Origin of the sequence: Winogradskyella bathintestinalis (assembly GCF_030407435.1) — a bacterium.
Taxonomy (GTDB): domain Bacteria; phylum Bacteroidota; class Bacteroidia; order Flavobacteriales; family Flavobacteriaceae; genus Winogradskyella; species Winogradskyella bathintestinalis.
In genome coordinates this window covers 346,028-403,698 of record NZ_JASDDK010000001.1, presented here as the reverse complement: position 1 = coordinate 403,698, position 57,671 = coordinate 346,028, and the positions used below count along the sequence as shown (strand labels likewise).

Below are 57,671 nucleotides of genomic sequence, written 5' to 3'. Positions count from 1 at the left end.
TTTGAGTGCGCTACTTTAAGCACCAAATTATTGGTGTTACCATCAAAATCCTTAGGTAAAAAAATAGTGCTTTGTTGGTTGGGATAGATAAATTCCATGGCAACTTCAGTGGTTTCGGCACAGTCACTTCGATATGGAGGTATAGATTTGTAAAATGGATTTTTATTTTTAAAATAATAAGCCTGTAAAGGTGGCAATACAAACAATGGTGTACTATTAATTTTTGAAATCGATTCGCAAGTCGAATTTACCTGAAACTGCTCTGTGGCATCTAAATGTACTATTTTATGATAAGGGCAAGGTGCTGTTTTTTTTCCGCTGGCTTGAATAAATCGCATTTCAGTATCATCGCATATCGTAGACGCTCTATAGCCGCTTTTCTTGCAAATATTTACGTTTATCATTTCATCATACGGTGGATTGAACCAAGTACTTTTTGGTAATAAATCGAACACATCGAATAATATAGGTGCAGCGGTTTGTACACCCACCAAACCAGGTCGGCCTTCACCATCAGCATTGCCAACCCAAACTCCAACCACATAATCTTTTGTGATACCAATGGCCCATGCGTCTCTAAAACCGAAACTTGTCCCTGTTTTCCAGGCTACTTCTTGCGAAGAATCATAAAACTCCCAGCTGTCATCACCTTCTGGTCGGTTCACTTGCTTCATACTTTCAAAAGTGAGAAAGATGGAAGCCGCATCAAAAATTTCTTTTTCATTTCTAAGTTGTCCGAAGTCAATACTTTCGTTTGAATTGTAAATCGGTTGACAAAATTCGTTAGTAAAATACTGGCTTGAATTTGCATTAAAATGATTTAAAGTTGAAGCCATACCCGCATAACTTTTGCACAAATCCCAAAGATTGCTTTCTGCTCCACCTAGCGCTAACGACAACCCGTAATAGCTAGCATCGTGTTTTAAATCTTTAAGTCCTAACTGTTTTAAGTAATGATAAAATCTATCTAAGCCAAACTCTTGAAGCATGCGCACAGCCGGCACGTTAAGCGAGCGCGATAAAGCTTCATTGGCAAACACAGCTCCATCATAAGACTTGTTGAAGTTTTCGGGTTGGTAATTTCCAAATTGTGTTGGGACATCTGCGACTAAAGCATTGGGCAATAAATCACCAGCATCGAGCATCGAAGCATACAAAAATGGCTTTAAAATACTACCCGTGCTTCTTGGTTTGTCAATAATATCCACACTATTTTGATGGGATTTATCTGTTGGAGAATTACCAATATATGTCAGAACTTCCCTCGTCTTTACACCTAATACTAATACGGAAATATTATAGATTTCATTTTGCTTTAATCGCTGGTAATGTTGTTTAACGATTCTGTTGGTTTGTTCTTGTAACCCTATTTTAACTGTTGTCTTTATACGCTCTCCGCGGTGTTTTTTAGCAATTTTTTGAAGTAAATGAGGTGCTATTTGTGGTAATGGATAGGGTTTTTGTGGTAAATCTTCGACTATTGATAACTCATAAGTTAATTCATCTATAATGCCGTTTTTAAGCAATTTTTTTAATAGCCAGTTACGCTTTTCTAATAATTGTTGTTGATTTTTCCCAGGATATATTAAACTAGGTGTATTTGGCAAAACAGCTAAGGTGGCACTTTCGGCCCAAGATAGATTTGACGCATCACGATTAAAATACCTCCATGAAGCGGCATCAATACCAACAACATTACCGCCAAATGGTGCATAACTTGCATAAAGATTTAAAATAGCATTTTTAGATAATCGAAACTCTAAACGAGTCGCAAGAATAATCTCCTTAACTTTTTCGAAATAGGTCCGTGATTGTCCTTTTCGGGATAAGCGTATTACTTGTTGGGTTATGGTGCTGCCACCACGTTTAACATTCCCTGAATTTAAATTACTTTTTAAAGCCTTAAAAATTGAAACCGGATTAAACCCCGGATGCGTATAGAAATATTCGTCTTCAAATTGAAGAATGCAAGCCTTGAATTTAGCAGGAATACTATCACTGGCAGGAAATCTCCATTGACCATCCTCAGCAATCAAGGCTCCTAATAATTCATCAGATTCACTAGTTATAACTGTTGCGTTGGGATCCTTGAATAATTTTTGTGGTAAACAAAAATAATACGCAACAATGAGTACAACGACTATTGCCGATTTTATCTTGTTGCGTTTTATGTAGTTTATAAATTTCAAAATCTTAATTAAAAATCATTGCTAACCCAACGATGCCATCTGTTTGTAGCTTGCGCTTCTACCTCTTTTTTACCTATCCTTCATGGTCATTAAAATTAACACACCTAAAGTCCCCTCAAGGAGACAATCCTCCCAAGTTTATTTTTAGTACTATTCCCTTGAGATGACTTTAAACGTGTAAACTCCAATTAACAACCTTGCGGAATATCAAACTCAATTACCTTTTCTGTGATATTATTTTCAAAATCTGTCAAGATGATTTTTAGAAATACTCGGTTTGTGGCAACTCCTACGGGATGATCTTTTAAATTTTTAATTGTCTTGAAATAGTTGAGCCAATCTTCCCCACACTGATGAATAATTTCTGTTTTTAAATTGTTCATTGACATATCGATAAACTTTTTCCAATCGTTTTCTGTATAAGTTAAAGTTTGAAAAGTATTGGATGTAATTTGCTTTAACGGTTTCCATTCCGAATCAAAATGTTTCCAATCTTTTGCATCACATTGCGCATCCGAGCTCATAAATGAAATGCTGTTTTCGTAGCTTTGAAAAATGCTCACGTGTTTGTAGTCATTGTTAATAAGAAGGATTTGTTTTCCTTCAGGTGTCGCACCCAATTCTACATGGATTGTTGTAGAATCTTGCTTTTTTAAACCGTGTGTTCTTTTGTAATCGCTCGTTGCTAAATTCTTTATTTCAACATGCAACTGACCTAAATCCAATCGGATGGGTTTAGAGATTTTTGTTGCCGACAAATAACCGTTAAAAACGTACCCAATGTGGTTTCGGGTTTCAACTTTTACCCAATTACCACTTACTTTTTTGCCACCATCGAGAATGATGAGTTTTATGTCTGTTTCTTCTAAGACACCAATGGCTTCTGCATAAGCTAGTTTGGTCAACAATTTGCCGTTGACATCGGGTTGGTCTCTAAGTGATAATCCACTTTCTGCTGCTACGTAAGCATTTTGTTGTGCTGTTACTAATGTTGCACATAGTAACATTCCGATCGCTAAAATCTGTTTTAGATTGTTCATAATTTTTAAATTTAAGGTTAAACATTTTAGCGGTTTATGTTTAGGATTTTTGCCTTCCGGACGGCTATTGTTTAGTTTGTTTTTCTTGATTCAAACTTTTCAGGTTTTCCTAACCTGAAGGGTCTAAAAAAGTTTAATATTTCCTTTTCCTGCAAGACATCTACTTAACTTGATTTAGTATCTGATCTTGTAGTGCAGGTATTGTTTTTTGGTTATATAGACTTCAAAGGTTTATAAAACCTTTGAGGTCTCCTGTGATTATTTCTCAACAGTAATCCATTCCCCTTTATTCCGTACCAAATAATCATTATCATACATGGCTTCGGCTTGCGAGCCTGGTAAATAATAGGTACCTAAATAAGATGCATTCAATAACACGGTAAAAGTTTTGGTGCCATGTTTTCCTTTTGGATTCATATCGAAATAGAAATTGACGCGGTCATCCCTTATATCTGTATATCTCGCTTGACTTACGGTTGTGTCGCCAAAAGCCGTAAATCTAGTATTTACAATATCCCACCCCGATGGGAAAATTTGCGTCAATGCCACATCGTGGACATAATCTCGTGTTAAGTTCGAAATACTAACCGTTGCCACAAAATCTTGACCTTGTTTCAGGTTGGACACATTTATTTTATTGCCTTGTAAATCTTTGTAAACAGTTGAAATGGTAAACCCACGATGTTCCGCCAATTCTTCGCCCAATTTCAGTTTTCCAGAACTCACTACGCGCACATAGACCAAATTGTCTTTTTCATTATTAATTTTAATTTGGTTGGTGCCATCTTTAATAGGAATATCACGTTGTGCAATGGCATTTTTGGTGTCGATAGTTTCAGATTTTCCATTGATACTGTAAGACAGTTTTAAATCTTTTCCACCGTTTTTAACGACCATTTTCCCCATAGCCAATAAACTATACGCTGCAGTTTGCGTGCTCATCCATTGGTCACTCGATAAATCTTTGGCAATGGTTTTAGCTAAATCCCTAGCTTTAGGATTTCCTGTGATAATCATGGTTTCTAAAGCCATCGCTCTATTTCTGTCCACCGAACCGTAAGTGTAATAATTGGATTTTGGTGGTTGAAAATCGATATTTGCGGTTTTGGAAATGGCATCACTTGCTTCTTTCTGTCCTGCTAAGGCATAAGCCGCTGCCAATCGCCATTTGGCTTCGTTTGAAATTTCATCAAACTCCCGCAAACGGTTCATGCTTGCTAAATCTGGACTTCCAGCTAAAGCCAAAGTATATAAACGATAGGCTTGTGCTAAATCGGAATGATACACACGATAACTTGGCCTCCAATTTCGAGACGCTTGTTTTTGGTAGGCAATCCAATTGCTTTTGAATGTTAAAGGCAATACAAAGCCTTTTTTCTCAGCTTCAATCATAAAATGACCAGCATAACTGGTGCTCCAATCGTTGGCTGTTCGTTCTCCCATCCAATAGCTCATGCCTCCATTTGGTTGTTGGAAATTCCCCAAACGTTTAATGCCACTTTCAATATTATTTTGAACTTCTTTCTTTTTCTTCGCGGTTAAATCAAAAATATCAGCCAAGAATAATTGCGGAAATACACCAGAAGTCGTTTGCTCCAAACAACCATGAGGATAACGAATTAAATACTGTAATCGACGTGTGAAATCCATTGGTGGCATGGTTGAAAATTCTACCGTTGCCGAATTTGTTCCTGCTACACCAAACGTCGTTACGTTAACAGTTTGTTCTGCATTTGCTTCAAGTTCATGGTCACTGACTTTAGAGGTAAACGGATTTGGATTTTCCACATCAATTTCTACTTTGTAGGTGGATTTTTCTCCGTTTCCTGTGGCAATGACTTCAACGGTATTTATGCCTTTGGCTTTGGTGACGTCCAATTCAAAATAGACCATTTTTTCATCTGGTTTATCGAATTTAAGGGATTGGGACGATTCGCCTTTTACCGTAATTCCATCACTTAGTTTTAAGGATAAGTTGACGTTTTTCACTTTATTTTCCATGGCAAAAACCGTCACAGGAAGTGTTACTTTTTCGCCAGGACTCAATTTTCGAGGTAAGGTTGCCAAGACCATCAATGGTTGTTTTACCTGCACCGATTTGTCCGTACTTCCATAAGCTTCCGAGGCATTGTTACCAGCAACAACCATTGCTCTCACTGCACCAATATAATTTGGCATTTTGAGTTGATGCGTTTTCGTTTTGCCTTCACCTAAAAGGAAAGGACCTAAATAAGTCACAACAGGTTTAAAACGATTGGCTTTTTTGTTCTTTCCTCCAGCAGCATTTCCGTCGCCACCAATCGCAAAAACTTGGTCAATACTTCCCGAATATGCTCCAATAACATCATCAAAAATATCCCAAGTTTTTACACCTAAAGCTTCACGAGCATAGAAACTGTCCCAAGCATTTGGTGTTTTAAATCGGGTTAAATCCAACAAGCCTTCTTCAACAACGGCAATAGTATAGGTCATGGATTTGTTGTTCTTTTCAGAAACTTTTATTTCGTATGATTGCTCTGGTCTAATTTTATCTGGCATGTCAATTATAGGTTCTAATTTGGTCGAAGGGTCTTCAACCATCATCGGAATCACACCATACAATCGAATCGGTAAATCGTTGGACGTAATGGCATGTGGTTGCAATAACGAAATATTAATAAATACGTTTGGTGCCATTTCTGAAGTCACCGGAATATCAACCGTGGTTTCACCAGGTTTGGTTTTTACCCATTGGTGTTGCAACACTTCCGAACCATTTTCTATACTGACCAAAGCACGTCCTTCCGAACCCGAAGGGAACGTTAATTTTGCCGTGTCGCCAACATTATAATTTTCTTTGTCTGTAGAAAAAACCAACATTTTTGCCGCTTCCTTATCGCCCGATGGATTGGTGGACCACCAGTTTTTGTAGAAATAAGCTGTTCTTCCTGTGGCATGACCACTAACGGGATCTACCACTCTAATTAAATAGCGTCCACGTTCGTCTTCTGGAATTTTCAATTTGAAATTCGCCTTTCCGTTCGCATCTGTGTTTACTGAAAACGACTGAACAGGTCTGTGATAATTACTCGATACGTAGCTCGATAAGTTATCGTAAGAAGAATTCCACCACCAACGCCATTCAATTTTATAAACTTTTACTTCTAATTTTTCTCTTTTAATCGGTTTGCCTTCAGCAGTAACGGTTGCCACATCAAACGTATGGTTTTCATCTGTAAAATAAGACCCATAATTGTTGCCTTTTGGCGATTGCAGACCTACAAAACTTTCATAAGGCGCATAAGGCATTGTGAATGCATCTAGTGAAAAGTCGCCTCCATTTTCAAACGCTCTCACTAAAAATTGAGCGTTTAACATGCCAGGTGCATTTTTACCAATATTCAATTTTTGATTGATTTTGGCATTTCCGTCAGCATCTAAATTCCCTTCAAACACATTGGTTTCTTCAGAACTGAATGTTCGGGTTGGGTCGTTAAAAACGAAATTTTTGTACCCCTTGAAACTGGTGTATGTTGATGTGAATTTCGCTTTTATTTCAGCTTTTAAATTTTTTGCTGGCGCACCATGTAACCAAGTAACGTTTAAGTCGCCTTGAAGTGGTTCGTTGTTCGTTAAAATTTCGTTTTCAAAATCTATTTTAATTTTTAATCGGTTTGGTTTAACGGTTTCAATTTTAAGACTTTTTGAAAACGTAGCACCACCAACAGAAACTTTCGCATTGTAGTTTCCTGTTTTGTAATCTGATGAAGTTGTAACTGTAAAATCATAGAAATTATTAATGTTATCCGTTGAAACTTTCCTATACACCAGTTTACCAACAGGATCCGTGATTTCTAATTTTACGGGATGACGTTTTGGTAATTTGTTCGCCTTGTCATTCAACATAAACGTTAAAAACAAGCTGTCTCCTGGTCGCCAAACACCACGTTCTGCGTAGATATAACCTTTAAGTCCACGTTTTAATCGGCTTCCGGACACATCGAATTTACTCAATGATAAGGACATACCATCGTGTAATTTTATGTAACTAACGTTGCTTCCTTTTGTAGCGATGGCAAAAGCGGCTCTGTTTTTGGCATCGATTTTTATAATCCCTTCCTTATTGGTAATTCCGTCGGCTAATTCTTGTTGTTGATAATTGTATAATGTGATTTTTGTGCCACTTTCCGGACTTGTATTTAGAATGTTTGTGACCGCAAATAAATAATTATTATCATTCCCTTGCTTAGCAATTACACCTAAATCCGAGCTAATTAAATTCTGGGACACTTTACGATTTCCATAGTTGTAATATGAATCTGTACACGGATTGTCTCGGTCTCTCCAGCGATAATTGGTGTTTCTGTAACTGTAGTTTAAATTGTCCCAATACAATTCTTCACGATAGTTTTCTTCTTCTTCAGATAGTTCTTCGGTGGCATAATAATCTTCGCCATAATAATCGTCGTAGTAATCGTCTTGGTCAACATTTGTGGTTTCGGCATTTGAAGCACAATCGTATAAAGAATAGCTTTTTTTGAAGCTTAATTCCACTCTGTAAATAGCACCAGGATCTGCTTTTAGATAGTTGGATAAATCGATACTGTAGGCTTTCCATTTTCCTGTGTTTTGATTTTTTTCTTGAATTAAGGTTATGGTTTCTTTGGCGATACGTCTTCCGACTTTTTTAATAGCATATTGGTCGCCACTTGTGATGTTGTAATCCTGTAGAAATTGAAGTACGTTGTCTTCATAAATTTTAATAGTCCTTACATCGACTTTGCTCAAATTAACAGCTTCAAAATTGAATTTAAGGTTTTTTGAATTTGGAAGAATACTGCCATTACTGACCAATCGGACTTCAGGTTTTAATTCTTCAAAAGTGACCAGTTCTGAAAATGGTTTTTTCAACTTGTAGCCATAAGTATTTTTGATACCTTTAAAAACATCCACTTGAATACCACCAACCAATTTAGAATCTGGATACACACGCAACACATTGCCATCGACAATATATTTTGGGTTTTTCACGCCTTGAAGTGATACTAATCCTGCGAAATTTTGTTGTTTTACTAAAGGGTCCGAAAAGTTAAGTGATAAGAATTGCTCAGGACTTTGAACGACTTCTGTATTCACAATGGTAAAGTTATTTTTTCCAGGAATCGAAATAAAATTTTCGCCTTCATTGTCAGCATTTATAGCATCGCCATCCCATTTTACATCGATTTTACTATCCTCAACCAGTCGATTGATACTATCGATTTTAAACTCGAAGAATTTTGAAGTTGTGTTGGTTTCATTCCACACTAAGTTTAAAACTTTTGAATCTTGGGAAGCAGTCACTAATTTTTTGGCATTTTCAAGCGAAATAACATCGGCAGAGCGCAATTGGGCAAACATATATTGCCATTCTTTACTATACGATTGTAAATTTTGAGTAGTAATATTGAAACTTGGCGTTATCGTTTTGAACTGAAAGGTGTAATCTTTATATTCTTTTGGAATGCTTTTGTATATCTCGTTCAACGCAACATTTACCGTATATTCTGTTGCAGGTTCAAGGTGTTCATCTGGCGTGAAAAGTAAGCTGTGATTGTTCATAGCTTTTAATTCGCCTTGAACGTGAGGTGTAATTTTAATCAGTTCTGATGGCAAAGATTTATCAATTTCCCATCCATTAACCGTATCCGAAAGACTGATTTTAATTGGGTCAGCCACAGAAACCAAGCCTGAAGAAGTATAACTAATATAATCGCGAAACTTAATAATATTATCGGTTTCTACAGGTTTGTCCTTACAAGAAAATGCGAAAATTAGAATAAAGAGTAGGACGAGGTGCTTGCTGATGTTCATGGTGTAGATGGATATAAGGGTAAAACTATTTAAAAAATAAAGGTAGGTGTATTCTTGTTAAATATGTACGCAAAATTTTAGACAGTTAGACTTTAGGGTTATGTTAAATTGGTCATAAAGTTAATAATTATGTTTAATGAGTTAATGCATTAAATTTCGTTTTAGTAAAGAATTAATTTTTATAAAAACAGAAATTGATACCTTCTAAGATCTATAATTTAAGGATGATAGATTTCGACTAAACAAGTATTTATTAGTAACTTCGCACAAAATTTTAATAATTTATAAAATATAAGTAAATATGGAAGCAATTGCTACCGATTTCGGAATAAAAGAAGCTTTAGACCAATTAGGTGTAAAGGATATAAATGAAGGTTCTTCAACGGGTTCAAATAATTTTTCAAACGGTGAAATCATTGAATCGTACTCTCCTGTGGATGGTCAATTAATCGGAAAGGTTAAAACTACAACCAGAGCAGATTACGATAAAGTAATGGATGCGGCAACAAGTGCATTTAAAACGTGGAGAGATGTGCCAGCACCTCAACGTGGAGAAATTGTACGTCAATTTGGAAATAAATTAAGAGACCTTAAAGAACCTTTAGGGAAATTGGTGTCTTACGAAATGGGAAAATCATTGCAAGAAGGTTATGGTGAAGTTCAAGAGATGATTGATATCTGTGATTTCGCAGTAGGATTATCTCGTCAGTTAAATGGACAAACCATTCCATCGGAACGTCCTGGTCACGTAATGAGAGAGCAATGGCATCCAATTGGTGTGGTTGGAATTATTTCTGCATTTAACTTTCCTGTAGCCGTTTGGGCTTGGAATACGGCTTTAGCTTGGATCTGTGGTGATGTTTGTGTGTGGAAAGCTTCAGAAAAATCATTATTATGTTCAATTGCTTGCCAAAATATTATCGCTGGTATCTTAAAAGAAAATAACTTACCAGAAGGTATTTCTTGTATCATCAACGGAGATTATAAAGTTGGTGAAATGATGACTACAGATTCTAGAATTCCTTTAGTTTCTGCTACGGGTTCTACAAGAATGGGACGTATTGTAGGAAAAACAGTTGCTGAACGTTTTGGTAAATCGTTATTAGAATTAGGTGGAAACAATGCTATCATTATTACACCAACTGCCGATTTAAAAGTGGTAGTGCCGGGTGCTGTATTTGGTGCTGTTGGTACTTGTGGTCAGCGTTGTACTTCTACGCGACGATTAATAATTCACGAATCAGTGTACGATAAAGTACGTGATGCTATTGTTGGAGCTTATGATCAAATAAAAATTGGAAATCCGTTAGATGAAAATAATCATGTCGGTCCGTTAATAGATAAAGATTCTGTGAACACGTATTTGGAAGCTATTGAAAAAGCAAAAGCTGAAGGTGGAAATGTTTTAGTTGAAGGTGGAATTTTAGAAGGTGAAGGTTACGAATCTGGATGCTACGTTAAACCAGCAATTATAGAAGCCGAAAATCATTTTGAAATTGTACAGCACGAAACATTTGCTCCAATTTTATACTTAATGAAATATTCTGGAGACGTAGAAAATGCGATTGAAAAACAAAATGGTGTGGCGCAAGGTTTATCATCAGCTATCATGACTAACGAAATGAAAGAGGCAGAGAAATTCTTGTCTTACGCTGGTTCAGATTGTGGCATTGCTAATGTGAATATCGGAACCTCTGGTGCTGAGATTGGTGGTGCTTTTGGTGGTGAGAAAGAAACAGGTGGTGGACGTGAGTCTGGCTCAGATGCTTGGAAAGTGTATATGAGAAGACAAACTAATACGGTTAACTATTCGGATGAGTTGCCGCTAGCACAAGGCATTAAGTTTGATCTTTAGGCCAAAGTTAAATTTTAAATATTTTAAAGCCATATCGGAAGATGTGGCTTTTCTTTTTAGAAATAATATAAAACAAAAAAACCTTGTTCAAATTTGAGCGTTTGCTCTATAGAAACAAGGTTTAATAATTGATTAATAGCACTACAAAGATGTAGAATAAAATGAATGGTTCAGAAAATTTTTGATGAATGGTTAAAAAAAATGTATAATCAGTATGTTTTTTAAACTACTACCGATGATACGCATAAAAAACGGGTGAAACACAAAAAATACCGATGAATTAACTATATCTTACTTTTCTTAAAATCCGCATTGTTTCCTTGTAAGACCTGTAGAGTTCTGTACTGTGATTTTTTATATACAATTTTACAGCTTCTAATTTTAATAAAGCGTCATCAAACCCATTGAGATAGCAGATTAAATAGCTTGCGGCTAAATTTTTTAAATCGTCTTCTTCGTTTTTATTAAGAGTGGTATTTTTCTCAAGCTTTTCTAAAATCGCATTATTGGAATTGTAAATATGATGTAAAACTTTTTTGTCGAATTGAGGAGGTTTAAAAACAAGATTAGCTTCAATAGAATAATGGGCGTTATCATTAAAACGAATTGTTTTTTCTTCCAATTTATAATAACGATAAGACTTCTGTACTCCCAATTTTACATATTCAACTATTTTAAATGCATCGTTTGAAAAGGTAATTGAAACTTCATCTAATGTCGAATAAAATAAGCGTACTTGCTCGTTTATCAATTCAATATCAACCCTTGAAAAAAATGTTTCGTCATTCACGCGTTTTTTATCTCCAGACCAACATAAGACAAAGTATTCCTTAAAAACTTTATATTGTGGTTTGTAATCTTGACGTTTATTCATAAAATCAAAAACTCCATCTAGCGTTAATTCTATATTGTTTTGCGCATGATTTTCAATAGCTGAAACAATTTCAGAATTCACATCGTTGATTTCAATATCAAAAACTTTGGCCATACTTATGCTTCCGTCTCTAAAAAAAACAGAGCCCCCATAATATTTCCAGATATTTTTTTTAAGCGAAGTAATGCTGGTGATCGGTCTAATGGTCACTAAGCCAATAACTTTATCATCTGGTAGATGCGGAAATGGGATGTTTTCGTACTGAACAATTGGTGGATTAGTAAGGTAAGCATTTATTAGATTCTGAATTTTGCTGTCATCAAAAAAATCTACACCAATAATTTTATTATCCTCGTCCTTTACACCTATTACGATATAAGAATTGTTTTTAGGATTACTATTAGAAAGTGCACAGATATGTTTTAAAAACTTAGCCTTACCTTCTTTGTAGCCAATATCTATTTTTCGCTTCTTGTCATAGAAACTATTCTCATCGTTATGAGCTAGTAAATGTTTTATGAGCAGTCTTTTATTTATCACACCCGTTTTCTCATAAGTGAGAATCTCTAGTTTTTACGAAAAAGTTAATCTTTTAGGAGAAAGCATTCAAATTTTTTACGTTAAATTGATTGTGTTAAGTTTTTTTCATTTAAAATATCTGAGTTAATAAGAAGAAAAGTTACTGTTGAAATAGGCTATCATTTTTTTATAAAATTGCACAACGGATACCATGATACCAAATTGAAAACTTCAAAAGATCTAAATATTTAATCTCAGATTTAACATCCTCTAATTGTATAAACATATTATGTAAATGTGAAAGATTATGATAATATCTATTTTTAAACGTGTAATGTTTTAGAATTTCTTGCCAAAATGAGTCAATAATCAAATGATCTTCCAAATATTCAGAAGATAAATCTCCCCATTGCGATTTTAATTTGGCTATCATAATAATGCTTTACCAATTGAGTGAGCGTCTGAAAACTGTCACTGTCGCTCAAAACTAATTAAGGAACTTTATGCCCCTGAGCCGCCACCAATATTAAAAACCAATCTTCTAATTCTAAGGTAATTTTTATCGCTTCGGCCGCTAACTTTAATCGTTCCTTGATAGTTGTGCCCACTACCGGAAGTATATTTGCTGGATGTTTCATTATCCACGCCAGTAATAATTGGTCTTCAGTGGCTTGATATTTATCCTTTAATTCTGTAAGTTGCTGGTGAATGCGATTATTTTGTTCATTATTCTCCTTAAATACTCCGCCCAATGGTGACCAAGCCATAGGTTGTATACCGTTGGTCATCATAAAATCTAAAGTGCCATTATGCATTGCTGAATGTTGACTAAGAGAAAATTCAATTTGGTTCACATCAATATCTATGCGTAAACCAATCATGTCCATTTGTGACGGTGTGAAATTTGAAACTCCAAAATTCCTAATCTTACCGTCTTTTTTTAAAATGGTAATTGCTTCTGCGATTTCATCAGCTACCATTAAAGGGCTAGGTCTATGCAGGAGAAATAAATCTAAATATTCGGTTTTTAGATGGTTTAGTGATTCTTCAACCGACCAAATAATGTAGTCTTTATTATAGTTATAGTGCTTAACCCTATTTTTTCGGCTATCACTCATGTATTGAATGCCGCATTTTGAAATGAGTTGAATGTCTTCACGTTTTACCTGAGATGCTTCAAAGGCCTTTCCAAAATCAGTTTCTGTGGTATAAGCACCATAAATATCAGCATGGTCAAAGGTGGTAATGTTGTTGGTAAAGCAGAAATTTATTAAGTCTGCCATTTCTTTTGTTGAGAGTCCTTTTCCCCAACTTCCCCAAGTCATGGTGCCTGCAATTAATCGAGAATATGTCACTTTTATTTCAGTTTAGGTGGTTTTTTATGCAATTGGTGTATAAAAATACTGAAAACATAAAGAATGCGATATTATTGAAGTGTATTTAATTCAAACCCCAAATTATGAAACATTTACAATCCGTAAAATTATTAGTCGTATCATTTATTATTTTAATTAGCTTTTCAAGTTGTTCTAAGGAGGAAATGAGCATAGATGGAAATAAGGCAGCCCTTACCGTAAAACTTAAAAGTCATTCTAATTCACAGCATCAAGTTTTTTTGGACATAGAAGATGTTCAAGTTAAAGTAAAAGAAAATGATGGTCTACAACCTGCTTGGGTAAGTTTAAATGCAGTAAATATTGGAACGCATAATATGTCGGAATTAACAAATCAATCCGAATTACTTTTAGTAGAGCATTTTGAGTTAAACCCAACCTATATTCAAGAAATTAGATTAGTTCTTGGAGATAATAATTTTATAAATAGCAATGAAATTTTAATACGATTAGAAACGGAAGAGACTGCAACGGTATCAAATTTGGTTAAAACAGATATTGAAGAAAATCATATTTATCAGGTGGTTATTAACATAAATATCGATGAGTCCGTAAGTTTCGATGCCACTAAAAATACGATGCTTCTCAATCCAAAACTTTATACTGAAATTAGAAAATTTTAATATTAATTAACCCTAATCCATAATTAATTCATAAAAATGAGCGGTACTTCGGTATGACTCATTTTTTTTAACCAATTGTTAACAGCATCTAACGAAAAATTTTAACATTTTGCATCGCTATTTAATCACGAAGGATTTCATATTGGAAATCTGTGTAAAAAAAGTTTTGTTACTGAATCAATTTTAATTTAATATTGGTAAAAAACCTTAAATAATGGAAGAAACGAGTACAGTTGACATAAAGTCAATTAACGAAAAGATAGAAAGAGAAAGTGCATTTGTAGATTTGTTAATCTTAGAAATGAATAAGGTTATTGTTGGGCAAAAGCATATGGTAGAGCGTCTGCTTATCGGTCTATTGGGACAAGGTCATATTTTACTAGAAGGTGTACCTGGATTAGCAAAAACATTAGCGATTAACACACTCTCAAAAGCCATCGATGCTAGTTTTAGTAGAATTCAGTTTACACCAGATTTACTACCTGCTGATGTGGTGGGTACGTTGATTTTTAATATTAAAGAAAACGATTTCACCATTAAAAAAGGGCCAATATTTGCCAATTTTGTATTGGCAGATGAGATCAACAGAGCTCCAGCAAAAGTGCAATCTGCCTTGCTTGAAGCTATGCAAGAAAAACAAGTTACTATCGGTGATGAAACATTTATTTTAGATAAACCATTTTTAGTAATGGCAACGATGAATCCGGTTGAGCAGGAAGGAACTTATCCTTTGCCCGAAGCACAAGTGGATCGATTTATGTTGAAAACCGTTATTGATTATCCAACAATTGCAGACGAACAACAAATTGTTAGAGCCAATTTAAAAGGCTCTTATGAAAAGGTAAATCCTGTTGTATCAATTGCTCAGATTCTAAGTGCGCAAAAGGCCGTTAGAGAAGTGTATATGGATGAGAAAATCGAAAAGTATATTCTCGATATTATTTTTGCCACGCGTTACCCAGAAAAATATAAGTTAGCTGATTTAAAACCTTTGATTTCTTTTGGAGCTTCACCTCGTGGAAGTATCAATTTAGCTACGGCTGCTAAATGTTACGCTTTTATAAAACGAAGAGGTTACGTAATCCCAGAAGATGTACGAGCTGTTGTTCATGATGTGTTACGTCACAGAATAGGAATTACTTACGAAGCAGAAGCAGAAAACATAACGTCTGAAGATATTATTAATAAGATTGTTAATGAGATTGAAGTACCATAAATAGTATTCAGTAAATCAATTTTTATTTGCAAACGCATTCTTGAAATCTGATTTTTAATTAACTGCTAACGGAATATTGCATTCGGCAAACTGAACTAATGGACACCAAAGAATTACTCAAAAAAGTACGAAAAATAGAGATTAAGACAAGACGATTGTCTGATCATATATTTGGAGGCGAATACCATTCGACTTTTAAAGGTCGTGGTATGACTTTTTCTGAAGTACGCCAATACCAATTTGGTGATGATGTGCGGAATATCGATTGGAATGTCACTGCTAGAACCAATCAGCCACATATTAAAGTGTTTGAAGAAGAACGTGAACTCACCATGATGCTCATGGCAGATGTCTCTGGTAGTAAGTTGTTTGGAACTAAAAATCAGTTTAAAGATGAAATTGTAACCGAAATTGCTGCTACATTGGCATTTTCGGCAACACAAAACAATGATAAGATTGGTTTGATTTTGTTTTCCGATGAAATTGAACTTTATATTCCTCCCAAAAAAGGACGTTCACATGTATTAAGAATTATCCGTGAATTATTAGAATTTAAACCAAAGAGTAAGCAGACGAATGTCGCAGAAGCTTTTAAATTTTTATCTAATGTAATGAAGAAAAAAGCTATAGTTTTTGTGTTATCTGATTTTGTGGCAGATGATTATAAACAAAACCTAAAGATTGCTGCTGGTAGACACGATATTACAGGCATTAGAATTTACGATAAACACGAGGCTGAAATTCCAAACATTGGGATGGTGCAAATGGAAGATGAAGAAACTGGTGAACTGATGTTGGTAAACACCGCATCTAAAAAAGTAAGACAGAATTACAACAAATTTTATAACGAAAAAGTGAGCTACTTTAAAGATAGCTTTACCAAATCTGGATCTGGAGTAATAGATTGTAGAGTTGATGAAAGTTATGTGAAGAAATTGCTAGGCTATTTTAAAAGAAGATGATAATTGATATAGCGTTAGATGATGCAAGCACAGAGAGATAAAAGGGTAAAGAAATAAGTGTAAAGTGAAAAGTTTAAATTATTTAGTCAGTGTATTAACAACAAAGAAGAAGTCATCTGATTTCGGTCAGTCGTCTTTTGTCTTGTCGTTTATATGCATTATGCTTTTTTCTTTCTTCTCATTTTCGCAGGTTACCTCAGAAATCGATGCTACAGAAATTAAAATTGGAGAACAAATTGACTATAAAATGAATGTTGAAGCAGATTCAACAGCGTTAGTTGTATTTCCAGAAGGACAAACGTTTATGCCGTTAGAAGCGGTTGAAGCTTTAAAAATTGATACCACAAAAAGGGGTGCTAAATTCTTGTTATCTAGAATTTATAAACTGACACAATTCGATTCGGGAGTATATACCATACCAAGGCAAAAAATTATTATTAATGAGAAACCGTTTTTTACGGATTCTTTAAAAGTTGAAGTTAATACGATTGCTGTTGATACTACTAAGCAAAATCTCTATGACATTAAACCAATTATTGAGGTAGAAAACGATAATAGTGGTCGATTACAATTCATATTAGGAGTGATTGCAACATTGGCTTTAATAGCTTTAGTAGCTTTTTTACTGTATTGGTTTATTTGGAGAAAAAAGCCATTAACCGAGGCTGAAGAATTGGCATTATTACCGCCTTACGATCGCGCAAAGTTAGCTTTGTCTAAATTAGATGAAAGTCAATATTTAATGCGTTCAGAAGTCAAGGAATATTATTCTGAACTAACATTCATCATTAGAAAGTATTTAGATGAAAAAGTTTACGACCGAGCATTAGAAAGTACTACAGCAGAACTTATAAATCGTTTAAAATTGTTGAAAGAGGGTAATCAAATTCCCTTATCTAAAGAAACCATTTTACATATAGAATCTATTTTACAACGTGCCGATTTGGTGAAATTCGCAAAGTCTTCCCCAGATACCGCACTTGCTGAAATGGATAAGTCTACGATAGAAAAAGCGATCGATAATGTAAAAGTAAGTTTACCAGAGCCCAGCGAAGAAGAAAAATTGTTGGATAGGAAATATAAAGAAGAACAAGAACGTAAAAAGAAGCAGAGAAAAATCTGGATTACAGTGGCGATTTCAGTTATGTTAATAGTAGCCACATTTATTGGTTTCGGTATAAAATATGGTTTCGGCTATGTTAAGGACACTATCGTAGGTCACGAAAGTAAAGAACTCTTGGAGGGCAATTGGGTTGCAAGTGCTTATGGTTATCCTCCTATTTGGATAGAAACACCAGAAGTTTTAAAACGTGAAGAGGTTGAAATTCCAGAAGAATATAAAGATAAAGTTAGTTCTGCGGTATTCAAATATTCAGCAGAAACTTCGGGAATAGATGTACAGGTTAGTACAGCGACTTTTAAAGTAACCCAAGAACAAGGAAAGCCAACTGAAATAACTGATGAAGAAAAAACTAAAGATTTACAACAAGCTACTGAAGCTTATTTAAAAGTATTAGAAGCGAAAGGCGCTAAAGATATTACGGTTAAGCAAGAAAAATTTAGCACACCAAATGGGGCGAAAGGGGTTAAGATTTATGGAACTATGACCATGATCCTAGATAACGATTATGTGCAGCCAGCTAAGTACAACTTATTTCTCTTCAGAGCAGAAAATGTGAGACAACAAATAATATTAAACTGGAGAACAGACGATAATTATGCCGATGATATTATGGAACGTATTACAAATTCCATAGAATTAAAACCCGACGAGGTAGAAGAAAAAGAGAACTAATGCTGGATACCATTCAATTTTTAAATGTAGAATTTTTTTGGTTGCTATTGCTTTTGCCAATAGCCGTAATTTGGTATGTTCTTAAACACCATCAACAAACAGCTGAGCTAAAAATATCAAGTATCAAAGGCTTCAAAAATACGTCCTCATTTTGGTCAAAATTTAAACATGTACTCTTTGCTTTAAGACTAATTGCTTTAGCGCTTTTAATTACCGCATTGGCAAGGCCTAGAACGGTGGATGTCTCTACCAAAACAAAAACTACTAGTGGTATAGATATTGTAATGGCTATAGATGTTTCTGCAAGTATGTTAGCAAAAGATTTACGTCCTAATCGGTTAGATGCTTTAAAAGAAGTTGCGGCAGATTTTATTGATGGACGACCGAATGATCGAATCGGTTTAGTAGAATATGCGGGCGAAGCCTATACTAAAACCCCTATAACAAGTGATAAATCTATAGTACAACGTTCGCTAAGAGATATTAAGTACAATACTATAATTGAAAGTGGCACTGCAATTGGTATGGGATTGGCCACATCAGTTAATCGATTAAAAGACAGTAGAGCTAAAAGTAAAGTGATTATTTTGCTTACCGATGGTGTAAATAATTCGGGGTTTATTGACCCTAAAATCGCGAGCGAGTTAGCCGTTGAATATGGTATAAAAGTGTACACTATTGGTTTGGGCACAAACGGGATGGCCTTATCTCCAGTAGGAATAAATTCTAATGGTTCTTTTAGATATGGACGGATGCAAGTAGAAATTGATGAGACATTATTAAAGGAAATTTCAGCAGAGACTGGTGGTGAATATTTTAGAGCAACCAATAATGATAAGTTGGCTGAAATTTATAATGAAATTAATAAGCTCGAAAAAACCGAGATTGAAGAAAAGAAATACTATAATTACGACGAGAAGTATAGACCTTTAGTTTTATTGGCCGGACTATTATTATTGATAGAATTGATATTAAGAAACACAATATTTAGAAGCTTTGTTTAGACTCGATGAAAAAATATGGTTTTGGACTTTACTGGCAATTCCGGTAATCATTCTTTTGTTTGTTATACTTCAAGTATGGAGACGATCTGCACAGAAGAAATTTGCTGATTCTGCTTTATTAAAGCGGTTGAGTCCTAATCAATCTTTATTTAAAAGTATATTAAAAATTTTAGTGCTTTGTGGTGCTTTTGCCTGCTTATCTTTAGCCTTGGTGAATCCAAAGATTGGCACAAAACTTGAAACAGTTCGTAGTGAAGGTGTCGATGTGGTATTTGCCATAGATGTGTCTAAAAGTATGTTGGCAGAAGATATTGCACCAAACCGATTAAAAAAGTCGCAGCAATTGGTTACACAAATTATTAATAGTTTAGTAAGTGATCGTGTTGGTATTATTGCTTACGCTGGCAAAGCGTCTCCGCAATTACCAATTACAACAGATTATGCATCGGCAAAAATGTTTTTGCAAAATATGAATACGGATATGTTATCTTCCCAAGGAACAGCAATCAGTGAAGCGATTCAGCTGTCTAAAACATATTTTGATAATGAAGATCAATCCAACCGCGTTTTAATTATTATTTCAGATGGTGAAGATCATGATGGTGAAGCGTTAAATGTAGCTGAGGAAGCAGCTGAGCAAGGCATTAGAATATTAACCGTAGGAGTTGGAGATTTAAAAGGGGGACCAATTCCGATAAAACGAAATGGTGTAATCCTAAATTATAAGAAAGATAATCAGGGCGAAACTGTAATTACAAGATTAGATGAAACGACCTTAAAAGAAATCGCAGCAGAGGCGAACGGTGTTTATATTAATGGGAGTAATACCTCTGAAGTTGTAAATGCTATTAAAGACGAATTAGACAAAATGGATAAACAAGAGTTTGAGTCAAAACAAATCGCAGATTTTAAAGATCAGTTTCAGTGGTTTTTGGCTTTCGGAATTTTGTTACTGTTTATAGATATATTCTTTTTAGAACGAAAAACGGCTTGGTTGAAAAAACTAAATTTATTTAACGAGAATTTTTAAGATTTAAATATTCTTTAACGCTCAGTCTTTATAGGCTTTAGTAATTTAGAGGTTGTTTTGATAAATTTTACGGACATGAAATTTTATTTAGTGTTTATTGGACTTTTAATGGGCTGTTTTGGTTTTTCTCAAAACTTAGATAAAGCGCAAATAGAAGCAGAAAAAAATGCCACAGGTTTAGTGTATAAAGCAAACGAACTTGTAGGTGAAGACAATTATATTGAAGCTGAAATGGCCTATAGAAAAGCTATTTCTGAGGCTCCCACTAAAGCTGTTGGTGCTTATAATCTAGCGCATTCTTACTACGAAAAAGGAAATTTTGATGAAGCTTTATTCAGAACGCAAGAAGCTGCAAAGAATGCAGTTTCTAAGGAAGAAAAACATAAAGCGTTTCATAATTTAGGTAATGTTTTAATGGAAAACAAAGCTTGTAAAGAAGCTGTTGAAGCCTTTAAAAATGCCCTTAGAAATAATCCTAATGATGAAGAAACAAGATATAATTTTGTCATAGCCAAAGAATGTGCTGAGCAACAAAAGCAAGATGGTGGCGGTGAAGATGATAAAAAGGACGAAAATAAAGACGACCAACAAGATAAAGAAGACGAGCAAAAAAAGGAAGACGAAAACAAAGATAATAAGGATAAGAAAGACGAAGGCGACCAAGACAAAAAAGATGGGGACAAAGATAAAGATGAAGATGGCAAGCCTAAAGATGATAAAAAAGACGATAAAAAAGATGATGGTAAAGGGGATAAAGACAAGGAAGATCCAAATCAAAAACCTAAACCGCAACCAGGACAAATGTCTCCACAGCAAATAAAAAATATTTTAGAAGCCATGCAAAATCAAGAACAAAAGGTGCAGGAGAAGATGAATGCAGAGAAACAAAAAGGTTCTAAAGTTAAAACAGAGAAAGACTGGTAATTTCAACAAGCAGTATTAAGGATATGGTATAAACTTGCTGATAGTAATAAATAATTTTTCGTAGCAGTGACATACATTGTCTTTTCTAAGGTTTATAAATTCTCATTAGTCTTAATTGTAGCTTTCAAACTTAAAAATGAATTCAATAATAAAACCTATAACTATACTATTTCTAATACTTGCAACAAGTATCGCTTCTGCACAGGTGAAATTTGAAGCTAAAGTTAGCAAAAAGAAATTGGGTGTTAATGAACGTTTGCGTATTGATTTTGAAATGAATCAGGATGGTGACAATTTTGTGCCTCCGAGTTTTGCAGATTTCGATGTTGTCGGTGGTCCCAATACCTCTGTTAGTAATTATTCTCGAAACGGTAAACGATCTTACAATAAAACGTATAGTTATTTTTTAGCGCCAAAGAAACGAGGTAATTTCACCATTAAACAAGCTACAATAGAAATTGACGATGAAACTTATAAAACCTTTCCTATATCCATTAATGTAACTGCAGCTGTTAGTAAGCCAAATGGAAATACAGCAGCTTCAGATATTGCCTCAGAGAATATTCATTTAGTCGCTGAGGTTTCTAATGGGAGTCCATTTCTTAACGAAGCCATAACGGTAGTCTATAAATTATATGTGTCAACCGAAACAGGTGTGAGTAATTGGAGAGAGAAAGACATTCCAAGATATAATGATTTTTGGAGCCAAAATATAGATATCAAAGGTCTTAATGTTCAAGAAGGTGAATACAAAGGCGAAAAATACCGTTATGTTGTATTAAGAAAAACGGTTCTTTATCCGCAAAAAACAGGAGCTTTAAAACTTGAACCGTTGGTTTTGGATATTACAGTTGAAGTACCATCAAACCGTCGCGATATTTTTGGAAGACCTTTAATGTCTAAAGTGCCACAAGTTGTTACCGCAGGTAGTAGAACTATAAATGTTAAGCCATTGCCAGAAAAGGAAAAGCCATCTGATTTTAAAGGTGCCGTTGGTGATTTTACATTTAATGTTACCACTAGTAAAACACAATTGAATGCTACTGAATCGCTTCAGGCTAAAATAGAAGTCAAAGGAAAAGGAAATTTAAAGTTGTTTGAAGTACCAAAGTTAACGGTGCCAAGTTCACTGGAGGTTTACGAGCCTGAACATCAAGAAAATGTACGCACAAATTTAAATGGAATGCAAGGTAGTATTGCCGATACTTATACCATTGTACCTCAATACAGAGGAAAATATCCGGTGCCAAGTATTTCATTTTCGTATTTCGATCCAGTTTCTGAAAGTTATAAGCGTTTAAGTTCAGATGAAATTATAATCGATGTTTTAGAAGGTCCGATGGCCGCTACTAATACCCCTGAGAATACAACATCAAATACGAAACAATCTGTAGATCCTAATACTAATACGTTTGCTTTTATTAAAACGACATCGAATTGGACGCCTATAAAATCCGAGCCGTTCTTTAAATCTAAAGCTTTTTGGTCATTGGTATTGTTACCATTTTTAGCTATTCCTTTAGCTATTGTTGTCAGACGAAAAAAGGATGAACGCGATGCAGATGTTCAAGGCAACCGTATAAGAAGAGCAGATCGATTAGCAAAAAAATATTTAAGTGAAGCCAAAAAGGCGATGGGGCAAAAAGAGGCGTTTTATTTAGCTTTAGAAAAAGCACTTCATAATTATTTGAAAGCAAAATTAAATATTGAAACGAGTGATTTTAATAAAGAAAAGATTGAAAACTTATTAAAGGAACGTAAAGTCGATAGTGATGTGGTTACCGATTTTATTTCAATTTTAGAAAATTGCGAATTGGCACGCTATACACCAATTACACAAGTAACCATGCAAAATGATTACGACAAAGCCGCAAGAACGATTTCATTAATTGATAAACAATTGAGATAAATATGAGAGCTATTACCATCTTTGTTTTATGTTGTTTTAGCCTAATTAGTTTTTCGCAAAACGATAAAATTTTTGACGAAGCCAATGCGTTGTATAACGATGGAAAATATGCAGAGGCTATTGATAAATATGAAACTATTTTAAATTCTGACCAACATTCTGCAGAATTGTATTTTAATTTAGGAAATGCTAATTATAAGCTAAATAATATTGCACCTAGTATTTATTATTATGAAAAAGCAGCACAATTGAATACTAGTGATAAGGAGATACAGAATAATCTAGCGTTTGCACAAAATATGACGATTGATGCTATTGATAAAGTTCCAGATGTTGGCTTTTCAAAAATTATAAATAATGTGGTTAATACGTTTAGTACAGATACATGGGCAAAAATTGCGGTGGGTGGTGTACTTTTATTTGTAATTATATTTTTGGCCTATCATTTTTCTTATTCTACAACTAAAAAACGAATTGCTTTTGTAACGAGTATTGTCAGTTTAATTATCGCTTGTTTTTCAGTGGCTATGGCATTTCAAAATGAAGCTTTAGAAAAAAAAGATAATCCTGCTATTGTTTTTTCATCAGAAAGTAGAGTTAAAACAGATCCGAATCAAACTAGTGAAGAAGTGTTTAGGCTTCATGAAGGTACTAAAGTTCAAACCTTAGAAACTTATGACGATTGGACAAAAATTCAATTATCAGATAATTCAACGGGCTGGATTCCTTCAAAATATATTAAAACATTAAAGTGATTTTAGAACTTATTTAACTATTTCTTCATTCGTAAATATTATCTTTGGCACTTATGTCAAAAAATTCAAAATTTAAAATAGCCGTTTTTTTCACCATATTGTTTATGGCGCTTATTTCGGCTCCAACAGTTATTTTATCTTTTGATGAATCTGCAGATGTTTCTAATTTTTATAGTATAACGGAAGAAGAGGAAAACGTAAATTTTAAACTTCTCTTTGAACGTACCTCCGAGCTTTCGGAAAATTTAATCTTATCAGATGCTGGGGTTCACCTTATATCATACACTTTTAAAACCTATCCCAAACCCCATCTCAATTTAATATCACCACCACCAGACAAAATCATATCGTAAATAGTATATCAAGGCTCTTAAAAGTCAATTTGCAAAATAATTTTTAAGGAACACTTAAAAATCAATACTTATTATAATATGTTTAAGACTTTCAAAACAGTCTCTTTTTTACTAGTTATTTCTTTATTTATTTTTCCAAGTGAGCTTAAAGCTCAAGACAGTAATTTGGGTAATTGGCTTATCTATATTGGAAATAAAAAGCTGAATAACAAATGGAATATTCATAACGAAATACAATACCGTAACTATAATGGTATTGGGGATTTAGAACAACTATTACTACGAACGGGGTTAGGTTATAATATTACGGAGAAAAGTAATATTTTACTTGGCTATGGTTATATACTATCTGAAAACTACTTGGACGATACCGACGATAAAACATCTGTAAACGAACATCGTATTTTTCAACAATTTACAACCAAACAAAATGTTGGAAAAGTTGGATTAAGCCATCGTTATCGTTTTGAGCAACGTTTTGTTGAAGACGACTTTAAAATGCGTTTACGATATTTTTTAGGTTTAAATATACCATTGCAATATCGCGAAGAAGGGAAAAATCCATTATACCTTTCTATATATAATGAGATATTTTTAAATACAGAATCATCTGTTTTCGATAGAAATAGAGTTTATGGAGGCTTAGGCTATAAATTCTCAAAGAACTTACGATTAGAATTAGGATACATGAATCAATTTTTTAAAACATCATCAAGGGATCAAATAAATGTGATTGCTTTTGTGAATTTCTAAAAAGAAGAACATTGTGACTAATAATTTTAAAATTTAAACCAACATATAAATAACATATGAAAAAATTGTTTTCAAATATTAAAGGTGATGCATTTGGAGGCATCACAGCAGGAATAGTAGCTTTACCACTAGCATTAGCTTTTGGTGTTTCCTCTGGCTTAGGTCCTCAGGCAGGATTGTATGGAGCTATATTTATAAGCTTCTTTGCGGCACTATTTGGAGGAACCAATACTCAAATATCTGGTCCTACAGCTCCTATGACGGCGGTAAGTATGGTTGTAATTGCAGGAATAATTGCTGCAAATGATGGTAGCGTAGAAAAAGCACTGCCAGCTATATTAACGGTCTTCTTATTGGCCGGGTTAATTCAAATAGGACTTGGCGCCATTGGCTTGGGTAAATACATTCGGTATATTCCGTACCCAGTGGTATCCGGGTTTATGACAGCTATTGGTGTCATAATATTAGTTACTCAAATACTTCCAGCAATTGGTTACTATCCTAAAGAAGATGTGGATTTGGTGAGTCAATTTAAACCTCAAGCAGAAGAGCTTATACTAGAGAATATTTTAAGGGAAGAAGCAGGTGAAGGAATTTTAGTGTTAGAAAATTTTGAAGAAACCATCAAACGATCAGGACTTACAACGGAGGAAGATATTGCTAAAGAATCTCAAACACTTGCAAAATCAGCGAGCTCAGGAGTACTAGGTACAATTAAGGTTTTACCAAGAGCTTTAAAAAATATTAATTGGTTAGAAGTTATCTTGGCATTATCTACCATCTTTATTGTCTATGGATTTAAACGTATTACCACCAAAATCCCAAGTGCTTTGGTGGCTTTAATTGTAGTTTCAGGAGTAGCATATGGTTTTGGATTAGATTATAGGCCGATAGAAGAAATTCCATCAGGCTTGCCAGTTCCAAATTTAGAGATTTTTACTAGTTTTAGTTTAGGATCCATTACTCCGTATATATTCACAGCGTTAACCTTGGCGTTGTTGGGTGCTATAGATTCATTGTTAACGAGTGTGGTTGCAGATAACATGACTAAAACCAAACATCAACCTAATAAAGAATTAGTTGGTCAAGGTATCGGAAATAGTATTGGCGCCATATTTGGAGGTATTCCTGGTGCTGGTGCAACCATACGTACTGTGGTTAACATTAATGCCGGTGGTAAAACAAAATTATCTGGTATGATTGCTGGTGTTTTATTATTAGTAATTTTATTAGCCTTAGGTCCGGTAGCTTCTGAAATTCCAGCGGCTGTGTTGGCAGGTATACTTATTACTGTTGGTATTGGCGTTATGGATTATAAAGGTCTTAGAGCATTACCAGTATTACCGAGAGATATTAAATTTGGTCCTATAAAGTTAAGTTCAGAAGTATTGATTATGCTCATCGTATTAGTGTTATCTACATTTTGGAATTTAGTTTATGCCGTAGGTATCGGTTTAGTTATAGCATCATTAATGTTTATGAAAAAAATAGGTGATCTAACGGCGGCACGTTCTGATGTAAAATCATTAAAAGAAGAAGCTTGGGATGATGAAGGTAATTTTCCTGAACACTTAAAAGAAGAAGTTTTTATTAAACATCTTAAAGGACCTTTGTTTTTTGGTTCAACAAGTGATTTTCAGGCGTTGACTTTACAAATTCCGAGAACTGCTAAAACCGTTATTTTACGATTAGGCCGTATGCAATACATGGATCAATCGGGTCTGTATGCCATGGAAGATATGCTTCTAGAACTTAAAAAAAATAATATTGAAGTTTTATTTGTCGGACTTCTTCAACAACCAAGATACATGATGGAGCGGATTGATATCATTCCAGATTTTATTCCTAATGAACGCATTTTTAAAGATTTTAAATCTTGTATAAGATGGATTAATAAAAATGTAGAAGACAAATATTAAATAAAGTTTTAATGGTGCCCAAATACATCATTAAGGTCTTTAAAATTATCATCATCTAATCATATTTTAATTAATAAGCATACGTGGGTATAAAAATTATACCTTTAAGAGAAGTGAAGATTAGTGACGCGAAATGCTAATGACGTTTAATAATACATAATTAATACTATAGACTAATTGAAACACATTTTTAAATAGAAAAATAAATATATGAAAGCACATACAAGAGAAACCCAAGCTACAATGACACCAGAAAAGTCATTGCAATATTTAAAAGAAGGCAATGTAAGGTTTCAAAACAATTTAAAAGCAAATAGAAATTTATTAGAACAGGTAAATGATACTAGTGAAGGGCAATTCCCTTTTGCGACAATTTTGAGTTGTATTGACTCAAGAGTATCAGCTGAATTGGTTTTTGACCAAGGTTTAGGAGATATTTTTAGTGTTCGTATTGCAGGTAACTTTGTAAACGAAGATATTTTAGGTAGTATGGAGTTTGCTTCTAAACTGGCAGGTACAAAACTTATAGTGGTATTAGGACACACAAGTTGTGGTGCTATAAAAGGAGCTTGCGACAACGCTAAATTAGGAAACCTAACAAAGCTAATTGAGAAAATTTCGCCAGCGGTAGAGGCTGTAAAGGAGCCTAAAGATCCAGATTTAAGAAATTCTAAGAATTTAGAGTTTGTAGATAACGTGTCTCACATGAATGTAGACTTAACTATCGATAGAATACATGCGGAAAGTCCAGTACTTTCTGAAATGGAAAAAAGTGGTGAGATTAAAATTATCGGAGCTATGTACGATGTTAATTCGGGAGCTGTTACTTTTAATGAATAAAAAAAATCAAAATTAAGCTATTTGAAGAGCAGCGTTAACACTAGTGTTAGTGCTGTTTTTTTTTTTTTTTGCTTTGAGATAATATATTTATTTTCAAATTAAAGATAGAAGTAATTTAGTAAGATTGTATTTTCACTAAATTTGATAGAAATGTAGTTTTCTGTTAATGATCTAATACAATATTATGATTTTAAAAAATGTATTTAAAAATAATGAACAATGGATTAAGGATAAACTTGCTGTTGATTCAAATTATTTTGAAGATTTAGGTAAAGGACAAAATCCTGAGTTATTATTTATAGGCTGTTCTGATAGTCGTGTTACAGCAGAAGAATTAATGGGATTAGGTCCTGGTGATGCTTTTGTTCACCGCAATATTGCTAACATGGTTGTTGGTACAGATGCCAATGGGATGTCTGTGGTAAATTATGCTGTTACGCATCTAAAAGTTAAACATGTTGTAGTTTGTGGTCATTATGCTTGTGGAGGTGTAAAAGCAGCCATGCAATCCGCAGATTTAGGAGTGTTAAACGGTTGGTTACGTAATATTAGAGACGTTTATAGAATGCATCACGATGAGCTGAATGCCATAGAATGTGAAGATAAAAAGTATGATCGTTTAGTAGAACTTAACGTACAAGAACAATGTGTTAATTTAATTAAAACAGCAGCCGTACAAAAAGCGTATAGGGATAGAGGTTTAAAAGTTCACGGTTGGGTATTTGATGTACACACAGGGAAACTCATAGATTTAAAAGTAGATTTCGAAAAATATCTTAAGGATATAATGGAAATCTACCATTTAGATTAAGAATATTCGACCTATAAGGTTTTATGATGGTTGAGCGAAATCAAAATCAAAATCTTGTAGGTTTTTATTATAAAATTATTCTTCTTCCTTCTCTCTAATTATAGGCTCTTCTCCGCTCTTAATTATACTCGGAAAAATTATAGCAGCTAAAGATTTTACAGGTTTATAAAGCATACTCTTTTCTAAATCTTCTTCTTCCATAAATGGTAATGTATTATTCATTTTATGGAAAACACCTAATAATACGCTAAGAATCAGTCCTATTTTAAGGGCACCAAAAATACCACCTGCCAATTTATTAATAAGTCCTAAAGCCGCGAAATCGGCTAATTTGGTTAATGCTTTTCCTGCTAAGCCAATGACTAAAACAATCACCACAAAAGTGATGGCAAAAGCGACAATATTAATGGTTTTTTCATTCCAGTCTACCTTCGACTCTAGAAAACCTGCAGCAAAGCCACTAAAGTGAATAGCTCCCCAAACACCCAAAACCAAAGCTAGTAAAGATGCAACTTCTACAAAAAGACCTTTAAATAAGCCTCGGACAAATCCGAACAATAATAGGGCAGCTAAAATGATATCAATAATACTCATACAACTCACGGTTTGGACAAACGTACATAATTTTTGCCATTTTAATATAATAACGTCATTGAAGCTACTTTAGTTTCTTAACTTTGATGTTTAAAAAATAATTAAAATTAATCAGGAAGGTAATTTTGAAGATCATTTTAAACTTCATTTCAGATCCTGAACCCTAAGCTATGTCTAGAGATGAACAATTAAAAGAACGATGGGATTTGGTGGTAGAAAAACTCTCTAATCAATTTGCCGATGGAGATAAATTAGATCTAGACTCCATCATCTATCTTATTGGTGTACAAGAACTTGGGCAATTGCATCGTGAATATAAAAAAGATCATAAATTAGATCTAATGCACATCGCCATTTGTAAGGTTTTAGAGCCTTATGGTTTTTATGAATTCGATTTTGTGGATGACGAAGGTTGGCCACACTATAAGGTCTTAGCGCAATTACCTCACCTTAAAGCTGGCGAACAAAGTGTTTTAATGAAAGAGGCAATTGTAAATTATTTTGTGGAAACAGAATACATTCATTAATGACTTGAGTAATTCATCGTTTAATGCTTGCATGAGGATTTTATAGAAACAATATATATTCAGTTAAAACTACCAAGTCGAACATTTAAGATTGTTTAGCTAATCATTTTCACAATTGTTATGACCAAATAATATATAAAAAACTTAAATTTGCCGACTCTTAGAGATACTGAATAAAATTCAGCACAAGATGATAGAAAAGATAAAAGAACTTATAGTAGAAGCAGAAGGGTTTAAAGCACAATCGAAAGAAGAGGTTGAAGCCTTTAGAATAAAATATTTAGGCTCAAAAGGCATATTAAGAGCATTTTACTCCGAATTGAAAAATGTTGCAAACGAGCAAAAACGAGAATTCGGACAAGTCATAAATGAGCTAAAAACTACAGCGGAAGCGAAAGTAAATTCTTTAAAAGAAGAATTAGAAAATCAAGAAGAAGACAAAGGAATTTATGGCGATTTATCACGTCCTGGCGAGCCGATTGCAATTGGTGCGCGTCATCCTATTTCCATTGTAAAAAATGAAATTATTGATATCTTTTCGCGTATTGGTTTTAACGTCAGTGAAGGACCAGAAATAGAAGATGACTGGCATAATTTTACAGCATTGAATTTGCCAGAATACCATCCAGCAAGAGATATGCAGGATACGTTTTTTATTCAAACCGATCCGGATATTTTATTGCGTACACATACAAGTTCCGTACAGGTGCGCTACATGGAAAATAATAAGCCACCAATACGAACAATTTCTCCAGGTAGAGTGTATAGAAATGAAGCGATTTCGGCACGTTCACATTGTTTCTTTCATCAAGTGGAAGGGCTGTACATTGATAAAGATGTGAGTTTTGCAGATTTAAAACAAACACTTCAATATTTCACAACAGAAATGTTTGGGAAATCTAAGATTAGATTACGCCCATCATACTTTCCATTTACAGAACCTAGTGCTGAGGTTGATGTATATTGGGGACTTGAAACCGAAACCGATTATAAAATCACCAAAGGAACAGGTTGGTTAGAAATTATGGGTTGTGGTATGGTAGATCCTAATGTTTTAGAAAACTGTGGTATAGATTCTAAAGAATATTCGGGCTTCGCTTTCGGAATGGGAATTGATCGTATTGCTATGTTATTGAATCAAATTAGTGATATTCGTTTGTTGAGTGAAAATGATGTTCGATTTTTAGAGCAGTTTAAGAGTGCGCTTTAAAAAGTTTCTTTAATTAATTCAAAATAATTATTTGAAATTAATGTAACGTTGAATCTTCAATTTCTCCATAGGGAAAATTAATATAATTTTTAAAAGTCTTCCCGTTGGGAGGATTTAGATGGACCATGAAAAAAGATATAAAAATCCCCCAAGTAAAAAACGTTCACGTTGCAGTAGTGCAAGAACAGCATTTAGAATACAAGACGCAAGATTGGAATGCTTACATCATTAACAATAGTGACAACGATTTAGAAACTGTTCTCATTGTTTCCAGAGGTTATAACGACAAAAAACTAACCCCAGTTATGCGACATACTATCGCAAAACTGCCAGCAAGAAGTTACGCTAAGATTGAATATTTACAAGAAAAGGTTCTAGAACTCAACAACGAGTTTAAAATCACCTATTTTGAAGACAATCAAATGTTCGATAAAACGTATGTATTTAGACAGAACACAATTAATGAAAATGCATTGCAGACTATTCCTTTGATGCAGCTGAAAGGAGTTCTGGTTAAATAATAATAGTAGGAACTGTTCTCATAGTAGCAAGATAAGCGATGCCGTAAACTGAATTCTTATGAAGTCAGAAGCAACGATTTTCAGAAATAATGAGCAATAAATATTCTTGAATTCCCGAAATTAGAATTGGAATAAATCATTTAATAAAATCCAATCATATGAGATTGTCAACAAATGATGTTTTAGCCATTTCCTTACAAATCGAGTAAATTTAAACTATTATAGATAGCCTCAAAATAAAAGTTAGTTTATCAATAACAAACCACTTCGAGCTAAGGTGAGATAAAAGATATAATTAATGATGTGATTCCTGCGTGCGCACGAATTGGTTAATCCAGCTTATCCACTAATTTCCCAAAGACTTTCTTAGGATTTTTGTTTTCATACAAAATGTCATAAACAGCATTGATAATTGGGAGTTTAGTCTTTTTCTTATTTTTATCATTAAGTAAGTGAGCACTTTTCGTTGCATAATACCCTTCTGCAATCATATTCATCTCCATTTGCGCAGATTTTACGGTGTAACCTTTACCAATCATATTTCCGAACATTCTGTTACGTGAAAATACGGAATAACCAGTAACTAATAAATCGCCTAAATAAGCCGAATTATTGATGTTACGCTTCATTTTGTGCATCTTTTTAATGAAGCGTTTCATTTCACGAATACCGTTACTCATTAATACACTCTGAAAATTGTCTCCATAGCCTAAACCGTGCGCAATCCCCGCTGCAATAGCGTAAATATTTTTTAACATTACTGCGTACTCTATGCCAATAACATCATCGCTAATTTTAGTTTTAATATAATCGCTCGATAAATTATCAGCGATAGCCTGTGCCTTTTTAGAGTCGTCACAAGCAATAGTGAGATACGATAAACGCTCTAAGGCGACCTCTTCTGCATGACATGGTCCAGCGATTACAGCAATGTTTTCAAAGGGTATATTATATTCATCATGAAAATGCTCTCCGACCAATTTTCCTGTTTCCGGCATGATACCCTTAACAGCAGAGACAATGGTTTTTTGACTAATATCCGATGTTAATTTCTCAAGTTCAGCATGAATAAAAGCCGACGGAATTACAAAAATAAGTACATCTGCCCAATCAGCTATTTCGTTGATGTCATTGCTTAGTTTTAATTGATCAGTATGAAACTCAACCGAGCTTAAATAACTAGGATTATGCTGTTCTTTTAAAATGTGTTCTTTGGTATAAACGCTTCGCATATACCAACCTATTTCATCAAGATTTTCAGACAGCATTTTTACAATGGCCGTTGCCCAACTTCCAGCACCAAAAACAGCATATTTTGTAGTATTACTCATATATATTCCCTCAGGTTTGTAATTCAAAAATAAGGAAAGTTTTAATGAAAGACTAATGTTATAAAGAGCTAAAAAATAAAGTCTCATACATCGATGTCGAGTCTAACAGCGCAATATACACTAGATTTTGACGCTGAATCTTCGGGTGAAAAAACAGATAATGGTTAGTTCATTTCTATAGTTTACCAATTGTCAACTAAAGTCCAAGTATATTTTTATGGCACAAGTTTTGAAACTGTACGTTATAATAACCTTTAAAACGTTAGATTATGAAGCATTTAAAACTACTATTAAGTTGTGCCGTTTTAGCAACTTTTTTTACATCGTGTTATGTTGAAGAAACAAAACCAATAGTTGAGCCTACAATTTCCTTAAATCAATTATTAAATTCTTACGATTTGTGGTACGTTGATATCAATGCAACGCAAGGTTATGGGGAAACACCATTTTTACAAATTGCCTTTTCGATATCTTTTGATAACGGTCTTATGTACGCCAATAATAATTTGGTGGGTTTTGGAAATCAAGGGAATGGTTTTGGTGTAGAAATTGGTGATTATAATTCGTATAATATGGTTTTGGAAGTTAATCATGTAGTTGATGGCTTCGATCAGTTTGAAGTTTTTCAAATTGATAACAACACTATTGAACTTTATAATTCTTATAACGATACGTCCTATTTTTTAAATGGTTACCAACGTTCTGATTTTGATTATGATGTGCTCTTTTATGATAATATTCATTACTTCTTACAAGAATATGATGCTTGGGAAAAAACATATACAAGTAATTATGGGCTACTAAAAGACTTTGATAATGAGAATTATATTCAGTTTTTATCTGGTGGAAATGATGATATTTTTAGAAGTTCTCAAGATACAAATATAAATAATGTTTTTTGGGATTATACCGGAAGCTATGGTGTGGAGAATGTGTCTGGAAATATGTACCTAAAAACATTAACATTAGATTATGATTTCTTTGACAATGAAACCTTCGAACTCAGCGTTATTAATGATAGTAAGATAGCGTTGCTACATGAACAGTCTGGTACAGTTTATGAATTTACAGGTAGAGGGTACATTCCATATTACAGAAATTCAGATACTTCTAACAAAGAAGCTAAAGAAGTGGATGAATTTAAAAAACGTGAGCGAAAAACAAAGAAGGTTGAAAATGAAAGAACACCTAAGCTTACCGTCTAAGAATATAAAATAAATAGAGACGTTTTTGGCTATAACCTTTAATTTATGGCCAAAAGATAAGATACATGAGACTAAATTTTGGTTGGTTATTTAGTCTCAAAACGCTCAGATAAAACCCTTGTTTTACTGAGCGTTTTTTATTGTTATAGATTTAAAATATATTTACAATGCCTTTAAGACCTCGCTCAATTCCTCAAATCCATAAGGCTTAGCGGAGATAACCTTAGAAGAATCTAATAGAAAATACGTGGGTGTAATTGAAATACCATAAGTAATTACCGTTGGATTATCCCATTTGTTTAATCCTAATTTATGTATAAAATCGGGATAATTTGCGATTTCCTTTTTCCAATTATGTTCATTTTCCTCTAATCCGAAAGCAACCACTTTTAAATTAGGTGTACCGGCAATTAGCGCTCTAACTTTCGGTAATTCTTCTAAGCAATGGCTACAACTACTACTCCAAAAAATAAGCAAATAATGCTCTGCTCTGTCTAATTGATGTAGGCTTGTTTTATTACCTTTTAAAGTTATGTCAAAATTTGGTGCTTTAGATCCAATGGAGGTGTTTTTAAAAGAGATTAGCATATCGTGTAAGACTCGATTTTCTGTTTTTTTAGCTAATTCTAATAAATAATTATCTGCAATGAAATTCGCTAATTCCAAATTTTCTAGTGCTACAAAACGTTGCCAAAGTTTTTCTAATAAACTGGTTTTTATTTTAGCATTGTCATCGCTTATTGCAGCAGCTACATCATCAATATGTTGTTTATAAGTGGTGTTAGATGGATTTTCAACCATATTAAAAACATACGCGGTAACTCTATCTATTAAAAACGTTGAACTTTGTAATAAATAATCACTAAAATCGACTTGATTTAAATAGTGTGCTTTTAAATTTTTAGAGTAGAGGCTAATGTTTTCATATTGGTTTGGTATATAAGGTCTATTTGCTGTAATAAATTTTAACACCAATTTCCCTTGAGCTAATTCTTCATAACCTGTTTGCGTATCTTTTAAAGTTTTAAAAATAGCCTTAAAACCTTTTTGATCAGCATTACTTTTCGCATAATAGTTACTTATGGTTTGGTTAACCATGTCTATACTTTTTAAGTAGGAATTCCAAAGTTTATTTTCTTCTGATGCGGTGAAGTTGACACCATTTTCTTGACTGAAATTAAAGGCAACCGTTTCTTTTCCGTTGTATATAAAATCGAAATTATTTTCTTCTGGTGGTACGGCATATACAATTTTATAGATACCAGGTTTTACTGTCGAGTCTAACTGAATCTCAAAATTACCAAGACTATCAAGCTGGCCTCTATTTATATAATTAGCGCTTTCTGGAGTAGCCTCGTACAAAAATGCGAACGTATAATCTTTTGCCGGTGAAAATGTTCCTTTTACACTTTGCGAAAAAGAGATGAAAGGTAATACGAATAATAAGATTATGATATTTTTCATTTAGATATATTATTTTGGTTTTTAAAGCTTCAAAAATTGAGCCGTTATAATCGTTTATGCTTGTTTAGATCTTGTACTCTCAATGATAACAGTGGTCAGTATTAAAGCACCACCAATAAAAGTTTGATTTGTAGGTAATTCATTTAAAAATAAAAAGGCCATTATAATTCCAAATACTGGCTGAGCACTTCCTATTATACTCGCTGTACTAGCTTTAAAGTATTTTAAGCTATGTACAAACATGGTATGCCCAATAGCCGTGGTAATTAGAGCTAGTAGTATAATAAAAGGATATTGTGTTGTTATATTTGACGTATCCATAATCCATAGTGTAGGGGCCAAAATCAGAGCTAAAATTGCTACTTGGTAAAACATAAGCATAGTACTGTTATATTTAGTAACATGTCCTTTTAGTATTAAAATTCGTAATGCGTAACATACTGCAGAAAACACTCCGCTTAATATACCTAGTAAATGATTATTTTCTAAATTAAATTCTGGTGTAAGAAAATAAATTCCAGCTAACACCATAAGTCCTAAAACAAGATGTATTGGATCTAATTTTGTTTTTGAAAATAACGGTTCTAATAACGCAATAATTACGGGAAATGTAAATAATGATATCATACCAATAGCTACATTAGATAGTTTTAGAGCGTAAAAATAGGATATCCAATGACCTCCCATTAAAAGTGCTGCGATAAAAAAAGTTAAGCGATCTTTTTTATTACTGAGCTTTAAATTAATCCCTTTAAATACACAGAATAGAAATAAAAATATTGCTGCTAAAAATGAACGCCACCATATAATTACTGGTGTAGGAAGGTCTATAAATTTACCTAAAGGCCCAGATGTACTTATAAATAGGGTGGCCACAATTAGCAATACCAGATAGTTTAAATGACTTTTTTCATTCATTTAATTGAGATAATGCTGCTAACGCTTGTTTTGTAGATTTAATATTTTGAAACGTAAGTAGTAAACGCAATCCTTTACGGGTTTGCTTTTCCTTTATCTTGCACTTACTTGCATTCCGTTGTACAAACTGTAAAACTTTAGTAAATGCATCACTCTGATAGAAACCACTTTGCTGATCTTGAACAAAATATCCGATCATCTTTCCTTGTTTCATAATTAGTTTTTCAATGCCCATTTTAGTAGCGATCCACTTTATTCTTACGCTATCTAGTAAATCGGAAACTTGTGTAGGCAATTCCCCAAAACGATCTATAATTTCAGTTTCAAATTTAGCCAGCTCTTCGTCTGTTTTAATTTCGTTTAATTTAGTGTAGAGGTTTAGTCTTTCTGTGATATTATTGATATAATCGTCTGGGAATAACAATTCAAAATCCGTATCGATAGTAATCTCTTTGACGTATTTTTTAGGCTTACCATCGTCTTTATATAAATCTGAGAATTCAGTTTCTTTTAATTCATCAATGGCTTCATTTAATATTTTTTGATAGGTATCAAAACCAATATCATTAATAAATCCGCTTTGCTCACCACCTAATAAATCCCCTGCACCGCGAATCTCCAAATCTTTCATGGCAATATTAAATCCGCTACCCAATTCTGTAAATTGCTCTAAGGCAGAAATACGTTTTCTAGCATCAGTAGTCATGGCAGAATAATCTGGGGTTATGAAATAGCAGAACGCTTTTTTATTACTTCGTCCAACACGACCGCGCATTTGGTGTAAATCACTTAAACCAAAATTGTTGGCATTGTTTATAAAAATGGTGTTTGCGTTTGGCACATCCAATCCACTTTCTATAATAGTTGTACTCACCAATACATCGAATTCACCATTCATAAAAGCGAGCATTAAAGTTTCTAACTTTTTACCATCCATTTGGCCGTGTCCAATACCTATTTTAGCATCTGGCACTAAACGTTGAATCATACCAGCAACTTCTTTTATATTTTCTATTCTATTATGAATAAAAAACACTTGGCCACCACGTTGAATTTCATAACTCACCGCATCTCTAATTGTTTCTTCCCCAAATCGAATCACATGACTTTCAATTGGATATCGGTTTGGTGGAGCCGTGTTTATAACAGATAAATCCCGTGCTGCCATTAAACTAAACTGAAGTGTTCTTGGAATTGGAGTGGCCGTTAAGGTTAGCACATCAACATTTTCCTTAATCGTCTTTAGCTTTTCTTTTACCGCAACACCAAATTTTTGTTCTTCGTCGACAATTAATAAACCTAAATCTTTAAATTTTACATTTTTATTGGCGAGTTGATGCGTACCAATAATAATATCTACGCTTCCTTTTTCTAAACCTTCTAAGGTTTCTCGTTTCTCTTTAGCGGTTCTAAAACGATTGACATATTCTACCGTTACTGGAAAATCTTTTAAACGTTCCTTGAACGTCCGTGAATGTTGATAAGCTAAAATTGTTGTTGGTACTAAAACAGCAACTTGTTTTCCGTTGTCTACAGCTTTAAATGCAGCTCTAATCGCAACTTCAGTTTTTCCGAAACCAACATCACCACAGATGAGACGATCCATTGGTCGTTCACTTTCCATATCGGCTTTAATATCTGCTGTAGACGTGCTTTGATCTGGAGTGTCCTCATATATAAATGAGGCTTCCAATTCATGTTGCATGTGGCTATCTGGTGCGTATTGAAATCCTTTTTCAAGTTTTCGCTTGGCGTAAAGTTTTATGAGATTGAATGCAATTTCTTTAACTCTAGATTTCGTTTTTTGTTTTAATGTTTTCCAAGCTTTGCTTCCTAATTTATATACCGTTGGTGGTTTTCCATCCTTCCCGTTAAACTTGGTGATTTTATGCAAAGAGTGAATGCTGAGGTATAAAATATCGCGTTCGCCATACACCAATTTTATGGCTTCTTGTTTTTTGCCTTCAACATCGATTTTTTGAAGACCACCGAATTTTCCAATGCCGTGATCGATGTGGGTGACATAATCACCAATTTCAAGATTGGTGAGTTCTTTTAAGGTAATGGCTTGCTTCTTGGCGTAACCATTTTTAAGATGAAATTTATGATAACGATCAAATATCTGATGATCGGTGTAAAGTGCAATTTTATGTTCTGTATCTATAAAACCTTGATACAGCGATAGTACGATAGTTTTATAATGTACAGTTTGTTCGGCATCATCAAAAATATCATGAAACCGTTTCGCTTGTTGTTCGCTAACGCAAGCGATGTAATTAGTAATACCGTTAGCATGGTTGTCATTCAAATTTTCAATTAATAAATTGAATTGCTTATTGAATGCTGGTTGGGGTTTAGTGTAAAATGAAATAAGTTGCTCAGCAAAAAAGGCTTCAGTGCCAAATTCAACTAAGTTATAATCTAAAAACTGTCGTTTTATCAAATCTAAATTACAGAATAATTCTTTAGGAGAAGCGTGTTTAACTTCGCTTGATAAATTATTAAACGCCTCTTCAGCTTTTCCATATAAATCATCAATTCTTGAAAATATTAGTGACGCATTCTTGGAAAAAACTACCGTTTTATTCGAGATATATTTTAAAAAGCTTTCACGCTGTTCAGCAATAAGTTTGTTGGCTACATTTGGTATAATGCTGACTTTTTTAATGCGCTCTGTAGATAATTGTGTTTCTACATCAAATGTTCTTATGCTATCAACTTCGTCTCCAAAAAATTCTATCCGGTAAGGTTCATCATGAGAAAATGAAAAGACATCAACGATACCTCCTCTAACTGAGAAATCTCCAGGTTCTGTAACAAAATCGACACGTTTAAACTTGTATTCAAATAACACTTCATTTACAAAATCGATACTCAAATCATTTCCAACAGACACCTTTAACGTATTTTTTTCGAGTTCCTTTTTGGTGACTACTTTCTCGAAAAGAGCATCAGGATAGGTGACAATAATACACGGTTTCTTACGCGAATTGATGCGATTTAAAACTTCGGCACGCAACAACACATTTGCATTATTGGTTTCCTCCATTTGGTAAGGTCTACGGTAACTGCCTGGATAAAACAACACATCTTTATCATTGATGAGTTGTTCAAGATCGTTGAGATAAAAAGCCGCTTCTTCTTTATCATCAAAAATTAACAAAAATGGTTGGTCAGCTGTTTTAAAAGCTTCAGAAACCATTATTGAAAATGACGAGCCAACCAGGCCTTTTAAATGTGTTTTTGTGTTATTCTTAGTTTCGGAAGAGGCAATAGCCGTTTGCAGATTTTGCAGTTGCAAAGTCTGTGCGAAGGTTTGGGCGATAGATACTTTACTCAAGTTTCTTTGTTTAAAGTTGCAAAAATACGTGATTTTATTCATTTGAGAATTCAAATAAAAATCAAATCAATAAAATTTTTGACGGGTTGAATACAGATAAATTCTATCAAACGATTTATATTTGTTCATAATTAATAATTAGACACTAAATAAAATAGATATATGTCATTTTCAGATTTATTCGATAGCGGATTTAAAAAACGTAATGAAGACCACTTTGCGTCAATTGTTAGAGTGGCAATGAGCGATGGTGTAATTTCAGAAAAAGAAAAAGCGTTCTTAGACCGTTTGGCCACTCGATTAGATATATCAGAACTCGATTACAAACAAATATTAGAGGATTATAATAGTCATCCAGTTAACTCACCACACTCTTACGACGTGCGTTTAGAACGTCTGTATGATTTAGCACGTATGGTTTGGGCAGATGATATTGAAGGTCCAAATCAACATTGGTTATTAGAAAAACTGTGCGTTGGTTTAGGGTTTCATTCGCAAAATGTAAAATATATTGCGGACAAGGCTTTAGTACTTGCTCACGATAAAGTTGAGTTAGATGATTTTATAGCAGGAATTAAATCTATGAACGAGTAATTCTACAACTAAAAAATAGTCTATAAAAAAAGCGTTTCAATTTATTGAAACGCTTTTTTTTATAATCTTAAATTAATTTATCTATTTACCTTTATTTACAGCATCGATATATTTCTGTAAAGCCATGGTCATGGAAGGTGTTTCTGGTGTTGGTGCAGAAATATCTACACGCAATCCTTTTTCTTTAACCGCATTAACCGTGGTATTACCAAATACAGCGATACGTGTTTCGTTTTGCTTAAAATCTGGGAAGTTGTGAAATAGCGACTCTATACCAGACGGACTAAAAAACACTAAGATATCATAGGTTACATTAGTTAAATCAGACAAATCACTAATAACTGTTTTGTAAAAGGTTGCTTGCTTCCAATTTACACCTAATTCATTTAAAATCTCTGGGATGATAGGCTTAACTTTATCTGTTGTAGGTAATAAAAAAGATTCGTCCTTGTATTTTTTAACTAAAGGTATTAAATCTTCAAAAGTACGTTTACCCACATAAATTTTACGTTTTCTATAAACCACATATTTTTGAAGGTAATAAGCAACAGCTTCAGATTGGCAGAAATATTTCATAGAATCTGGAACTTTAAAACGCATTTCGTCTGCAACTCTAAAGAAGTGGTCTACTGAATTTCTACTTGTAAGTATAATGGCTGTATATTTGCTAAGATCTACCTTTTGTTGTCTTACGTCCTTGGAAGATACTCCTTCTACATGGATAAACGGTCTAAAGTCCACCTTAACTTTTTGCTTTTCTTGCAAATCAAAGTATGGAGAGTTCTCTATTTTAGGCTCTGGTTGTGACACTAAAATTGTTTTCACTTTCATACGTAAATCTTGTGTTTTAAGCGTTATAATCTCTAATAACCTTATATAAAACTATATAAGGCCCAATTTCGAGAGCGCAAAGATACAACAAAAAATAGAACAAATTAGGATTTATTAATTTTTGATGGGTTTTAAAGGTGCTTATAAAACCTATAAGATTTATGATACAAACTAATATAAAAGCAATAATAAGTATGGTTTCTGTATAACGATCTGTATAAATTAAAAACAGATTAGTAACGAAGAAAACCAAGCCTGATAAATTTTTGAATGTTGTTTTTTGAAAAAGATAGTGGTCAATTAAATGATCCATTTCAAAAAGGCTGCCTATGAGTCGTTCTAAAAGTGTTTTCATAACAATAATCGTGGAAACAGCCAATAGCAATTTTAAGAATGAAATAAGTTCAAAATTTAAAGGTGAAATAAACGTAGTGTAGGCAAAGTAAATAAATATACTAACTGATAGACTGAGATTTATAAATAGAAAGCTATCAAATTGATCAATAAATTTTTGATCTTTACTATAGATTTTAAGGTATTTTGAATTGCCGATAACATAAAGAAAATCACGAAATCGAAGTGTGTTTAAATATTTGGCAACAACGATGGAAAACAATCCAACCATTGTAAATATGGTAAACCACTCGTATGTCACATAATTTCGCATGAGGCTAAATTAATAAGAAATTTAAGTTAACGTCTATTAGTATGCATAATTCCTTGGAGAACCTATAAAATTTTCTGCTTTAAATCATTTTATTAAGCGCAAATAATTGTTATCAACGATGACAAAAATTATTGATAAATTGTGATGTAAATTTTAGAACTAAATTTGAATTAAGAAAACCTCAAAAACAGTTTAAATTGTTTATTATGAAGTCTGTCGACTTACAACGAAGCCGTCTCCAGTCTTTGTTCTCATTTCTATCAAAAACGTTAATTTCAGCATATAATCCATTTAAAACTTTACTTTTGTTGAAAATTAATAGCCACTCAAAAGAGTCTTTAAAATTGAGTTAATGTCTGACGCCATTGTCATTATTCCTACCTATAACGAGATTGAAAATATAGAATCAATAATTAGAGCTGTATTTTCGCAACAGAAAGAGTTTCATATTCTAGTGGTTGATGACAATTCACCAGATAACACCGCCGACAAGGTTAAAAACTTACAACAAGAATTTAAAGATCATCTATTTTTATTAGAACGCAAAGAAAAAAGTGGATTAGGGACCGCCTATATTGCGGGTTTTCAATGGGCTTTGAAAAATGTATATTCTTATATTTTTGAAATGGATGCCGATTTTTCGCATAATCCAAAAGATTTAATCCGTCTCTATAACGCTTGTGCTATTGATGGGGCGGATGTATCGGTCGGCTCTAGATATGTGAAAGGCATTACTGTTGTAAATTGGCCAATGACCCGAATTATTTTATCTTATGGAGCTTCTCGGTATGTCAGATTTATTACTCGAATGAAAGTAAAAGATTCAACAGCAGGCTTCGTTTGCTATAAGAGATCGGTTTTAGAAGCCATAGATTTGAAAAAAATTAAATTTATAGGCTATGCATTTCAAATTGAAATGAAATTTAAAGCTTATAAAAAAGGGTTTCAAATAATAGAAATACCGGTTATCTTTAAAGATAGAACCAAAGGCAAATCAAAAATGAGCGGTAGTATTATTTCTGAAGCTATATTTGGTGTGATTAGTTTAAAATTAAAAAGTTTATTTTAAAGACTGTAAAGGATCTTTGAGAATTTAAAAAACAATGAATCGAAATACCCTCATAAAAAACGCTAGAATCGTCAACGAAGGAAAAATTGTTGAAGGAGATATTCTTATCGAAAATAATATTATTAAGGAAATTGATATATCCATTAGCGTTAAATCTGCTGATATAACCGTGATTGACGTGGAAGGGAATTATGTATTTCCGGGCATGATTGACGATCAGGTTCATTTCAGAGAACCAGGACTTACCCATAAAGCTACTATAGAAACCGAATCTCGTGCGGCCGTTGCTGGCGGAATTACGTCTTTTATAGAAATGCCAAACACCAATCCACAAACCACAACTGTAGAAAAGTTAGAGGAAAAGTTTGATATAGCTGCCAATTCCTCCTATGCCAACTATTCTTTTATGTTTGGGGGTACAAACGATAATTTAGACGAAATTTTAAAGGTAAACCCAAAAACCGTCGCAGGTTTAAAATTATTCTTAGGTTCTTCTACAGGAAATATGCTAGTTGACGATCCAAGCGTAATTGAAAAAATATTTTCGAGTACAGATATGGTGATTTCGGTACATTGTGAAGATGAAGCCACGATACAAAAGAATTTAGCCAAGTATAAAGCGGAATATGGAGATGATATCCCAATGGAATTGCATCCTATTATTCGTAGTGAAGAAGCTTGTTATATATCGTCTTCAAAAGCGATTGAATTAGCAAAGAAAACAGGAGCACGATTACACGTTTTTCATTTATCAACAGGAAAGGAAACTAGTTTGTTTTCAAATAAAGTGCCTCTAAAAGATAAAAAGATTACCGCCGAGGTTTGTGTACATCATTTATGGTTTTCGGATGAAGATTATGCCAAAAAAGGAAGTCATATAAAATGGAATCCAGCGGTTAAGACAGCTAAAGACCGAGATCAGCTTTGGAAGGCCTTACTGGATGATAGAATAGATGTCATTGCGACTGACCATGCGCCACATACTTTAGAAGAAAAAAACAATTTATATACAAAAGCTCCTTCTGGTGGACCTTTAGTTCAGCATGCTTTAGTAGCTTTAATGGAAGCACATCATCAAGGTAAAATCTCGGTTGAAAAAATTGTTGAAAAAACTTGTCATAACCCTGCAATTCTATTCAACGTAGAAAAACGAGGTTATATAAAAGAAGGGTATTTTGCAGATTTGGTAATTATAGATCCTCAAAGTCCATGGACCGTCAATAAGAGCAATATATTATATAAATGTGCATGGACTCCTTTTGAAGGTAACACCTTTAAAAGTAGAATTACGCACACCTTTGTTAACGGCCAGTTGGTATATAACAATTTTAAGATACTAAACGTTAAAGCAGGCGAACGATTGACATTTAATAGATAAAAATGATAAAACAAGTCAGTGTAATTTTGGTGCTCAGTATTTTCATTATGGCGTGCAATGATATAGACCGACCCCAAAAACCCGATAATTTAATTTCAGAAGATCAGATGTCTAATCTTTTGTATGATTTGTATATTATTAACGCTGCCAAAGGAGTGAATAGAAATACTTTGGAAATTAATGGCCTTAATCCAGAACATTATATTCTAGAAAAATATAATATTGATAGTACCCAATTTGCGCAAAATAACACTTATTATACATTTAAGGCAGAAACATATAGTGACATAATAGAGCGTGTAAAGACCAGATTAGAAAAAGAAAAACAAAAGTTTGAAGCTCTAAAGGAAAAAGAAAATGACTCTATTAAAAAACGAAGAGATTCCCTTAAAAATTTAAATAAAAAATCTAAGGACGATATTAAAGTCAAAAGATCGTTAGATAGCATTGCTATTAAAATGCGAGAACCTATACTTCTTTTGGAAACAAAAGACACACTTCAGAAATAGAGTCGTCAATAGATTTAAACTCAAAATCTAAGGTGTTCATTATTTTTGAAGCATCATATTTTGTAATACTCACTGCAGATTTTGCTGCTTGTTTTGATAAACTTCTGCGTTTACCAAGCAGTTTATTATTTAACCAATCTAATCTCCAGGCTATTTTCAGAAGCCATGGTTTTGCTTCTTTGTTTGGTGGATTGACTTTAAGTGCGTTTGCTATTTTAGTCTGCACAGTTCTAAAACTGAGATTTTCAGAAACTAATATAAAACCTTCATTTATAATTTCACTATCCATAAGTTGTTGCATGGCATTTACAACATCCCAAATATCTACGTAACCCGTAATACCATTTGTATAATAGGGTAAACCTTTATTAATGCGTTTAAACAAACTGCCACTTCCTCCCCCGTGCCAATAACCGGCACCTAATATAATTCCCGGATTAACTATTACAGCATTTAATCCTTCTTGCGTACCGCGCCACACTTCTAGCTCTGCACCATATTTTGTAATGGCATAAACACTGTTGTCGTCTTCTTGATTCCAATCCGTTTGCTCGTCGATTAACTTTTCAGGATTATTGTGATGTCCTATGGCAGCAATAGAACTGATATAACAAAGCTTTTTAATTTGATGACTAATAGATAAATTCACAACATTCGCTGTGCCCTCAATATTTATTTTTCGTAATAATTTATATTTATCTGGTTCAAACGATACAAAAGCAGCACAATGGTAAACATACGATATACCTTTAAAAGCATTTACTAACCTAGGAATATCATTAATATCGGCCTCTACCCATTCAATTTTATTAAAATAAGCGTCGGCATCATCAGTGAAATAAGAAAAAACATGTTTTACACGATTTAGAGTTTTTTTACGACGATATGTAGCACGAATCGGTTCACCATTTTTCAATAGTTGAAAAAGTAAATGTGAACCTACTAAACCTGTTCCTCCCGTGACTAGTATCATACCACAAAGTTACATCTTTTTGATTCTAAAGTATAAATTGAGCTAGAATTGTCTTTTCTCTTTTAATACGGAAACATATCTTTGTGCCAATCAATTTTTGAAACTAAAAAGGTATGGCAAATAAATTTGTAGAAGAATTACGTTGGAGAGGAATGGTACACGATATCATGCCAGGCACAGAAGAACAATTAGAGCAAGAAATGACTACCGCCTATATTGGTTTTGACCCGACTTCAGATTCGCTTCATATAGGAAGTTTAGTACCTATAATCTTATTGGTTCATTTGGAAAGAGCAGGTCATAAACCTGTAGCATTGGTTGGTGGAGCAACGGGAATGATTGGTGATCCTTCAGGTAAAAGTGATGAGCGTAATTTATTAGATGAGGTGGCTTTAGCACATAATGTAGCGGGTATTAAAAGTGTATTATCGCGCTTTTTAGATTTTAATTCAACCGAAAAAAATGCGCCAGTTTTAGTGAATAACTACGATTGGATGAAAGATTTCAGCTTTATTGATTTTGCAAGAGACGTCGGTAAGCGTATCACGGTAAATTACATGATGGCTAAAGACTCTGTGAAAAAACGTTTTTCTGGAGAAGAAGGAAGTATCGGAATGTCTTTTACCGAATTCACGTACCAATTGATTCAAGGTTACGATTTTCATCATTTGTATAAAACCATGGGTTGTAAATTGCAAATGGGAGGTAGCGACCAATGGGGAAATATTACCACAGGAACAGAGTTGGTAAGACGAATGCACGATGGAGAAGACCAAGCTAAGGCTTATGCTATGACCTGTCCTTTAATTACAAAAGCAGATGGTTCTAAATTTGGTAAATCTGAAGGTGGTAATATTTGGTTAGATGCCGATAAAACGTCCGTTTACAAATTTTACCAATTTTGGTTAAATTCTAGTGATGAGGATGCTGAAAAGTATATCAAAATTTTTACATTTTTAGATAAAGGTACGATTGAAACTTTAATTAAGGATCATAAAGAAACTCCGCATTTACGATTGTTACAAAAACGTTTAGCTGAAGAAATAACGGTGTTTGTGCATAGTAGAGATGATTATGATAATGCGGTAAAAGCATCAGAAATTTTGTTTAGTAAAGATTTTAAAAATGAAATTAAACAATTGTCTGAATCCTTATTTTTAGACGTTTTTGAAGGTGTAAAACATGCTGACATTTCTAAAGCAGAATTCAACGACGGATTAGATATGATTGGGGCATTAGCGGCGAAAACAAATTTTTTAAATTCCAATGGTGATGCGCGTAGGGCATTAAAAGAAAATGCCATTGCCGTAAATAAAGAAAAGATAAAAGAGGATTACATATTATCTTCTGAAGATCTAATTCATGATAAATATATTATTTTAAGTAGAGGCAAAAAAACGAATTTCATCTTAAAAGTGGTTTAATATTAGTTTATAGTAAACTTAAAAAGACCTCACAGATAATTAAAATCTGTGAGGTCTTTTTTTGTACCTTCCTTATTTAAGAACTTATTAGAAAGCATTACAAAGAATGTGTTCAATTCAAATTAAAGGATTATGAAACATACAGAAGAATTGGCAAATCGATTAAGGGAAGTCATTCTGAATGGAGCATGGATCGCTCATACAAATTACAAAAACTAATTAGAAAATTTAGACCGACGAATAGCTAATACCAAGCACGAATCTTTAAATACTATATCAGTTTTAGCACAACATATTCATTATTATATCTCAGGTATAAAAAATGCGTTTCTCAATAATGAACTTAATATTAGGGATAAATACAGTTTCGATTTTCAACCCATGGAATCACAGCAAGAATGGGACATTTTTTTACATCAATTTTGGAGCGATACGGAAGCATTAGCAGTTTTAATTGAAAATATGCCTGAAGACAATTTAAGTAATGACTTTATAGATAAGAAGTTTGGCACCTATTTACGAAATATAGACGGAATGCTTGAGCATAGTTATTATCATCTAGGCCAAATAGTATTAATTAAAAAGCTAATTATAAAATAGTTAATAGGTGTTTAAGATGTTATTAATAGACTTAGTTCCTGGCGAAATTGAAAAAAAGTGCCCAAAATAAATTTGAGCACTTCTCAACCAATCAATCAACTTATGAAATCTTACTTTTTCATAGCAATAATTAAGTCGTATAAAAATTATTTTCCTTACAAAGCCATTAAATTGCAGCCTCTTATATCGGAATTATCAAATCGTCCGATGATTTCAAATTGACCGTTCTCATCAACCTTACCTAAATCTTGTGTGGCAATAAATGCGCATGAATTTATATTCGCCAAATCAATCACATTAATTCCACCAGTTCTGTTAGGTTGTTGTATGGTGAGTGCATCTTCAGTATCGCGGGTAATTATCTTCATCCAAGGCGGACAGTCAAAAGTTCCATGACCTTTAGAATACGCCTGACTCAAAAGTTCGGTCATACCATATTCACTATGAATTTGGTTAACCCCAAAACCAGTTTGTAGAATTTGGTGCAACTCTTGTCTAATAATTTCTTTACGTCGGCCTTTCATTCCACCAGTTTCCATAATTATAGTATGTTTTAAATTAAATTGATAGGCTTCAACCAAATCCAATAAGGCAAACGAGACTCCGATGAGTAAGGTTTTTTGCTTTTTAGCTTCGAGTGCTTGTAGTGTATGGGCTAATTCTTTAATATTATTGAGATAAAAACCGCTCTCAGGAGATTTCGATTTTTCTATGAAATCATTTACCATATAAATTAAAGAAGAACCATCACGTTCTAAGTAAGATGGGAGCAATGCTAAAACTACATAATCTTCAATATTTCCATAAAAATGTTTAAAAGCTTTGAGATAACTTTTCTCATACAGCGCTATATCAGACACCAAATGTTTGCTAGTTACACTTCCTGTAGTACCAGAGCTAGAAAATGTTTTATCCACAGGTTGTGAGGAGCTTAATATGTGATGTGATTTAAAAAACTGAATTGGTAAAAATGGAATTTCAGAAACACATTTTACATCTGCCGGATGTTTATATAGTAAATCGCAAAAGGAACGATAGACAGCGTTGTTTTTAAACTGAAATTTAAACACATCTAGAGCTAAAGCATCAAATTCTGTTTTGGATTTTATATTAAAAATACTGTCAGTGAATATCATGTCGCAAAAATATGGAAAATAAAAAAGCGTCCCGATAAATATTCGGAACGCTTTAAAATTATATAATTAGAATTATACTTACTTAATCACCAATTTCTTAGTTGTAGAAGCATTATTCTGAGTAATTTTTACAATGTAAACACCAGACTTTAAGCTAGCAACATTTAATGAGTTGTTGGTTAACGTTTGGTTTTTAACTTGCTTACCTAAAATATCGAATACTTGAACTTTTATTACTTCGCTATTAGTAGAAGAAATTGAAACCGATCCTGTATTTGTTGGGTTAGGATATATGCTAAATGAATTAGTATTAAACTGATTTGTACTCAATGGAGCAGCAATATCACTTACATATCTAGGAAATATTTGATAATCGTCATTAAATTGACCACCGATACCTGTAATGCTTGACGCCGCTGCAGGAATAGCAGTACCAATTAAATCTTCATCACCAAAAGCAACTCTCGCAATAGTAACATCCGTACCGTCGGCAACATCGTAGTTGGTGTTATCTTCAAATACACCTGAATCTGTAAATGTTACATTGTTCAAAGTGATTAATCTGCTTTCGTAAGTTTCACCATTGTTGATAAGATCTGCAGCACTAATTACTATTGGAGTTAAAGTGTTATCAGTAGAAGATGCCGTAGCTATGTTTTCACTAGGTACAAATTGAAGTGTACCATTAAAATCAGATAACTGTCCTTTGATACCTGTAAGACCATCACCAATATTAAAAGCGGTAGATAACGTACCTGCAACATCGTCGATAAGAATACCAGCTCCACTATCTTGGATATATTTTTGATTTCTATTACCTTCAGTAACGATGTAAGAAATAATTGCTTCACCGGTTAACTCGTAAAATTCACCAAGAGTTCCAGCACGTAAAGCCGTGATATCTGATACTTGGTTTGTTGAGGTAACATCGAAAGTAACAGACGCTGTTACGGCATCCGGACTTAATGAAGCTCCAGAATTGTCAACCAATTCAAAATCTACAGTATGCGAACCATCTGTAAGACTAGATAAGCTAACTGCTGCAGTATCAAATTTATCAATGTTTGCACCACCATCTACACTATATACAATATAACCGTCACCACTTCCGGCAGCAGCTACATTAAAATTTTGAACGCTAATTTCAACATCTACATCAGAATTAGGTACAGATGCTCCATCAGCAGGAGAAGTAACACTCAATGCTGGTACTGCACCTACTTCTTGAAAGAAAGAAAAATCATCCCAATATACTACAGCACTACCATAAGCTCTTGCTTCAAAATAAAAGCCAGCTGCAGTCGCAGGTGCAGTTAAGGTTACACTATATTGAGTCCATTGATTCCCGTTATTATCAAAGTAAGAATTGTTAGGGCCTCTTAATTCATCAGAATTATCAGCAATATTGTCACCCATATCATCTTTCCAATAACTCCAAATTCTCGCATCCGTATCATCACCAGATTCTACTTTGTACCACATTGATACTGTGTAAGAATTTCCTGGTGTGATGCCTGTAATTGTTTGTCCTAAATCTTTAGTTCCATCTGCAGTATGCTTAGCAGAAAAGTTGCCAGTATGAGCCTCAGTAGATTCTTGAGTTACATTTTCAATTTTAGTCCAGCTTTCAGGCGTATTAGCGTCTGTCCATGTTTCAAAATTACCGTTCGATAACAGTTCTTGTCCGAATGTTAAAGAGGTAATTAATAATGCAATAAATAAAAAGTAAATTTTCTTCATAATCGATTTTATAAAAGTTAGATAACAAATATAATAACTAATCCTCAGTTTTAAGAACGAGAATACTGATTACTTGTCAGTTTTTACAATATGTTAACATAGTGTAGAAAAGTGCTTTTCAGCCTTTCCAATAGTACATATTAATGTTAGGGAATTGTTATCAATTCAATATTTTTAAATAGTTCACAGGGATATAATTTATATTTACAATTATTATTAAAACTAAAATACAATTGAAAAAGAAAGATATTAAAATATTATTGGTTGATGATGAACCAGATATTTTAGAAATTATAGGTTATAATTTATCCTCTGAAGGCTACCAAGTTGTCAAAGGTGAAAATGGATTAGAAGCAGTTGATCTAGCTAAAAAACATAAACCACATTTAATTATTTTAGATGTAATGATGCCTAAAATGGATGGCATTGAAGCTTGTGAACGTATTAGAGAATTACCAGAATTAAGCGAAACCATTATAACCTTCCTAACGGCAAGAGGTGAAGATTATTCTCAGGTCGCTGGTTTTGATGCTGGTGCGGACGATTATATTGCAAAACCTATTAAACCAAAAGTTTTAATTAGTAAAGTAAAGGCTTTACTCCGACGTCTTAAAAATACCGATAGCTTCGTAGAAAATATTATTAAAATAGGCGATTTAGTTATTTATAAGGAAGAATATAAAATAACGATTAAAGACGAAGAAATTACACTGCCACGAAAAGAGTTTGAATTACTATCTTTGTTAGCAACCAAACCTGGTAAGGTTTTTAAACGCGATGAAATATTAGATAAAGTATGGGGAAATGAGGTCGTCGTAGGTGGTAGAACGATTGATGTCCATATTAGAAAACTTCGTGAAAAAATTGGTGATAAATCTTTTAAAACCGTAAAAGGCGTTGGTTATAAGTTTGTAGACTGATGCAAAAAAAACAACAACCTAAAAGTTTAAAAAAAACTTATAAATTCGCCTTTAGAACAGCGCTATACGTAACGTTGTTTACTACAGCGCTTGTATTTACTTTTTTATATTACTACCATAGCTTTCATTGGCAACTTATATTTTTTCCCATCATCTGCTTCCCGCTTTGTTTTGCTATTGTTCAGTATAGGGTTGAACGTTTTATATATAAACGTGTTAAGAAAATCTATGACGACCTCACACTTTTAGAATCCACAAATTTGAGACAACAACCCATAACTACTGATATGGGAACTTTAACTAAAGAAATTGATAAATACGCTAAGACCAAAAAAATTGAAATTGAAACTCTAAAAATTAGGGAAGAATACCGGAAGGAATTTATTGGTAACGTATCTCACGAGCTAAAAACTCCTTTATTTAGCGTACAGAGTTATCTACTCACCTTGTTGGATGGAGGTATTGAGGATGAAAAAATTAAGAAGAAATATTTAGCCAGAGCGAGCAAGGGAGTAGAGCGTTTAACCTATATCATTAAAGATTTAGATATGATTACCAAACTCGAAGTTGGTGATCTTAGATTGCATAAAGAAAATTTTGATGTTGTGAAATTGGTACAAAACGTGTTTGATCTTTTTGAAATGAAAGCTGCAAAAAAATACATTACCTTAACTTTCGATATCGATTATCCTGAGCCAATTATGGTATTTGCAGATAAAGAACGTATTCAGCAAGTATTAACTAATTTGGTGGTCAATTCTATAAAATATGGAAGAGAAAAAGGAACTACAGAAGTTAGTATTGAAAATCTAATTAAAAATAAGGCTATAATAAGAGTAACGGATAATGGTGAAGGCATTGCTAAAGCTAACCTTCAGCGCTTGTTCGAACGATTTTATCGCGTCGATAAAAGTGGCTCTCGTAAAGAAGGTGGTTCTGGTTTGGGACTCTCGATTGTGAAACATATTATAGAAGCACACGAAGAAAAAATATATATTGAAAGTGAGTTGGGGGTTGGTAGTGAGTTTTCGTTTACTTTAGAAAAGACAAAATAATTTCGCGTAATTCAATTCCGATTTTTCCGATTTAAAACCGCTATAATTGTTGCATTGTGCCAATAATTCAATTGAAAACTCATGTTGTTTACAAGAAGGAGCAATTCCTTCAGCTTTTAATTTTTCTGCTAAATATTCTTGTTCAAATTGTCCTGGGGTTGGTATGAAGAATGCTTTTTTCTCTAATTTCACCAAATCCATAATCGTTGTATATCCCGATCTGCTCAATACCATGTCACTCTCGTTTATTGCAGATTCAAGCTCAGCACTTGTCATGTAATTATAAATTGTCATATGGTTATGCTGCGTAATTGATTGTTGAGATGCAATAACACCTTTTATAAAACAGATGTTTCCAGAATAACTTTTTAGTGCCTCAAATAGTTTTTCTTCCAAAAATGTCCGTTGAGGTTCGGGGCCAGAGAGTATCACCAAAAGTGGATATTTAATCTGTAAATTTTGTTTTTCAAATCTAGACAATGGGCCTAAATATTTTAATGGTGTTTTGATACTTTCAACATGCCCTAAAATACCGCTTATATTTTTTTCGGAAGGATAATCTGGAACCCAACATTCATTAAATTTAGAAATAATTTTTTGATGAATCCTAGTACTCAGCCAGGTAGTATTACCGCTTAATACCTGTAATTGATGCGTAATAAAGACGGACGGAATATTACTGTGCCGTGCGCCAAATCGATTATCCGAAATTATACCAGAAATAGCATGCGATGCAACAATTTTTGCAATCGCCTTTTGCTCTTTCTTCATTGTTCTTAAAAAATGAGGTGTTTCTTTAAAGAATTTTAATTTAAGTTTTTTGGGATTTTTTGAATACGATATGTTATATGAAGGTAATTCAAAGGTTTGAAGTTTTGGAAACTCTTTTTGTAATAAGCGAAGAGCATCTCCGTCACTGGCAATTATAGGGCTTAAATTGTGCTGTATTAATGCGTTTATTATAGGAATACAACGTGTGGCATGCCCTAATCCCCAATTTAAAGGAGCGACTATAATCTGTTTTTTATGTTGAATTGGTTTCAGTGTTTTGAGATATGAGTTGCTAAAACAAAGATAAACCTAATTTGTTTGCTTAATTTTACCGAATTATTAATAATACCTATTTAAGAATATTTTATGGCATATCAAAAAAGGTATAAATTTAAAATGAGTGGGAAGTAAAAATAAACAGAAACGCTTTAGAGAAAATGAAACCTTTCATAATGTATATCAGCCAACTCGCGAAGAATTGGTCGATACAACATTCAAACTGAAAGGAAAGTGGAGAGCGGAGGTTTTTAAAAACGACAATCCGTTGGTGTTAGAATTGGGTTGTGGAAAGGGTGAGTATACAGTTGGTTTGGCAAAACGCTATCCCAATAAAAACTTTATAGGGATTGACATTAAAGGAGCTCGATTTTGGCGCGGTGCTAAAACAGCCATTGAAGAAGATATTCCGAATGCTGCTTTTATAAGAACTCAAATAGAACTTGTAGAATCTGTTTTTGAGGAAAATGAAGTTGATGAAATCTGGATTACTTTTCCAGATCCTCAAATAAAATACCAACGTACCAAGCATAGAATGACTAACTTACAGTTTTTAGATCGCTATAAAAAAGTATTAAAACCAAATGGTCTAATGCATTTAAAAACGGACAGCGAATTTATGCATGGTTATACCCTAGGTTTATTGCATGGTTTGGGGCATGAGGTGCTTTACGCTAATCATAATGTTTACAAATTAGAAGGAAGCCCAGAAGACGTCACCGAAATTAAAACATTCTATGAAAATCAGTATTTAGAAAAAGATAAAGCAATTACGTATATTAGATTCAAAATCAACTAATCTTGAGTATAACGGTCATTTTCTTTTTGGGGCTTTTTGTAGCGCTTATTGGAGTAGTTCCACCGGGTTTGTTGAATATGACAGCAGCTAGAATAAGCCTTAAAGAAGGAGCAGGACGCGGTATTATGTTTTCCACAGGGGTTTGTATAATAGTGTACATACAAACGTATGTCGCTGCTATTTTTGCACGTTACTTATCCAGTCATCCAGATATTGTAGAAATTCTTCAACGGGTAGCATTTGTAATTTTTGTATTAATAACAGTATACTTTTTAGTGTTAGCCTCTCAACAAGAAGAACCTAAAAAAGAAACGGAGATAAAAAGTAAGCATGGTAGATTATTGCACGGCATGTTATTGTCTGCATTAAACGTATTTCCTATTCCTTATCAAGCTTATATGACCATTACATTGGTGTCTTTCGGATGGTTGAATTTCGAAAAACTAAGTATTGTCACGTATGTTACAGGTGCCGCAACAGGTACTTTTGTAATGCTTTATTTTTATATTTTCTTTTTCGATAAAATTAAAGACCGAAATTTTACTTCTCAAAAAAGTATGAATTTAAGTATTGGTATTATAACAGGTGTTGTTGCCTTAATAACTTTTATTAACATTTTAAAAGAATTGTAATGAAACCTGAGACCCTAAGCTTTTTTGAAAAAGTTTACGATGTAGCAAAACAAATTCCCTATGGAAGAGTGACCAATTACGGGGCGATTGCTAAATATTTAGGGGCGGGGAAAAGTGCGAGAATTGTTGGTTATGCTATGAATGGTTCTCATGGAAAAGATATACCCACACATAGAGTGGTGAATAGAAAAGGACTTTTAACCGGAAAACATCATTTTGAAGGAACTAATTTAATGCAGCAGTTATTAGAAAGTGAAGGGGTTGAGGTGATTGAAAATCAAATTCAGAACTTAGAAGCAGTTTATTGGGATCCTGTGAAGGAATTGCCTTAACGTTATCGTATAACAAAATCACGAATAATTACAAATTCATTTTTCTATTTACAAATCGAATTCACTCATAAATCAATTCAATTTATTCAGTCTAAATTCTAAACTATTCTCAGTATCTTTGCATTTAGAATTAATCTTAATAAGAAGAGTGAATGAGCCTATATTCTAGTTTCTACTTTTCTTAAGTCTTTCAATAATTATGAAACTTAACAAACAAGATATATTAAACGCACTTAAAACCATTACAGCGCCTGGAGAAGGTGAAAATATGGTAGATAGCGGCGCGGTAACTAATGTCGTGACATTTGCAGATGAAGTGATTGTAGATATTACTATAAAAAATCCAAGTCTTCAGGCACGTAAAAAAACCGAAGTTGAAATTTTGCAGACCATTCATAGAAAAGTTTATGAAAAAGCAAAAATTAAAGTTAATGTAAAAGTTCATGCTCCCGCTGCTCAACCAAAAAATGAGATAAAAGGAAAAGCAATTCCTGGTATTCAGAATATTGTAGCAGTTGCTTCGGGAAAAGGTGGAGTCGGTAAATCAACGGTAACCGCAAATTTAGCGGTGACTTTATCTAAAATGGGATTTAAAGTAGGTGTTTTAGATGCTGATATTTATGGACCATCCATCCCAATTATGTTCGATGTGGCGAACGAACGACCACTATCTGTAAATGTAGATGGTAAGTCAAAAATGAAGCCTGTAGAAAATTATGGGGTTAAGGTATTGTCTATTGGCTTTTTTACAAAACCAGACCAAGCTGTAATTTGGCGAGGGCCTATGGCTTCTAAAGCATTAAATCAAATGATTTTTGATGCTGCTTGGGGAGAATTAGATTTCTTGTTACTAGATTTACCTCCTGGCACTGGTGATATTCACTTAAGTATTATGCAGGCTTTACCCATTACAGGAGCAGTGGTGGTTAGTACTCCTCAGAATGTAGCTTTAGCAGATGCTAAAAAAGGAGTTGCAATGTTTCAACAAGATAGTATCAATGTCCCTGTTTTAGGGATAATTGAAAATATGGCTTACTTTACACCAGCAGAACTTCCAGAAAATAAATATTATATATTTGGAAAAGAAGGGGCGAAGCATTTAGCTGATGATCTAAAAGTACCATTTTTAGGAGAAGTACCATTGATTCAAAGTATAAGAGAAGCAGGAGATTTAGGACGGCCAGCGGCACTGCAAACTGCAACACCGATTGAAGATGCTTTTGAAACTATTACTAGAGAAGTAGTGCAACAAGTAGTGAATAGAAACGACGCTTTACCAGCTACCGAAGCTATAAAAATAACAACAATGGCAGGTTGTTCTGCTGTGAAAAAATAATAATCCAATACATCTCTCATCTATTACGAGGGTGTAGGGTGAGGAAAAACAAATTAAATGAGCTCAGAAGAACTTAGATTAAATGTTGAAAAAGCATTAGACGAAATCCGACCGTTTTTACAAAGTGATGGCGGAGATATTGATTTATTGTCTATTGAAGATGATAGATTAGTAAAAGTTCAGTTAGTTGGTGCGTGCACATCTTGTAGCGTTAACCAAATGACTTTAAAGTCTGGTGTAGAGATGACTATTAAAAAATATGCTCCACAAATCGAAAAAGTTATTAATGTTGAGAAGTAATGTGACAATTATCACCTTCTAAATGCAAAGACATTAGTAATTTTGATTTCAATTTTACATTCATGATTACAACAGATATACTTATTATTGGCGCAGGACCAACAGGACTTTTTACGGTCTTTGAAGCTGGACTTCTAAAACTAAAATGCCATTTAATTGATGCCCTTCCACAAGCAGGTGGTCAATGTACAGAACTTTATCCTAAAAAACCGATATACGATATTCCGGCTTATCCAGAAATATTAGCTGGTGATCTAACGGACAAATTATTAGAACAGTGCAAACAGTTTGAACCAGGATTTACATTAGGCGAACGCGCAGAGACTATAGAAAAGCAAGAAGACGGAAGTTTTATTGTCACCACAAATAAAGGTACAAAACACCAAGCGCCAGTAGTTGCAATTGCAGGTGGTTTAGGAAGTTTTGAACCTAGAAAACCCTTAATTCATAATATTACAGACTTCGAAGATAACGGAGTGGAGTATATGATTAAGGATCCTGAATTCTATAGAAATAAAAAGGTGGTAATAGCTGGCGGTGGTGATTCGGCTTTAGATTGGAGTATATTTTTAAGTGATGTAGCTTCTGAGGTCACTTTAATTCACAGACGTAACGAATTTAG

At 33.6% G+C, this 57,671-nt stretch carries 50 protein-coding genes (2 of these 50 running past the window's edge); 33 read left to right on the top strand and 17 right to left on the bottom strand.

What is annotated here, in order from left to right:
• From pbpC to QMA06_RS01565, 3 genes are all read right to left on the bottom strand, one after another.
• Window positions 1-2,192 carry the 5' portion of a penicillin-binding protein 1C gene (pbpC, locus tag QMA06_RS01575; RefSeq protein ID WP_290205748.1) on the bottom strand. Its footprint begins 160 nt before the window's first position, so only the first 2,192 of its 2,352 coding nucleotides appear in the window; it begins with the start codon at window positions 2,190-2,192; the stop codon falls past the left edge of the window.
• Between the two features lie 185 nt (window positions 2,193-2,377).
• Window positions 2,378-3,229, bottom strand: coding sequence for an SH3 domain-containing protein (locus tag QMA06_RS01570; RefSeq protein WP_290205099.1), 852 nt, complete (start codon window positions 3,227-3,229; stop codon window positions 2,378-2,380).
• Window positions 3,230-3,487: 258 nt separating this feature from the next.
• Window positions 3,488-9,061 (bottom strand): alpha-2-macroglobulin family protein, encoded by a 5,574-nt coding sequence (locus QMA06_RS01565; RefSeq protein WP_290205098.1) that lies wholly within the window; start codon window positions 9,059-9,061, stop codon window positions 3,488-3,490.
• Window positions 9,062-9,362: 301 nt separating this feature from the next.
• On the opposite strand from QMA06_RS01565, the gene amaB reads away from it, so the two are divergent.
• On the top strand, window positions 9,363-10,916 hold the full coding sequence (gene amaB / locus QMA06_RS01560) for an L-piperidine-6-carboxylate dehydrogenase (protein ID WP_290205097.1): 1,554 nt from the start codon (window positions 9,363-9,365) through the stop codon (window positions 10,914-10,916).
• A gap of 280 nt (window positions 10,917-11,196) precedes the next feature.
• On the opposite strand, the gene QMA06_RS01555 is transcribed toward amaB, so the two are convergent.
• From QMA06_RS01555 to QMA06_RS01545, 3 genes are all read right to left on the bottom strand, one after another.
• Window positions 11,197-12,330 carry an ATP-binding protein gene (locus QMA06_RS01555; protein WP_290205096.1) on the bottom strand — a complete coding sequence of 378 codons (1,134 nt, stop codon included), beginning with the start codon at window positions 12,328-12,330 and terminating at the stop codon, window positions 11,197-11,199.
• Between the two features lie 166 nt (window positions 12,331-12,496).
• Window positions 12,497-12,742 carry a hypothetical protein gene (locus QMA06_RS01550; RefSeq protein ID WP_290205095.1) on the bottom strand — a complete coding sequence of 82 codons (246 nt, stop codon included), beginning with the start codon at window positions 12,740-12,742 and terminating at the stop codon, window positions 12,497-12,499.
• 58 nt (window positions 12,743-12,800) lie between these two features.
• Window positions 12,801-13,664 (bottom strand): aldo/keto reductase, encoded by an 864-nt coding sequence (locus QMA06_RS01545; protein WP_290205094.1) that lies wholly within the window; start codon window positions 13,662-13,664, stop codon window positions 12,801-12,803.
• Between the two features lie 104 nt (window positions 13,665-13,768).
• Here QMA06_RS01545 and QMA06_RS01540 point away from each other — a divergent pair, with 104 nt between their 5' ends.
• The 14 genes from QMA06_RS01540 (at window position 13,769) to QMA06_RS01475 (ending at window position 28,597) form a co-directional block, all read left to right on the top strand.
• Window positions 13,769-14,326, top strand: coding sequence for a DUF4382 domain-containing protein (locus QMA06_RS01540; protein ID WP_290205093.1), 558 nt, complete (start codon window positions 13,769-13,771; stop codon window positions 14,324-14,326).
• Window positions 14,327-14,540: 214 nt separating this feature from the next.
• A complete protein-coding gene (locus QMA06_RS01535) occupies window positions 14,541-15,542 on the top strand; it encodes an AAA family ATPase (protein WP_290205092.1) in 1,002 nt (333 codons plus the stop codon).
• 98 nt (window positions 15,543-15,640) lie between these two features.
• Window positions 15,641-16,504 carry a DUF58 domain-containing protein gene (locus tag QMA06_RS01530; protein ID WP_290205091.1) on the top strand — a complete coding sequence of 288 codons (864 nt, stop codon included), beginning with the start codon at window positions 15,641-15,643 and terminating at the stop codon, window positions 16,502-16,504.
• 160 nt (window positions 16,505-16,664) lie between these two features.
• Entirely contained in the window at window positions 16,665-18,299 is a 1,635-nt protein-coding gene (locus QMA06_RS01525) for a hypothetical protein (protein ID WP_290205090.1), read from the top strand.
• The gene (locus QMA06_RS01520) at window positions 18,299-19,303 is read left to right on the top strand and encodes a vWA domain-containing protein (RefSeq protein WP_290205089.1); all 1,005 of its coding nucleotides are present in this window, start codon (window positions 18,299-18,301) and stop codon (window positions 19,301-19,303) included. The genes QMA06_RS01525 and QMA06_RS01520 overlap by 1 nt, the downstream gene beginning before the upstream one ends.
• Entirely contained in the window at window positions 19,296-20,333 is a 1,038-nt protein-coding gene (locus QMA06_RS01515; RefSeq protein WP_290205088.1) for a vWA domain-containing protein, read from the top strand. The genes QMA06_RS01520 and QMA06_RS01515 overlap by 8 nt, the downstream gene beginning before the upstream one ends.
• 75 nt (window positions 20,334-20,408) lie before the next feature.
• Window positions 20,409-21,257 (top strand): tetratricopeptide repeat protein, encoded by an 849-nt coding sequence (locus QMA06_RS01510; RefSeq protein ID WP_290205087.1) that lies wholly within the window; start codon window positions 20,409-20,411, stop codon window positions 21,255-21,257.
• 136 nt (window positions 21,258-21,393) lie between these two features.
• A complete protein-coding gene (locus tag QMA06_RS01505; protein ID WP_290205086.1) occupies window positions 21,394-23,166 on the top strand; it encodes a BatD family protein in 1,773 nt (590 codons plus the stop codon).
• Window positions 23,167-23,168: 2 nt separating this feature from the next.
• The gene (locus QMA06_RS01500; protein ID WP_290205085.1) at window positions 23,169-23,921 is read left to right on the top strand and encodes a tetratricopeptide repeat protein; all 753 of its coding nucleotides are present in this window, start codon (window positions 23,169-23,171) and stop codon (window positions 23,919-23,921) included.
• A gap of 53 nt (window positions 23,922-23,974) precedes the next feature.
• On the top strand, window positions 23,975-24,274 hold the full coding sequence (locus QMA06_RS01495) for a hypothetical protein (protein ID WP_290205084.1): 300 nt from the start codon (window positions 23,975-23,977) through the stop codon (window positions 24,272-24,274).
• A 78-nt stretch (window positions 24,275-24,352) separates the two neighbouring features.
• Window positions 24,353-25,027 (top strand): DUF2490 domain-containing protein, encoded by a 675-nt coding sequence (locus QMA06_RS01490; RefSeq protein ID WP_290205083.1) that lies wholly within the window; start codon window positions 24,353-24,355, stop codon window positions 25,025-25,027.
• 56 nt (window positions 25,028-25,083) lie between these two features.
• On the top strand, window positions 25,084-26,946 hold the full coding sequence (locus QMA06_RS01485; RefSeq protein ID WP_290205082.1) for a SulP family inorganic anion transporter: 1,863 nt from the start codon (window positions 25,084-25,086) through the stop codon (window positions 26,944-26,946).
• A gap of 210 nt (window positions 26,947-27,156) precedes the next feature.
• Window positions 27,157-27,786 carry a carbonic anhydrase family protein gene (locus tag QMA06_RS01480; RefSeq protein ID WP_290205081.1) on the top strand — a complete coding sequence of 210 codons (630 nt, stop codon included), beginning with the start codon at window positions 27,157-27,159 and terminating at the stop codon, window positions 27,784-27,786.
• A 184-nt stretch (window positions 27,787-27,970) separates the two neighbouring features.
• Window positions 27,971-28,597, top strand: coding sequence for a carbonic anhydrase (locus QMA06_RS01475; RefSeq protein WP_290205080.1), 627 nt, complete (start codon window positions 27,971-27,973; stop codon window positions 28,595-28,597).
• 75 nt (window positions 28,598-28,672) lie between these two features.
• On the opposite strand, the gene QMA06_RS01470 is transcribed toward QMA06_RS01475, so the two are convergent.
• The gene (locus tag QMA06_RS01470; RefSeq protein ID WP_290205079.1) at window positions 28,673-29,191 is read right to left on the bottom strand and encodes a CvpA family protein; all 519 of its coding nucleotides are present in this window, start codon (window positions 29,189-29,191) and stop codon (window positions 28,673-28,675) included.
• 170 nt (window positions 29,192-29,361) lie between these two features.
• On the opposite strand from QMA06_RS01470, the gene QMA06_RS01465 reads away from it, so the two are divergent.
• The 3 genes from QMA06_RS01465 to QMA06_RS01455 all read left to right on the top strand — a co-directional run bounded on the left by QMA06_RS01465 (window position 29,362) and on the right by QMA06_RS01455 (window position 31,449).
• Window positions 29,362-29,718 carry a hypothetical protein gene (locus tag QMA06_RS01465; RefSeq protein WP_290205078.1) on the top strand — a complete coding sequence of 119 codons (357 nt, stop codon included), beginning with the start codon at window positions 29,362-29,364 and terminating at the stop codon, window positions 29,716-29,718.
• A gap of 190 nt (window positions 29,719-29,908) precedes the next feature.
• On the top strand, window positions 29,909-30,928 hold the full coding sequence (gene pheS, locus QMA06_RS01460; protein ID WP_290205077.1) for a phenylalanine--tRNA ligase subunit alpha: 1,020 nt from the start codon (window positions 29,909-29,911) through the stop codon (window positions 30,926-30,928).
• 125 nt (window positions 30,929-31,053) lie between these two features.
• Window positions 31,054-31,449 carry a hypothetical protein gene (locus QMA06_RS01455; RefSeq protein WP_290205076.1) on the top strand — a complete coding sequence of 132 codons (396 nt, stop codon included), beginning with the start codon at window positions 31,054-31,056 and terminating at the stop codon, window positions 31,447-31,449.
• 329 nt (window positions 31,450-31,778) lie between these two features.
• On the opposite strand, the gene QMA06_RS01450 is transcribed toward QMA06_RS01455, so the two are convergent.
• On the bottom strand, window positions 31,779-32,780 hold the full coding sequence (locus tag QMA06_RS01450) for an NAD(P)H-dependent glycerol-3-phosphate dehydrogenase (RefSeq protein WP_290205075.1): 1,002 nt from the start codon (window positions 32,778-32,780) through the stop codon (window positions 31,779-31,781).
• Window positions 32,781-33,049: 269 nt separating this feature from the next.
• Between QMA06_RS01450 and QMA06_RS01445 the strand changes: the two genes are divergently transcribed.
• Window positions 33,050-33,985: a nicotinic acid mononucleotide adenyltransferase gene (locus QMA06_RS01445; RefSeq protein WP_290205074.1), complete on the top strand. Its 936-nt coding sequence runs from the start codon at window positions 33,050-33,052 to the stop codon at window positions 33,983-33,985.
• A gap of 162 nt (window positions 33,986-34,147) precedes the next feature.
• Here the strand turns inward: QMA06_RS01445 and QMA06_RS01440 are convergent, their stop codons facing one another.
• Genes QMA06_RS01440 through mfd form a run of 3 tightly spaced genes read right to left on the bottom strand, consistent with a single transcriptional unit; the run spans window position 34,148 to window position 39,707 of the window.
• A complete protein-coding gene (locus QMA06_RS01440) occupies window positions 34,148-35,449 on the bottom strand; it encodes a TlpA family protein disulfide reductase (RefSeq protein WP_290205073.1) in 1,302 nt (433 codons plus the stop codon).
• 54 nt (window positions 35,450-35,503) lie between these two features.
• Window positions 35,504-36,367, bottom strand: a complete 864-nt coding sequence (locus QMA06_RS01435; RefSeq protein WP_290205072.1) for a DMT family transporter — start codon at window positions 36,365-36,367, stop codon at window positions 35,504-35,506.
• Entirely contained in the window at window positions 36,360-39,707 is a 3,348-nt protein-coding gene (gene mfd, locus QMA06_RS01430; RefSeq protein ID WP_290205071.1) for a transcription-repair coupling factor, read from the bottom strand. Before mfd ends, QMA06_RS01435 begins: the two co-directional genes overlap by 8 nt.
• Window positions 39,708-39,869: 162 nt before the next feature.
• Between mfd and QMA06_RS01425 the strand changes: the two genes are divergently transcribed.
• Window positions 39,870-40,301: a tellurite resistance TerB family protein gene (locus QMA06_RS01425; RefSeq protein WP_290205070.1), complete on the top strand. Its 432-nt coding sequence runs from the start codon at window positions 39,870-39,872 to the stop codon at window positions 40,299-40,301.
• Window positions 40,302-40,382: 81 nt separating this feature from the next.
• On the opposite strand, the gene QMA06_RS01420 is transcribed toward QMA06_RS01425, so the two are convergent.
• Together QMA06_RS01420 and QMA06_RS01415 are read right to left on the bottom strand one after the other, a co-directional pair.
• Window positions 40,383-41,132: a uroporphyrinogen-III synthase gene (locus QMA06_RS01420; protein ID WP_290205069.1), complete on the bottom strand. Its 750-nt coding sequence runs from the start codon at window positions 41,130-41,132 to the stop codon at window positions 40,383-40,385.
• 16 nt (window positions 41,133-41,148) lie between these two features.
• On the bottom strand, window positions 41,149-41,799 hold the full coding sequence (locus tag QMA06_RS01415; protein ID WP_290205068.1) for a DUF4271 domain-containing protein: 651 nt from the start codon (window positions 41,797-41,799) through the stop codon (window positions 41,149-41,151).
• Between the two features lie 352 nt (window positions 41,800-42,151).
• Between QMA06_RS01415 and QMA06_RS01410 the strand changes: the two genes are divergently transcribed.
• Genes QMA06_RS01410 through QMA06_RS01400 form a run of 3 tightly spaced genes read left to right on the top strand, consistent with a single transcriptional unit; the run spans window position 42,152 to window position 44,755 of the window.
• On the top strand, window positions 42,152-42,868 hold the full coding sequence (locus tag QMA06_RS01410) for a polyprenol monophosphomannose synthase (protein WP_290205067.1): 717 nt from the start codon (window positions 42,152-42,154) through the stop codon (window positions 42,866-42,868).
• 34 nt (window positions 42,869-42,902) lie between these two features.
• Entirely contained in the window at window positions 42,903-44,246 is a 1,344-nt protein-coding gene (locus QMA06_RS01405) for a dihydroorotase (RefSeq protein WP_290205066.1), read from the top strand.
• A gap of 2 nt (window positions 44,247-44,248) precedes the next feature.
• Complete coding sequence (locus QMA06_RS01400) at window positions 44,249-44,755, top strand: DUF4296 domain-containing protein (RefSeq protein ID WP_290205065.1); 507 nt, start codon at window positions 44,249-44,251, stop codon at window positions 44,753-44,755.
• Here the strand turns inward: QMA06_RS01400 and QMA06_RS01395 are convergent.
• Complete coding sequence (locus QMA06_RS01395) at window positions 44,715-45,728, bottom strand: NAD-dependent epimerase/dehydratase family protein (RefSeq protein ID WP_290205064.1); 1,014 nt, start codon at window positions 45,726-45,728, stop codon at window positions 44,715-44,717. The genes QMA06_RS01400 and QMA06_RS01395 overlap by 41 nt on opposite strands.
• 113 nt (window positions 45,729-45,841) lie before the next feature.
• Here QMA06_RS01395 and tyrS point away from each other — a divergent pair, with 113 nt between their 5' ends.
• The gene (gene tyrS, locus QMA06_RS01390; RefSeq protein WP_290205063.1) at window positions 45,842-47,152 is read left to right on the top strand and encodes a tyrosine--tRNA ligase; all 1,311 of its coding nucleotides are present in this window, start codon (window positions 45,842-45,844) and stop codon (window positions 47,150-47,152) included.
• A gap of 240 nt (window positions 47,153-47,392) precedes the next feature.
• Complete coding sequence (locus QMA06_RS01385) at window positions 47,393-47,752, top strand: DUF1572 domain-containing protein (RefSeq protein ID WP_318036591.1); 360 nt, start codon at window positions 47,393-47,395, stop codon at window positions 47,750-47,752.
• 155 nt (window positions 47,753-47,907) lie between these two features.
• On the opposite strand, the gene QMA06_RS01380 is transcribed toward QMA06_RS01385, so the two are convergent.
• On the bottom strand, window positions 47,908-48,888 hold the full coding sequence (locus tag QMA06_RS01380; protein WP_290205062.1) for a LuxE/PaaK family acyltransferase: 981 nt from the start codon (window positions 48,886-48,888) through the stop codon (window positions 47,908-47,910).
• A gap of 78 nt (window positions 48,889-48,966) precedes the next feature.
• On the bottom strand, window positions 48,967-50,628 hold the full coding sequence (locus QMA06_RS01375; protein ID WP_290205061.1) for a T9SS type A sorting domain-containing protein: 1,662 nt from the start codon (window positions 50,626-50,628) through the stop codon (window positions 48,967-48,969).
• 233 nt (window positions 50,629-50,861) lie between these two features.
• On the opposite strand from QMA06_RS01375, the gene QMA06_RS01370 reads away from it, so the two are divergent.
• Window positions 50,862-51,548: a response regulator transcription factor gene (locus QMA06_RS01370; protein WP_290205060.1), complete on the top strand. Its 687-nt coding sequence runs from the start codon at window positions 50,862-50,864 to the stop codon at window positions 51,546-51,548.
• Window positions 51,548-52,603, top strand: coding sequence for a sensor histidine kinase (locus QMA06_RS01365; protein WP_290205059.1), 1,056 nt, complete (start codon window positions 51,548-51,550; stop codon window positions 52,601-52,603). Before QMA06_RS01370 ends, QMA06_RS01365 begins: the two co-directional genes overlap by 1 nt.
• On the opposite strand, the gene QMA06_RS01360 is transcribed toward QMA06_RS01365, so the two are convergent.
• Entirely contained in the window at window positions 52,586-53,374 is a 789-nt protein-coding gene (locus tag QMA06_RS01360) for a glycosyltransferase (protein WP_290205058.1), read from the bottom strand. The genes QMA06_RS01365 and QMA06_RS01360 overlap by 18 nt on opposite strands.
• Before the next feature lie 400 nt (window positions 53,375-53,774).
• On the opposite strand from QMA06_RS01360, the gene trmB reads away from it, so the two are divergent.
• The 6 genes from trmB to QMA06_RS01330 all read left to right on the top strand — a co-directional run.
• The gene (trmB, locus tag QMA06_RS01355) at window positions 53,775-54,449 is read left to right on the top strand and encodes a tRNA (guanosine(46)-N7)-methyltransferase TrmB (protein ID WP_290205057.1); all 675 of its coding nucleotides are present in this window, start codon (window positions 53,775-53,777) and stop codon (window positions 54,447-54,449) included.
• Between the two features lie 2 nt (window positions 54,450-54,451).
• Complete coding sequence (locus tag QMA06_RS01350; protein WP_290205056.1) at window positions 54,452-55,081, top strand: LysE family transporter; 630 nt, start codon at window positions 54,452-54,454, stop codon at window positions 55,079-55,081.
• Entirely contained in the window at window positions 55,081-55,413 is a 333-nt protein-coding gene (locus QMA06_RS01345) for an MGMT family protein (RefSeq protein WP_290205055.1), read from the top strand. The genes QMA06_RS01350 and QMA06_RS01345 overlap by 1 nt, the downstream gene beginning before the upstream one ends.
• A 199-nt stretch (window positions 55,414-55,612) precedes the next feature.
• On the top strand, window positions 55,613-56,749 hold the full coding sequence (locus QMA06_RS01340) for an Mrp/NBP35 family ATP-binding protein (RefSeq protein ID WP_290205054.1): 1,137 nt from the start codon (window positions 55,613-55,615) through the stop codon (window positions 56,747-56,749).
• A gap of 57 nt (window positions 56,750-56,806) precedes the next feature.
• Window positions 56,807-57,049 carry a NifU family protein gene (locus tag QMA06_RS01335; protein WP_290205053.1) on the top strand — a complete coding sequence of 81 codons (243 nt, stop codon included), beginning with the start codon at window positions 56,807-56,809 and terminating at the stop codon, window positions 57,047-57,049.
• 62 nt (window positions 57,050-57,111) lie between these two features.
• Window positions 57,112-57,671 carry the 5' portion of an NAD(P)/FAD-dependent oxidoreductase gene (locus QMA06_RS01330; protein ID WP_290205052.1) on the top strand. It continues 502 nt past the right edge of the window, so only the first 560 of its 1,062 coding nucleotides appear in the window; it begins with the start codon at window positions 57,112-57,114; its stop codon lies beyond the right edge, outside the window.

Coding starts and splice junctions, on each gene's coding strand:
- QMA06_RS01415 (WP_290205068.1), bottom strand. CDS start 41,799: ATGCGAAATTATGTGACATACGAGTGGTTTACCATATTTACAATGGTT.
- amaB (WP_290205097.1), top strand. CDS start 9,363: ATGGAAGCAATTGCTACCGATTTCGGAATAAAAGAAGCTTTAGACCAA.
- QMA06_RS01530 (WP_290205091.1), top strand. CDS start 15,641: ATGGACACCAAAGAATTACTCAAAAAAGTACGAAAAATAGAGATTAAG.
- QMA06_RS01570 (WP_290205099.1), bottom strand. CDS start 3,229: ATGAACAATCTAAAACAGATTTTAGCGATCGGAATGTTACTATGTGCA.
- QMA06_RS01410 (WP_290205067.1), top strand. CDS start 42,152: ATGTCTGACGCCATTGTCATTATTCCTACCTATAACGAGATTGAAAAT.
- QMA06_RS01475 (WP_290205080.1), top strand. CDS start 27,971: ATGATTTTAAAAAATGTATTTAAAAATAATGAACAATGGATTAAGGAT.
- QMA06_RS01345 (WP_290205055.1), top strand. CDS start 55,081: ATGAAACCTGAGACCCTAAGCTTTTTTGAAAAAGTTTACGATGTAGCA.
- QMA06_RS01420 (WP_290205069.1), bottom strand. CDS start 41,132: ATGAAAGTGAAAACAATTTTAGTGTCACAACCAGAGCCTAAAATAGAG.
- pheS (WP_290205077.1), top strand. CDS start 29,909: ATGATAGAAAAGATAAAAGAACTTATAGTAGAAGCAGAAGGGTTTAAA.
- QMA06_RS01435 (WP_290205072.1), bottom strand. CDS start 36,367: ATGAATGAAAAAAGTCATTTAAACTATCTGGTATTGCTAATTGTGGCC.
- QMA06_RS01425 (WP_290205070.1), top strand. CDS start 39,870: ATGTCATTTTCAGATTTATTCGATAGCGGATTTAAAAAACGTAATGAA.
- QMA06_RS01495 (WP_290205084.1), top strand. CDS start 23,975: ATGTCAAAAAATTCAAAATTTAAAATAGCCGTTTTTTTCACCATATTG.
- QMA06_RS01365 (WP_290205059.1), top strand. CDS start 51,548: ATGCAAAAAAAACAACAACCTAAAAGTTTAAAAAAAACTTATAAATTC.
- QMA06_RS01550 (WP_290205095.1), bottom strand. CDS start 12,742: ATGATAGCCAAATTAAAATCGCAATGGGGAGATTTATCTTCTGAATAT.
- QMA06_RS01565 (WP_290205098.1), bottom strand. CDS start 9,061: ATGAACATCAGCAAGCACCTCGTCCTACTCTTTATTCTAATTTTCGCA.
- QMA06_RS01540 (WP_290205093.1), top strand. CDS start 13,769: ATGAAACATTTACAATCCGTAAAATTATTAGTCGTATCATTTATTATT.
- QMA06_RS01405 (WP_290205066.1), top strand. CDS start 42,903: ATGAATCGAAATACCCTCATAAAAAACGCTAGAATCGTCAACGAAGGA.
- QMA06_RS01380 (WP_290205062.1), bottom strand. CDS start 48,888: ATGATATTCACTGACAGTATTTTTAATATAAAATCCAAAACAGAATTT.
- QMA06_RS01470 (WP_290205079.1), bottom strand. CDS start 29,191: ATGAGTATTATTGATATCATTTTAGCTGCCCTATTATTGTTCGGATTT.
- QMA06_RS01455 (WP_290205076.1), top strand. CDS start 31,054: ATGAAAAAAGATATAAAAATCCCCCAAGTAAAAAACGTTCACGTTGCA.
- QMA06_RS01340 (WP_290205054.1), top strand. CDS start 55,613: ATGAAACTTAACAAACAAGATATATTAAACGCACTTAAAACCATTACA.
- QMA06_RS01440 (WP_290205073.1), bottom strand. CDS start 35,449: ATGAAAAATATCATAATCTTATTATTCGTATTACCTTTCATCTCTTTT.
- QMA06_RS01480 (WP_290205081.1), top strand. CDS start 27,157: ATGAAAGCACATACAAGAGAAACCCAAGCTACAATGACACCAGAAAAG.
- QMA06_RS01360 (WP_290205058.1), bottom strand. CDS start 53,374: ATGAAGAAAGAGCAAAAGGCGATTGCAAAAATTGTTGCATCGCATGCT.
- tyrS (WP_290205063.1), top strand. CDS start 45,842: ATGGCAAATAAATTTGTAGAAGAATTACGTTGGAGAGGAATGGTACAC.
- QMA06_RS01465 (WP_290205078.1), top strand. CDS start 29,362: ATGTCTAGAGATGAACAATTAAAAGAACGATGGGATTTGGTGGTAGAA.
- QMA06_RS01525 (WP_290205090.1), top strand. CDS start 16,665: ATGCTTTTTTCTTTCTTCTCATTTTCGCAGGTTACCTCAGAAATCGAT.
- QMA06_RS01335 (WP_290205053.1), top strand. CDS start 56,807: ATGAGCTCAGAAGAACTTAGATTAAATGTTGAAAAAGCATTAGACGAA.
- QMA06_RS01375 (WP_290205061.1), bottom strand. CDS start 50,628: ATGAAGAAAATTTACTTTTTATTTATTGCATTATTAATTACCTCTTTA.
- QMA06_RS01535 (WP_290205092.1), top strand. CDS start 14,541: ATGGAAGAAACGAGTACAGTTGACATAAAGTCAATTAACGAAAAGATA.
- QMA06_RS01490 (WP_290205083.1), top strand. CDS start 24,353: ATGTTTAAGACTTTCAAAACAGTCTCTTTTTTACTAGTTATTTCTTTA.
- QMA06_RS01500 (WP_290205085.1), top strand. CDS start 23,169: ATGAGAGCTATTACCATCTTTGTTTTATGTTGTTTTAGCCTAATTAGT.
- QMA06_RS01485 (WP_290205082.1), top strand. CDS start 25,084: ATGAAAAAATTGTTTTCAAATATTAAAGGTGATGCATTTGGAGGCATC.
- QMA06_RS01445 (WP_290205074.1), top strand. CDS start 33,050: ATGAAGCATTTAAAACTACTATTAAGTTGTGCCGTTTTAGCAACTTTT.
- QMA06_RS01400 (WP_290205065.1), top strand. CDS start 44,249: ATGATAAAACAAGTCAGTGTAATTTTGGTGCTCAGTATTTTCATTATG.
- QMA06_RS01395 (WP_290205064.1), bottom strand. CDS start 45,728: ATGATACTAGTCACGGGAGGAACAGGTTTAGTAGGTTCACATTTACTT.
- QMA06_RS01520 (WP_290205089.1), top strand. CDS start 18,299: ATGCTGGATACCATTCAATTTTTAAATGTAGAATTTTTTTGGTTGCTA.
- QMA06_RS01450 (WP_290205075.1), bottom strand. CDS start 32,780: ATGAGTAATACTACAAAATATGCTGTTTTTGGTGCTGGAAGTTGGGCA.
- QMA06_RS01510 (WP_290205087.1), top strand. CDS start 20,409: ATGAAATTTTATTTAGTGTTTATTGGACTTTTAATGGGCTGTTTTGGT.
- QMA06_RS01505 (WP_290205086.1), top strand. CDS start 21,394: ATGAATTCAATAATAAAACCTATAACTATACTATTTCTAATACTTGCA.